Source organism: Ruegeria sp. HKCCA5491, from assembly GCF_013034565.1.
In the GTDB taxonomy this organism is placed as follows: Bacteria; Pseudomonadota; Alphaproteobacteria; order Rhodobacterales; family Rhodobacteraceae; genus Ruegeria.
In genome coordinates this window covers 57205-114875 of record NZ_WQGG01000006.1, presented here as the reverse complement: position 1 = coordinate 114875, position 57671 = coordinate 57205, and the positions used below count along the sequence as shown (strand labels likewise).

The following is a 57671-nucleotide window of genomic DNA, read 5'->3' as shown; positions in this document are numbered from 1 at the left end:
CTGGCGTAGCAAGATAAACAGCGCGCGCAATTGCACGGGCGAGGCAGATCGAAGCCGCATGGCCAATCATGCCCAATTCGGGTCCGGTGCTACGGATCTCGCGCGCACCGGTGCTGACCCCGAACACCAAATCCCCGTCACCCGGCGTATGGGCCGGAACAATGGCCCGTGAGATCCCGTCGTGGGCGGCAACGGCCACGCGCTGACACTGTGACTTGGTCAATGCCGCGTCTGTTGCAACGATTGCAATCGTTGTGTTTGTCTTGTCTGGTTCGGCAGGATGCATGACCTGCACTTTACGGCTGATCACCTGCCGCCCCAGACCAGTTGCAGGGTCGGTGCCCCGTCCGCCGAATTCCCGGTCGATTTCGAAAGGCGCGGCCCAAAAATGCCTGTCGCCCGGGGTGGTGACGCTGCCCAGTGGATTCGCGGCGACAAGAGCGCCGACCGTTACCCCGTTGTCCAGAACCAATGAGGCCGACCCCAGCCCTCCTTTGTGCATCGCTGTAAGTGCGCCGGTCCCCGCCCCGCTGCTTCCAAGGTCGAACTGATCCGACGCGGATTCAAAGGCGCGTCGTCCGAGGGCGCGATAGGGGTTATCGTCCCAATCTTTAGCTCCTCCGTTCAACAGATCGAACAGGATCGCGCCCGGTACGATGGGAACAATCGCGCGGCCCACCTGAAACCCTCGTCTGCGTGCGTATAAAGAGTCAGAAACACCGGCGCATGCATCCAACCCAAAGGCTGATCCACCCGAAAGGACAAGTGCATCCACCCTGTCTACGGACTTGTCCGCAGCCAGCAGATCAGTCTCGCGCGTGCCCGGTGCGCCCCCCATGACATGCACTGACGCCATAAAGGGACTGTCCGACGTCAGCACTGTTGCGCCAGACTTCAAAGCATCGTCCTGCGCATTTCCGACCAAAAGGCCGGGAACATCGGTGATCAGGTTCTTTGGTCCGGGGGTCATTTGTTTCTTTGAATTTCGGGCCGAAAAGCGCGCAGGCGCGCTGCCTCCGGCGGGGATATTTCTAGCCAGATGAAGAGCGGATCAGATGCAACGGCCACCGTCGACCTCCAAAGCTGTGCCGGTGATCATGCTGGCCTCGTCCGAACACAGGAAACACGCTGCGTTGGCCATGTCTTGAGGTGTTGAAAAACGGCCCAAAGGGATGGTGGACAGGAATTTGGCCCGGACCTCGGGCGTGTCCTCTCCCATGAACGATTTCAGCAGGGGGGTTTCGCCCGCGACCGGACAGATCGCATTGACACGCACGCCCGAGGGGGCCAGTTCCACCGCCATTGTTTTCGTTGCTGTGATCATCCAGCCCTTAGACGCGTTATACCAGTTTAGGTTCGGACGCGGTGACAGCCCGGCGGTCGAGGCCACGTTCAGAATTGCCCCTGCTCCACGCGTCTTCATCTGCGGAACAAAGGCGCGCGCCGTGAGGTAGACGGATTTCATGTTCACCGCGAAGACCCTGTCGAAATCTTTTTCGGTTACCGCCTCCAACGGGGTCGGCAAGTGGGTGACACCGGCATTGTTCACCAAAATGTCCAGTGGCCCGAGCCTGTCCGCAGCGACCGCTGCCATGTCCTGAACCGAAGGGCCGTCGGCGACATCTACCTGTTGCGCCAGGGCTTGCGCCCCAAGCGAGGTCGCCGTGTCATGAGCCGCGTCGCCGTTGATATCGGCGATCATCACACGCGCTCCTTCGGACAAGAACTTTCGGACGATACCCGCCCCAAACCCTGAGGCGCCACCTGTCACGATTGCGGTTTTTCCTTCCAGCCTCATATCCTTGCCTCCCGGTCGTCTTTGCAGGGCAGAGTAGCAAGGCACCGTAAACTTACCAGATTAATCTTCCGACACCCGACCCCGGAGCGCCTTGACGTCCGAGCGGGCCTTTTTCGCCGCCAAGCGTCGTTTTACCGAGCCGTAGGTGGGTTTTGTCGCGATACGCCGTTTGGGTTTAACCAATGCACGAGCAATCAGGTCTGCCAACCGGTCGCGCGCAATCTCGCGATTGCGGGCTTGGCTGCGGGTTTCTTCACACTGGATGACGATCGCGCCATCCTTGGTCCACCGACGCCCGGCCAGCCGTTTCAGCCGGCTTTTGACTGGATCGGGCAACGAGGGCGAGCGCGCGGCTTCGAACCGCAGCTCAACGGCGGTTGAAACCTTGTTCACGTTCTGCCCGCCCGGACCGGACGACCGCACGAAACTTTCGGTTAATTCCCAATCCTGCAGGACGATATCTTCGGTGATGCGCAACATGAGTTGGACCTTACTCGGCCAGCGCGAAAACAGAAAGGGCCGCCCCGATGGGACGGCCCTTCGAAAGTACAGGAGGTCGGGTCGGTTAGATCAATCGACCAGCCGGAGCGAGCGCTCCGCCAAGGGCTGCCTTAACAGGCGATCCCCCCGGTTGTTCCGACACCTCTCTCCAATCTCTTTCTCGACACTGGATCACCTCCTTTTCTATCTGTTGCGGTTGATAGGGATGGTGACACAAGATGCGCCATTCTCAAAGCACTTTTTTACGCAGGTTGGGCGGACAGCCGCGCAACGATCACCTTGAAGGGGATCAGCGCGATCAACGCCAACGAGAGTTTTACCAACCAGTCAGCAAAGGCGAGCGTGACCCACAGCGGCGCCATCGGGCCTGACAGCATGAAAGGCACAGGCTCCCACGCCCAGTTGATCGCGGCATCGGCATTGGCACCGAAGAATGTGACCGAAGCTGAGAAGGCCAGAGTGAAGAAAATCGCGGTATCCAGAGCCGATCCAACCAGCGTCGAGACCAGCGGCGCGCGCCACCAGCGGCCACCGCGCAGCGAGTTGAACACGGTGACGTCGGTCAGCTGTGCGATCAGGAAGGCCGTGCCTGAGGCCACGGCGATCCGTAACGGCACGGCGGCGTAGGTGAAGCCGTCACCTTGCAGCATGATCTGACTGCCGATCAGCGAACAGATGATGCCGGTGACAAACCCTGCGAATACGACCTTGCGGGCCGGGCTCACCCCGTAGACGCGGTTCATGATGTCAGTGACCAGAAAGGCCAGAGGATAGGTAAAAGCACCCCAAGTCAGCAATCCGTCAAGGATCAGGAACTGGACCAGGATGTTCGAGGCCACAACGATTGTGGCCATGGCAAGAATGCCGGGTATATAGCTGCGTTGCATTTTCAGATGCCCGTTTTGACAAGGTAGCGGCGACTTGGCCAAGGGACCGTCCCAAGGCAAGCCGCGCTTCTAGACGCTTGATCAGAGACTGTCAATCGGGCAGCAGATATTCCACCAGTTCGGTGCGCTGCAGCGCAAGGAAATTGTCATCGGACACCATTGTGGCGCGCATGCGACCGCGGTCATCACGCCAGATCGACACGCCTTCGAGGTTGTCGTGCCCCCCCATTCCGGTGGTGAACAGAACTTCTTCGCCGGTGGGCGTGTCATCCTGAAGCCGCCACCGTCGAAGGCGCGACCGGAAACCTGTCAGCGACACCGAGCGTTCCAGAACGTAAAGCCTGCCGTCAGGTCCGAAATCGGCTGCTACGGGTAAAAACCGCCCGCGCTGAGGCAAAACGAATGGTGTCGACCAGACCTGCCCGCTCCAGCGGTAAACTGGAATGTCGCCATTCTCGGTTCGGCCTTTCTCGGTAAGGGTATAGAGCCGCTGTTTGCCGTCGATCGCCAGCGCCTCGAACGAGCCGTTATTTGGTAACTGGTCAAACGCTTTGGGGCGCGGCAGGACGCGCGCCTTGGATCCCGGCGCTGAATAGTGGGCGACGCGATGAACACGTTCGAACGAAACAAAAAAGCTGCCATCCGGCGCCACGGCCAGCCCTTCGGAGTCACCGGAAGACCCGATTAATGGCTGGCCTGTGCTGGACAGAACCGGCCATTTCCCTGTGACCTCGACACCGGTAATTGCATCGCCTTCGCGTAGAATTCTGGCGCGTACCAGAGTGGCCCGGTCACTCAGAACCATCAAATTTTGGCCGTCCGCAGAAACATGCAGCGCGGAAAACCCTCCGAACCAGCCAGCCGGGTCGCTCCAGGCAAAGCTGCCTAACTCAACGGCAGTCTTTGTTTCGACGGCCCAGGCCGGTCCTGCCAGACAAAACGCGGATATCAGTTGGATTGCAGAACGGCGGCGCATTGCTGGGGCAGATCGGCCAAACGATATTCTCGGCGTTTTTTCGGTGGCGGCGCATTTGGGTCTGGCGGTGGCGGGTTCAGTATATTGTTCACCCATTGCTGCGCTTCGGCGCAGCCGTCACCCTTGGGCGGCGGGTCCTGATTAACGCAGCCTCTGGACCCGCGCGGGCAGGCAAGCCGCACGTGGAAATGATAGTGATGCCCCCACCAGGGCCGAATTTTGCGCAGGTAGGCGCGGTTACCTTTTTCCTCTTTGCACATCTGCACTTTCGCGCCGGGAAAGACGAATATTCGGGCGACGCGTTTGTCCTTGGCTGCCTCACGCAGTACGGCGTGATGCTGCTTGGTCCAGTTGCCGTTGACGAACGCCCCATTGGCACGACGCAGGGAAACAGACGAGATATTCTCGCGCGCCTTGCGGCTAAGCCGCATGTCGTTACCCGGAAGCATCCAGATATCAATATCCAGACCCAACTGGTGCGACCGGTGCCCTGATGTCATCGGCCCGCCCCGAGGCTGGCTGATATCCCCGATATAAAGACCATTCCAACCCGGTTGCCTGGCCGCGAATTGGCTGAGGTCCTGCACATAATCTATCGCCACCGGGTGTCCCCAGTTGCGGTTGCGCGACAGGCGCATGGCCTGCCATGTCGGGCCTGTTTCGGGCAGTTGCACCGACCCGGCGGCACATCCGCGCGAATAACTGCCGAAAGCGGCGGGTTTTTGTTGTGAACTTTGCTTTTGTGCTCCGAATAATTGCTTGGCCAGGGGTTGCGCCCCTGCGGAGCCTGCCAGTGTGATTAAGGCCAATATTGCCAAAAAACGCTGTATTATCATCTGCTCTGATTCCCTTCCGGTTTAACCCAGCGCATCAGGAATAGACCCAGAATAAACAACAGAATGATCGGTGACACCCCCAGACGCGCGCTGCCGGTTGCGGTTGTGGCAATCCCGATCAACAGAGGCGCGGCAAAGGCCGTGGCGCGACCCGACAAACCATACAGGCCAAAGCTTTCCACCGGGGCCTTGGGATCGGTGTGACGCACCATCATGGATCGGCTAGCCGATTGCAAAATGCCGCCCATACCACCAATCAGGATGCCGCAGGCAAAGAACACAAGATCCGGCAGGCCCGATCCATCGGGCAAAGCGATGCCGAAAACCTGCGTCCGGTCCATGGATACGATCGTGACGCAAACAAGGATCAGAACCCAGATGCTGACCAAAATGACCGGTTTAGGGCCGTTTTTCTTGTCCAGCTTGCCACCGACCCACGAAAAAGCAGCGGCGGCCAGAACGCTGACGATCCCGAAGACACCGATCTTGATGAGGTCCCATTCCAGCACCAGCCGGGCGTATACGCCGCCAAAGCTGTAAAGCCCGTTCAGCGCATCACGGTAAAACATCGAAGATCCCAGATAGCTGGCTAGGCTAAGCCGGTGCCGCAGGTTGGAAATCGAATGCGCCAGCAAGCCCAGCGCGTCGCGCACCGAGCCGCGTTTCTTGGACGATGAATCGTCCCGCACCCAAAGGAAATACGGCACCATGAACAGGATGAACCACCCTGCCGTGAACGGGCCGACGAACCGGGTGCCCTGCTGCTGCGCCGCGTCCAGCCCAAAGGCCGGGTCCAGTCCGACCAGCGTCTTGCCGTTGTCCTGCTCGACAAACAAAAGCAGCATGATCGCCAATGAAATCAGCCCGCCGAAATAGCCGAAGGCAAAGCCTGAGCCGGAAATCTCACCCACTTCCTTGTCGTCGCCCAGATCGGGCAACTGCGAGTTGATGAAAATCAACGCATATTCCGCGCCGACAAATCCAAGGCCAAAGGCCGACAGCATCAGCCACATATTTGACCCATCCGGCAGCGTGTACCACAGCGCCGCGGACCCCACGACATACATGACGGAAAACCCAAAGATCCAAGGGATGCGCCGCCCTGACACATCTGCCATCGCGCCCAAAAGCGGTGCGCCAAAGGCGATGATCAGCCCGGTAATGGTCAGGCAATTCGCCCAGACCGTCTGCGCCCGTGCAGCCGCCGCCTGAGAGTCCAGCCCGGTTCCTGCGAAATATCCCGCCGCAACCCCGGCGAAATAGGGTCCAAAGACGAACGTGACCAGAAGGCTGTGATATGGCTGCGTCGCCCAGTCGAAAAACCACCAGCCCCAGATGCGCTTACGCTTAGAAATCTCTGCCATGACTGCCCCTGTTCTTGTTGTTTTTAATAAGACGGGGCTTTGGACCGTTTCGCAAGCGTTCTATTGACCCAGACTTGCTCTTTCGGGCGCGGGCGCTTACGTCTCGTCTGACGCAAATACCGGAGGCCCCATGCTGTCACTGATCCAAATCCTGTTGCTGATCCTGGACATTGTCTGGTTCATCATTCTGGCCCATGTGATCATGAGCTGGCTGATCAACTTTCAGGTTCTCAACCTGCATCAGCAGTTGGTCGCGCAAATCTGGTACGGTCTGAACCGGATACTTGAACCCATCTACGGCCCGATCCGCCGGGTTCTGCCGAATATGGGCGGTCTGGACCTGACGCCTCTGGTCGTTCTCGTCGGCGTCTATGCGCTGCGGATCATCCTGATCAACAATATGGTCTATTTCGTCTGACCTCTTGTTCACCGAATCTTAGTATGTGATTGTCCTGTCATAAGAGCAGATAAACCTAAAAACAGGGCAATCCCCACATGTTCGACGCCGCGCCCCTGCTGCGAGATGTCTTTGGATTCGACGACTTCCGACCGGGTCAGGAAGAGATCGTCGATGCCGTGACGGCGGGCGAAAACGTGCTGGCCATCATGCCGACGGGTGGCGGGAAATCCCTGTGTTTCCAACTGCCTGCCCTACTTCGCGACGGGGTAACGGTGGTCATCTCGCCTCTGATCGCCCTGATGCGCGACCAAGTACGGGGCTTGCAAGAGGCCGGGGTTGAGGCCGGCGCGCTGACCTCGGGAAACACCCCCGAGGAAACCGATGCCGTGTGGGAGGCGCTGGAGGCTGGGCGGCTTAAACTACTTTACATGGCGCCCGAACGTCTGGCCGCCGGGTCGGCACTGGGGATGTTGCGGCGTATCAATGTCAGCCTGATCGCCGTGGATGAGGCGCATTGCGTCAGCCAATGGGGCCATGATTTCCGCCCGGATTATCTAAGGATCGGAGAGTTGCGGCGCGCGTTGAAGGTGCCCTTGGCGGCCTTTACCGCCACGGCGGATGCCGAAACACAGGACGAGATTGTCGAGAAGCTGTTCGACGGCACCGCGCCCCGCAAATTCCTGCGCGGATTTGACCGACCCAACATCCATCTTGCCTTTGCCGCCAAGGACGGGCCACGCAAACAGGTGCTGGATTTTGCTGCTGCGCGAAAAGGGCAATCCGGCATCGTCTATTGCGGCACCCGAAACAAGACCGAAGTGCTGGCCCAAGCCCTGCGCGCCGAGGGGCACTCCGCCTGCCACTATCACGGTGGCATGGACCCCGAGGATCGCCGCAATGTCGAAACCCGTTTCGCGCGCGAAGACGGTCTGATCGTCGTCGCCACCGTGGCCTTTGGCATGGGCATCGACAAACCCGATATCCGCTGGGTCGCCCATGCGGACCTGCCCAAATCCATCGAGGCCTATTATCAGGAAATCGGACGCGCAGGCCGCGATGGTGGCCAGGCCGAAACGCTGACCCTGTTCGGCCCCGATGACATCCGCCTACGCCGCTCGCAAATCGACGAAGGGTTGGCCCCGGCTGAGCGCCGCATGGCCGACCATGCCCGGCTGAACGCTCTGCTTGGACTGGCCGAGGCGCTGGTTTGCCGCCGTCAGACCCTGCTGGGGTATTTCGGCGAACAGGCTGCGCCCTGCGGCAAATGCGATCTGTGCGACACCCCGCCCGAGGTGTTCGACGGTACCACTCCTGTGCGCATGGCCCTATCCGCCATCCTGCGCACCGAGGAATGGTTCGGTTCGGGTCATTTGATCGACATCCTTCTGGCCAATGAAACTGAAAAGGTCCGGGCGCGGCGACACGACGACCTGTCCACATGGGGCATCGGCAAGGACTGGTCCCGCCCGCAATGGCAGGCAATTTTCCGGCAGATGATGGGGCATGATCTGGTCCGTCCCGATCCTGACCGCCACGGCGCGTTGCGCATGACCGAGGCCGCCAAACCGATCCTGAAGGGCGAGGCGCAGATTAACTTGCGCAAGGACACAATCCGCAAAGCCACCCGCCGCCCGGCCGTCAAAGCGATGGTTGCCGAAGAAGACGCACCGCTGCTGTCGGCGCTTAAGGCCAAACGCCGCGCGCTGGCGGAATCACAGCGGGTGCCCGCCTATGTGATCTTCCCTGACCGCACCCTGATCGAGATGGCCGAGACCCGACCCATGACGTTGGACGACTTGGCCCGGATCGGCGGCGTGGGCGCGAAGAAACTGGAACGCTACGGCGATACCTTCCTTGAGGTGATCGCGGGCGAAGCCGCCGCGCTGCACCCCGCCCGCCGCAAACTGGCCGGGCGCGATCAGGGTGAGATTTTCGATCAGCTTCTGGCGGTTCAGAACGATCTGGCGCGCGGTCCAGAAGGGATCGACAAACCGCTGACCTGCTCGGCCTCACAACTGGCCAAGGTGGCGCAACTGCGGCCCGGCGATCAGCGCGGGCTGGAACAGGTGCTGGGCGACCGTCGTCACGAAAGGTTTGGCGCGGCCTTTCTGGACGTGTTGGAACAGGCGGGCTAGATACGCCGTATCAGGCAAGAAAAGAGGGCGGATATGCTGGTAGTGATTTCCCCGGCCAAGCGGCTGGACTGGGCCGAGCGCGACGCGACAGTCACCCAACCCGATTTCCAGGACGACGCGATCCGGCTGTCGAAAACCGCCCGCAACCTGACGCTGGGCGATCTCAAAAAGCTGATGGACCTCAGCGATGATCTGGCGCGTTTGAACCGCGACCGGTATCGCGCCTTTTCCGATGCCCCCGAGGCCGACCTAACCCGCCCTGCCGCGCTGGCCTTTGCCGGGGACACCTATCAGGGGCTTGAGGCTGCATCGCTGGATGCCGATGAAATGGCCTGGGCGCAGGATCACCTGCGGATTCTGTCGGGGCTTTACGGCGTGCTGCGCCCTCTGGACGCCATTCAGGCCTACCGGCTTGAGATGGGCAGCAAGCTGAAGACCCGACGCGGCAAGAACCTGTATGAGTACTGGCGCGACCAGCTCAGTAAGGCGCTGAACGCACAAGGCGCGCAGATCGGGTCAGACATTCTGGTGAATTGCGCCAGTCAGGAATACTTTGGCGCTGTCGATCCCAAGGCGCTGAAGCTGCGTGTGATCACACCTGTGTTCATGGAGGACAAGGCGGGCACCCCCAAAATCGTCAGCTTCTTTGCCAAGAAAGCGCGCGGCGCGATGGCGCGATACATCGTGCAGCACCGCCTGACCGATCCTGCGGGGCTGTTGGACTTTGACACCGGCGGCTATGCACACCGGCGCGAGTTGTCGACCGAGGACAAACCCGTCTTCGTGCGTCCGTATCAGGCCTGAGCCAGCATTGACCGGTCGTAAGCGACCAGTTCAACCGTATTGCCCTCGGGGTCTTCGGTGAAAATCCCGCGCCAGCCAATCCAGTCGAATTGCTCAACCCGGTAGGGCTGACCAATTTGTTCATACCAACGCGTGACAGCGTCTTGTTCTTCGAAAGGCAGCGACAGGGCGATGTGATGCAAAGCCGACGCGCCGCCGGTCACCGGGGATTGATCACCTGTGGGATGCAAGCCCGGACGCGGGGCGGCTGTATAGTGGAACAGGGCCAAAACCTGAGTATGCCCGCCGAAACCCTGCGCGATCTCGAAAAAAACGATCGCACTGTCATGGTCGCCGCTCAGACGCTGCAATCCGATCACTGTTTCATAAAATTCGACCATCGCCGACATATCGGCGCATCGAATGGCTATCTCGCCCAGCGCGCGAGGCTGAAAACCACGTTCATTTAACATGAGTTCAGCCTAATTTGGTTATGGCTGTCCGGCAACGACTGCCTGAGTGCCCTCCGGTTGATGCGTCAGGATCGCTTGTTGGATTTTCTGTTTTTGCAGAGGTTTGGTTAGGTAGTGGTCCAAACCTGCCGACAAGATCCCCTGATCATCTCCTGACATCGCATGCGCGGTCAACGCGACAATCGGAACATGACGGCCTGTCTCAATCTCGCGCCTCCGGATTTCACCGGTGGCCTGCTTTCCGTCCATTTTCGGCATGGAAATATCCATAAAGATCAGGTCCGGATCGAAATCACGATGGACATCCACGGCTTCAAGTCCATTTCCGGCGAACCGCAGTTCGATGTTCAGATCCTTGACCATTTTCTTCAGGATCAGTTGATTGGTCCGGTTATCTTCGGCCGCCAGAACACGCATCAAACGCCCGGCCGAAGGCACGTTCGCGTAATCGGGTTCGACGGTTTCTGGTACAGCTATTTCTGCGGGTTCGGCCCGTGTTTCCTGACCAAGAGCGGTCAGGTGCGTATACAGTTCAGCCCGGGGAATGGGTTTTTGCAGAACGCCTTCGATCAGATGTCGGGCCGGGTTTGCGTGGATGACGGCGGGATTGGCTGACATCACCACAACCGGCAGTTCGCCCCACCCGCGATCTTTCAGGATGGTCGCCAATTCCAGCCCATCCATATCCGGCAGATCGTGATCACACAAAAGCAGGTCAACAGTATCGTCAACTGCGGCCAAAGCCTCTCCACCAGACGAACACACCGTGACACGCGATCCCAACCGGCCGAGCTGCTTCGACAGGATGGCCCGGTTGACCGCCAAATCTTCAACAACCATCACGTGGTGCAGACCCCCACCCAGATCCGGAGGGGCAGGCTGAACGCCTTCGACGGTCGGCATCGACACGCGGAACCCGAAACACGACCCACGCCCCGGTTCACTTTCTACCCAGATCGTACCGCCCATCAGCGTGATCAGACGTTTTGTAATGGCCAGCCCCAGCCCGGTTCCTTCGAACTGGCGGTTGCGTTCATCTTCGACTTGATTGAACTCACCAAATATGTGGTCGATCTTTTCCGGTTCGATCCCGATCCCAGTGTCTTCGATCGCCACGTGTATATCGCAGGTCTTGGTATCGGTATTGGGCACCCCGGTAACGCGGATCAGAACATGGCCGTTGGCGGTGAATTTCACCGCATTGCCCACCAGATTCGTCAGAACCTGACGAACACGACCCGGATCACCAACAAATAGCGTTGGAAGGAACAGGTCATAGTCGACCAGCAGCGTCAGACCCTTGTCACGAACACTTGGCTGCAAAAGCATCGCAACCTCAAGAATACAGCGTTCAAAGTCAAACTGCTCAGGGTGCAGGATCAGCTTGTCCGCCTCGATCTTGGAATAGTCGAGAACGTCATTGATGATGACCAGCAACGCCTCACCCGAGTTGCGGATCGTGTTAAGATAGAGCCTTTGTTCCTCGTCCAGAGGGGTTTCAGCCAGCAGGTCAGTCATCCCGACAATGCCGTTCATCGGGGTGCGTATCTCATGGCTCATATTGGCCAGAAATGCGGACTTGGCGCGGTTTGCTGCTTCGGCCCGTTCGCGCGCGGCCGTCAATTCGGCCTCATGCCGGACCGAGGCCGAGATGTTCAGCGCCAGACTTACAACATCGCCACCATTGCCCCGCTGGTCGATCAGCTTGACATAGTGACCATTCCACAGGCGAATAATTTCCGCGTTAGGATGTGGTTGTGACCAACGGGCCAGCATCCTCCGGATCCAGTCCGGTGCAGCCTTGGAACCCAGATCAATCAGCCCCTCAGCGACCAAAATCTCAAGTATCCGTGGATATGCGACGCCCGGCGCAACTTCGTCGATCCCGTCAAACAAGCTAAGGTAGGCCGTATTCGCCCCGATCAGGCGGTTATCGCCGTCAAAAAACGCAAACCCGTCCTGAAACGTCTGAATTGAATGCCATAAGCGCCGTTCGGCCACCTCAATTTTGGCATTGGCCAGCGTCAGGTCGGATTTGACCTTTTCATTCTCACCCCGAACCGTTTCCACCTCGGCCTGCGTTTCGCCGATGCGCTTGGTCAGGGCCATTGCATGCAGGCCCAGCTTGCGGTTGGCGGCGGACAATTCGGCCTGCTTCATTTCCAAAAGACGCTCTGCCGCCAGACGTGCGCGTCGTTCCTGTGCCAGTTTTGTTGCAAGACTCATCTTTGGTCATCCCGGACTAACCCGAGATCAACATCCAGCCAGAGCGTGAAGAAGTGTTTAAGCGCTTACCGCGCAGTTCGGATCACAGGCGCGGGCCGTCAACGACGCCCCTCGCGCAACCAACCGCCCAGCAGGAAGCCGCCCGCCAGAAGCAGCACCAACCACGGCGGCAGCAAACCGGCCTGCGTGACGTCCCGAGTTTCATAAGCGTCGCGCGGCGTCAGGCCAATCCAGCCGCGCCCGGATGCCGGTCGTCCCGCACGCACGTTGCGGATCGCGGGCAGGCCGTCCTCCAACTTGATCGCCCCACCGCGCAATTCAGCCAGCAGCGGATCCAGAACGTCCGAGGTTGCGATGGTGCGCTCAAATTCTTTCGGCGCGGCCGGACCTAGCCCGATAACGGCGGACAACTCGCCTTCCTGCAAACGGTAAAGTCCGATTTCCGGCCCAAAATACTGTGCCTCGAACCGGCCGGGGGAAATCATGTCGAGCGTGATGTCCAGCGTTTCCCCATTCGGGCGCGTGACCGTAACTGGACCGACCTCATCCTCAAGGGTCTGCCGAATGATCCGCATGATCTGGCCGTTGGCTTCGGCCCACAGCGCTTCTTCCTCAAGCTCGGGTTCTTTCATCATCCAATGCGCTAGCCGGCGCAGCAGTTCAAGCTGCGGCCCGCCCCCCTCGAACCCACGACTCCAAAGCCACGCATGATCCGAGGCCAGCATTGCCACGCGGCCTTCACCCACACGATCAAGAACCAAAAGCGGCCTGTCTTCAATCCCGGTCATCAGCAACTCGCCCGAGCGGTGCTTTACGTCGATCTGGCGCAACCACGCGCCCCATTGTTCGGAATCGCCAAGATCAGTCGTGACCGGATGGCGATGCCCCAGATCGGTCACCATCGGGACAAAGCGTTCCTCGATCACCCGTGCGGTTGGCTGCGCCGGTAGGATCGGTGCCAGGGGCGAGCGAAAGATACTGTCCGCGCTGGCAAAGTCAGGCCCGGCCGCGATCAGGACGGCACCGCCGTCGTTAATATAGTTGTTGACGTTGTCCAGATAGATCGCAGGTAAAATGCCGCGCCGCTTGTAACGGTCAAAGATGATCAGATCGAAATCGTTAATCTTTTCCAGAAACAGCTCTCGAGTTGGGAACGCGATCAGCGACAACTCATCCACCGGAACGCCGTCCTGTTTCTCAGGTGGTCGCAGGATTGTGAAATGCACCAGATCGACCGAGCTGTCAGACTTCAGCAGGTTGCGCCATGTCCGCCCGCCCGGATGCGGCTCGCCCGATACCAACAGCACGCGCAAACGATCGCGAACACCGTTCATCTGGATCAGCGCCGTGTTGTTTCGGTCTGTCAATTCACCTTCGGCTTCGGGCACCGTGAATTGAATGACATTACGCCCGCCATGGGGCAGGCTGACGGGCAATTCCACGTCGACACCGATAGGGATCGAGAATTGTTGGGGCTCGGCACCGTCGACCGAGATTTCAAGCGGCGCGCTGGTCGCGCCAGCCGGGGCTGCACCGCTATCTTCTACGCGCAAGGTCAGGGTGACCGGCTCACCGATAATGGCAAAGGCGGGGGCATTTCGCACAATCAAGCGGCGGTCCCAGTCGGTGGCGCGCCCGGTTTGCAGCAAATGCATCGGCGCTGGCAGGTCGGGTGCCTGATCTGCATCGTGCACAATCCCGTCGGATACCACAAGAATTCCTGCGATCCGCGCGCGCGGTTCTTCGGCCAACGCCTCGTTCAGCGCAGCCATGACCTGCGTACCTTCGTCGCCGTCGCCATCACCGACTTTGATCCGGCGCAGCTCGGTATTGTCGCGCGACTCGATCTCGGCCGCCAGTTCTTCGGCTGCCAGCGCGGTCTGCTCGGCGCGGTCCGAAAGGGTCTGACTGGCGCTTTCATCCTCGATCATCAACACGATGTCCGTCAGGGGCGCGCGATCCTCGATCTGGTAGACTGGACCAGCCAGCGCACCGATCACGACAAGGGCCGCCAAACCGCGCAGGGCCCAACCTGACAGACCCTGCCAAAGGGCCAGAACCACCCCGGCAAGGGCTACCGCAGCAACGGTGGCCAAAACAGGCCACGGGATCAGGGGATCAAAGATAACGGTTCCTGTCATTGTCCCAACCTGTCCAGCAAGGCAGGCACATGCACCTGATCCGATTTGTAGTTCCCGGTCAGGACATGCATCACCAAATTGACACCAAAGCGATTGGCCAGCTCTCGCTGACGCTCACCTGCATAGCCGCGTCCAACGGGCAACAGGGCCTGTCCGTTGCGGTCAACGGCCCACGCTCCGGCCCAGTCGTTGCCGCCGATCACCACTGGCGTCACGTTATCGTTGAGGTTGCGGAACGGCATCCCCTCGATCTGTTCGGCATCCAGTGGCGCGGCCTCGACCCAGACCTCGGTTCCGGCGTAGCGCCCCGGAAAATCCTGCAGCAGATAGAACGCGCGCGTCAGCACGTGGTCACGCGGGACAGGCTCTAACGAAGGAATATTCAAGGGCGCGGCCAACTGCTGCAATTTGCGTCCATTGGGGCTGGAGGCGCCAAACCGCGCCACATCCGAATCCCGCGTATCAAACAGGATCATCCCACCCGAGCGAAGGTAAGCGTTGAGCTTGGCGTAGGCTTCGGCAGACGGTTGCGGTTGCTGGGGGGTAATGGGCCAGTAGAGCAAAGGGAAAAAGGCCAGCTCATCCCGTTCCAGATCAACGCCGATCGGCTCGGCCGGTTCGACAGACGTGCGATAGAATAGGGTTTGTGCAAGACCCCGCATTCCGGCACCTGCAATGTCATCGACCTGCGCGTCACCCGTCAGGACATGCGCCAGCACCAATTCCTTGGTGGCGTTCAGCGCAAAATCGGTATCCGCGGGCGTCTGCGCGTCTGCTTGGGGCACAAACAGCAAAACTCCGATCGCAGTGGCCGCGGCCTTGGCCAGACCCAACCGTCCTGACAGCGCCAAAGACGCAATGACATCCACCGTCAGCAACAGCAGCGCAAGGCTGAGCAGGATACCTCCGATGGGCGTTTCCGTGCTAATTTCCTGCCCCTTGATAGGCACATCCGGTGGCCAGACCGCAGGGCTAAGCATCGTGTCGCTGGTCAGAATATTCAGCGCCAGCTTTTGCTTGCCGCTTTCGTAAAGCCCCGGACGCAGATCTGGGCCAATTGCACCCGACACAAGATCGACGCCATCAACGCCCGACAGATTGCCGGCATCAGACAAGGTGCCAAACCCATCCATCACCTGAATTGGCTCCCACGTGGTGCCCTGCAACTGGGACTCCTGCCGAGACTTGGCGGCCGAGGCGACGGCCAGCCGATCCAGCATTTCGACAAATAGGCCCGACAGGGGAAGGCTGGACCATTCTGCATCAGCCGTCACGTGGAACAGCACGACCTGACCCAGCCCAAGCGCCTTGCGGGTCACCAATGGCGTGCCGTCCGACAAAGATGCAATCACGCGATCCGCCAAATTAGGGTCTGGTTGCGCCATGACCTGCGTGGTCACAGATACATCTCCGGGGACCTTAAGCCCATAAAACGGTGAGCTTTCGGGGAACGGTGCAAGCCCCTTGGCCTCACCCCAGCTCATCGCGCCGCCAACGGATCGTCCGCCGCTGCGCAGGCGGACAGGCAGCAGGATATCTTCCTCATCACGGCCCAGATCACTGGCGGCCATACGCGGTCCGGCAAAGCGCAACAGCAAGCCACCTTCTTCGACCCATTCAACCAGTGCCGATTGTTCGCCCCCGGACAGTTTGGCGACATCGGCCAGAACGATCACATCCGGGTTGGCCGGCAGTACGTCCAGCAATCCGCCATCAACAAAATCCGCTGTCGGGATCAAAACCTGCGTCAGGTAATGCAACGGTGACAGCAACTCCAAACCTTCGCGGTTCCGCGTCCCGGCGATCAGGGCAACTTCGCGCCGCCGCAGGCTGTCATCGGTCAGTGTCACAGCCCCCGCAGACCGTTCACCTTGAATTTCAAACCGCGTGATCCGCGCGCGCAGTTCTGACGGCAGGGCCAGTTCTATCTGGGCCTGCGTTTCGCCACCTGCAAATTCCACCTCGGCAGATTGAAGAACCCGCATCACCCCGGCCGGGTCGCGGCCCTGCGCCAGAACCGTGATGCGTTCAGCCGGGCCCGCCTCGGCCCGTTGCGCGGTCAATTGAATGACGCCATCCTGATAGCCAGCCGGCAATAGTCCAACAACCGAGGATGGCGACTGATACACAGTGACACCCCCGCGCGCCTGCAAAGCCGCAAGGATCGTTTCGCTGCGATCATATGCCAGACGGTCACTGAACCAATGCGTTTCAAATTCACCTTCAACCTCATCCAGCGCGGCCAAAGCCTGTTCAATCTGCGGCAGCGTAGGCTGCCATGGCATCGGAACCAGCCCAGGCAATCGACCGCTCCACGCCTCGGCGGCCTGAAAGACAGGGACTTCGGGAACCGTCAGGTTAAGGATCGCGACCGTGCGCCCGGCACGCCCGGCCTCGGTCAGTTGCGCGTCGATCTGGTCCAGCGTCGAAGACCAACGGGATGCGCCCGCCCAGCTTCCGTCCAGCACCAACATCAATGGCCCTGATCCGGCTTGCTCTCGGGACGGGTTCAGAACCGGGCCAGCCAACCCGATGATAATCGCCGCCGCTGCCAGCATGCGCAAAAGCAGCAACCACCACGGGGTGCGGTCCGAAACGCTTTCTTCATCCTTCAACCCAAGCAGTAGTGTGACCGCCGGAAACAGTCTGCGGATCGGCGCTGGTGGCACGGCGCGCAGGATCAGCCACAGGATCGGAAGGGTCAAAAGACCCAGCAACACCCACGGTGCGGTAAATCCAATGCCCGCCAGAACCGTCATGCCGTTCCCCCGTCCAGCGCACGATAGAGCCACAACAGAGCCGCTTGCGCGCTGTCACCCGTGTGGTGCAGACCAAGCTGCCATCCGGTCGCGCGACACAGTTGCGTCAGCGCGTCCTTGCGACTGGCGAGACGCTCTAGATAGCGGTCCCGCAACTCTCCGGCCTTGAGGGTTTCGTGTCGCGCTGTGCCGCCAACGCTTTCAAATATGGTCCGCCCGCGATAGGGAAAGCTTTCCTCGGTTGGGTCCAGAACCTGCAACAGGACACCGCGCACGCCCCGGTCGGCGGCTTTGGTCAGGGCCAGTTCGACCTCATCCATCGGCCCGAGGAAATCGGAAATGAAGACGGCACGCGCATGTGGGATCATGGCCCTATGTTCGGGCGGGGCGTAATCGGCTGCGGCATCTTCGGACCAAGCCTGCGCCAGCCGCACGATTTGCGCGTTGCCGCGCCGGGGCGGAAGGGTTGTTCCGGTCAGTCCGACACGTTCCCCGCCGCGCACCAGCAGGATCGCCGTTGACAGACCAAGCAGGCGCGCCCGGTCCGCTTTGGTGTGCAGGGATTTGTCGGACGCAAACCGCATCGACGCTCCCTGATCGACCCAGAGCATCACCGATTGCGCGATCTGCCACTCGCGTTCACGCACGAATTGCTGATCCCCCCGCGCAGACCGCCGGTGGTCGATCATCCGACGACTATCTCCGATCTGCGCCGGTCGGTACTGCCAGAAATCATCACCCAGACCGGACCGCCTCCGTCCGTGATCACCCAGCAGGACGGTTCCCGCCAGATGTTCGGCCCGCGCCAACAGGGGCGGCAGCCGGGACGCCTCGGCCTCGGATCTTTCACGAAGGGTCAGCGCGGCATTCACGCTGCAGCCTCGGTGCGGATCAAGCCGGCAGCAGTGCTTTCGATCAGCTCAGCTAGGCTGTCCCCGCGTGCACGCGCCGCAAAGTTCAACGCCATCCGGTGGCTGAGGACTGGGCGGGCCATGTCCAGCACGTCCTCGGCATTAGGGGCCAATCGCCCCTGCAGCATCGCCCGCGCCCGCACCGTCATCATCAGCGCCTGCGCCGCACGTGGACCCGGCCCCCATGCAACGGTTTCGGCAACACGCTCAGACACACCCGCCTCATCCGGGCGGAAGGCACGAACCAGATCGAGGATCAGTTCAACGACCGAGTCGCCCACCGGCATCCGGCGCAAAAGAACCTGCGCAGCCAGCAATTCCTCTTTGGTGAAAATCTCATGCGCGTCGTCTTCCTCGACACCCGTGGTGGCCAGCAGAATGTCACGCTCGGTTTGGCGATCAGGGTATTCCACGTCAATCTGGACAAGGAAGCGGTCCAACTGCGCCTCGGGCAGCGGATAGGTGCCCTCTTGCTCAATGGGGTTCTGCGTTGCGAGCACGTGAAACGGTGTTCCAAGAGAACGATCTTCGCCCGCCACCGTCACCGTGCGTTCCTGCATCGCCTGCAACAGCGCCGATTGGGTCCGAGGGCTGGCGCGGTTGATCTCGTCTGCCATCAGCAACTGGCAAAAGATCGGGCCAGAAATGAACCGGAAATGGCGGCTGCCATCTTCGGCGGTATCCAGAACCTCGGACCCCAGAATATCGGCAGGCATCAGGTCCGGCGTGAATTGGATGCGGTTGCCGTGCAAGCCCATCACGGTCGACAGCGTTTCAACCAGTCGCGTCTTGCCCAGACCGGGCAGACCGATCAGCAACGCATGCCCGCCGCACAGCAGCGCGGTCAGGGTCAGGTCCACGACCCGTTCCTGTCCGATAAAGCGGCGGGTGATCGAGGACTTGGCCTCTTGCAGTTTGGTTTCCAGCGCTTCGATCTCGGACACGAGGTCGGCAGGTTCGGTCATGACTTTCCCTTCCGTGGACTAATATGGTTGAAGTGTATCGCGCGAAAAGGAAATGGCAAAAGTAATGAGCGGACAAAAACCTGTGACACCCTCTCCTGATGGCATTGCGGCATCAGTCAAAGCCGCCAAAACCAAGGGCTTGCCCCCGGTTCACCTGTGGAATCCTCCGTTTTGTGGCGATCTGGACATCCATATCGCCAAAGATGGCTCTTGGTCTTATCTAGGGTCACCGATCAACCGGTTCGAGCTTGTGAAGTTATTTTCCTCAATTCTTAAGAAAGAAGAGGGGAAATATTATCTTGTCACCCCGGTCGAAAAGGTGGGAATCACCGTCGAGGACGCGCCCTTCGTCGCGGTCGATTTCGATGCGACGGGCACCGGCGCGGCGCAGGTGCTGACTTTCACGACACATGTCGGCGATACCGCCATCGCAGGGCCAGATCACCCGATCCGCATTGTTATCGACCCTGAAACAGATGAACCCGCGCCCTACATATTGGTGCGTGCCAACCTCGAAGCGCGGATCGACCGCAAAAGTTTCTACCGGCTGGTCGACATTGCCGAACACAATGATGATTGGTTCGGCGTCTGGTCAGATGGACAGTTTTTCCCCCTGATCCGGTCCGAGGACTTGCCGGACTAAGCCCGGCGCACCACCCGACGATCTTGCGCCAGCACCACGGCCACAGCCACGATCCCCGCGCCCAGCGCGCGAGTCCAGTTCCACTCGTCCCCCAGCACAAGCATGATCAACATCACGTAAAACGGCGCGATGTTGATGTGGAACGACGCCAGCGCCACGCCGATTTTCCCGACCGAGGCGATAAAGAACACCTGACTCAGCCCCATCGAGATCAGCGCATAGATCACCAGCATTCCCGCTTGCTGCATATCAACCGGAGCCGTGGGGATGACATCCATACCCAACTGCCCTGCCGTGAAGAACAGAAAGAAGGCCACGACCAACCCGCCCACGAATGTAATGGTACTGCGCCCGGTCTGGCTGAGTTCTGGAAAATCCCGCGCGGTTGCCATGCTGGCCCAGCAGAACAACCCCGTCGACACAATGGCACACCCTGCGCCAAGCCCTAGTTGAGCGGGGGCCACCGCGCTGGTTGCGATTAACCCACCGATGATCGACACTATGACTCCGATGGCAAAATTCCACCGCAAACGTCGCGTACCCGTCGCCAGCTCCAACAGAGTCGCAAACAAGGGCGCGCACGAGGCGATGATGGCCACGGTCACCGGGTCGGTCAGCTTTTGCGCCAGAATGATCAGGAACATCCCAGCGCCCAGCGTTCCACCGACCAGCATCGCATGCCCCCAACGGGCGCGCAGTACGCGGGTCGGCCCGTCAAACAACACCCAGATCGGCACCATCACCAACACCGCAATCGCCAGTCGCGCCACCAAGAGCGCGACGGGGGGCCAGCTTTGCAACAGCACCTCGGCCGCCGGAAACCCGGCTGCCCATGTCAGCATGCTTGCCACCGCCAAGCCATTGCCGGGCAAGGCAGAACTGCGCCCGGCAGACACAGAAAGAGTGTTCCCGCGCACGGGGTCAGGGCTCATTGCCATGGTGTCAGACCTTTTGTTGGAACGGCGACCGAAAATGATTCGCCGCATTGTCCCGAATGTCTCTGAATTGCCCCGGGCGATCTGGCCGATTTTCGACAATCTGTCGTTTTCAGTCCCTTTCCCTGAAATCACCCGACAGCTAAGGTCCGGTCACCAAAAACCCGGACCTGCCAATGCCCAAATTTGCCGCCAATATCTCGCTGCTGTTTGCAGAACTTCCCTATCTCGACCGGTTTCAGGCGGCAGCAGAAGCCGGGTTTCAAGCCGTTGAGATTTTGTTTCCCTATGATCTGGCCGCCAAGGAAACGCGGCGGGCCTTGCTGTCCAATGGGTTGGACCTTGTCCTGATCAACGCGCCGCCACCAAATTACACGGGCGGACAGCCGGGCTATGCAGCAATCCCCGGCGGCGAAGCGCGGTTCCAATCGGATATTCGTCGCGTGATGCGTTACGCCGATGTACTGAAACCGGGGCTGATCCACATCATGTCGGGCTATGCCTCGAGCCGCGATGCGCTGGACTGTTTCGTGGAGAACCTGAAATGGGCTGCCGATTTCGCACCCCTGCAACAGTTCACGATTGAGCCGCTGAACCCAGTTTCGCAGCCAGACTATTTCCTGAACGACTACGATCTGGCTGCTGATGTTCTGAACCGCGTAGACCGCCCCAATATCGGGCTGCAATTCGACAGCTTTCACGCCCATATGATTCACGGCGATGCACTGGACGTGTGGAGCAGGTTCAATGCCAACGTGGTCCACGCTCAAGTTGGCGCGGCACCAGACCGATCAGAACCCGGGCGCGGGCCAACCGATTTTCCTGCCCTGTTCAGCGCGATGGATGATGCAGGATACGCAGGATGGGTCAGCGCCGAATACGTGCCCTCAACACCGCAAACGATCAACAGCTTGAAGTGGATGCGCGCCTAGCTCTGGCATTTGCGTTATAAATACCGCAGATGAAAGAAACCGAGACCATAGGATTCGATCAATGCTCCCTGCCCGCTATGCCCGCGCTCTGTTCAGCCTGATCATGTCGGGCCTGATGTCCTGCATCGTCACAGGCATCGCCACGGTTAAGGCGATCGGGTTGGGGCCAAACACGGCGGGCGACTGGATGGCATCCTGGGCTTTTTGCTGGCCGATCGCGTTCTCGGTTATCTTGATTCTCGGCCCCACAGTGCAACGGCTGGTCAATCGCCTAGTCAGGCCGCAGGACTGACCCGCTGCGAAGAGGACCTATTAGGCCTGATGAGCAGCGCGCCCTTAATGCGCCTCGGCCCAGTTGGCCCCCTGCCCGGCATCCACGCTCAGCTTGACATCCAGTTTCACCGCCGGATCAGACGCGCCTTCCATCACGTCGCGCGCCACGCCGATCACCTGATCCACCGCATCCTCGGCCACTTCGAACAGCAATTCGTCATGCACCTGCAACAGCATCTTGGCGGGTAGCCCGTTGATCGCATCCGGCATCCGCACCATCGCGCGCCGGATCACATCCGCCGCTGTCCCCTGAATCGGCGCGTTGATCGCCGCCCGGCGCGAAAACCCAGCATGCGGCCCCTTGGCGTTGATCTCGGGCGTGTGGATCTTGCGGCCAAACAGCGTCTGGACATAGCCATGCTCTTTGGCAAAGGCGACAGTGTCATCCATATAGGCTCTGATACCTGGAAAACGCTCGAAATAGCGGTCGATAAAGCCCTGCGCCTCAGCCCGTGGAATGCGCAGGTTACGCGCCAGACCAAAGCCTGAAATCCCGTAGATCACACCAAAATTGATTGCCTTGGCCTGACGACGAATATCCGGCGTCATCTCGTCCAATGGCACATCGAACATCTCGGAGGCGGTCATGGCGTGAATGTCCAATCCATCCGAAAACGCCTGTTTCAGGGTCGAAATGTCAGCGATATGGGCCAGAATCCGCAGCTCGATCTGGCTATAGTCGAGGCTGACCATCACATTGCCCGGCTCGGCGATAAACGCTTCACGAATGCGGCGGCCTTCTTCGGTGCGCACCGGAATATTTTGCAGGTTCGGATCGGTCGAGGCCAAACGGCCCGTGTTGGCCCCCGTGATTGAATAAGACGTATGTACCCGGCCCGTATCGGGGTTGATATGGGTTTGCAGCGCATCCGTATAGGTCGATTTCAGCTTGGACAACTGCCGCCAATCCAGCACCCGGCGGGGCAGTTCATGCTCGGTGGCGAGGTCTTCGAGAATATCCGCCCCGGTCGAGTATTTCCCGGTTTTACCCTTTTTTCCGCCCTCAAGTCCCATCTTGTCGAACAGAATCTCACCCAGTTGCGCGGGCGAGCCGACATTGAAGTTCTCACCGGCCAGTTCGTGAATTTCAGCCTCTAACCCGGCCATTTTCTGCGCAAAGGCGTTGGACATGCGCGACAGCACATCGCGGTCCACCTTGATCCCGTGCATCTCCATTTCCTTGAGGACCGGCACAAGAGGACGCTCCAGCGTTTCATAAACTGTCGTCACTTGCACCTGATGCAGTTGCGGCTTGAACAGCTTCCACAAGCGCAGCGTGATATCCGCATCCTCGGCGGCGTAATCGGTGGCCTCATCAATCGGCACCTTGTCGAAGGTGATGGCCGATTTGCCGGACCCTAGCAGCGGTTTGATCGGAATCGGCGTGTGGTTCAGGTAACGCTCGGACAGCGTATCCATACCGTGCCCATGTTTGCCGCCATGCATCGCATAAGACATCAGCATCGTATCGTCGATCGGTGCCACGTCCACACCATAGCGCGCGAATATTTTGGCGTCATACTTCATGTTCTGTCCAATCTTCAGGATCGACGGATCCTGAAGCATAGGTTTCAGCAGTATTAGAGCCTCATTTAACGGCATCTGCCCCTCGGCCAGTGCGTCTGAGCCGAAAAGATCATCAGCGGCTCCGTCGCTGTGGGTTAGCGGGATGTAACAGGCCGAGCCCGCCTCAACGCACAGCGAAATGCCCACCAGATCGGCGATCATTTCGTTCAATCCGGTGGTCTCGGTATCGACGGCTACCCAACCGGATTCATAGATGCGGTCGATCCACGCCTGCAGCGCTGCTGCATCCCGAACGCACTCGTATTTCGCGGCGTCAAAGGAGATATCCTCGGCCTCAGATACAACCTCGGGCGCGGGGGCATCGGCGATCACCGGGGCCTCGGCCCCCAGCTTGTCGGCAATGCGTTTGGTAAGGGTGCGGAACTCCATATCCGCCAGAAAACCCAGCAGCGTGTCTGGCTCGGGGTCCTTCACTTCAAGATCGTCCAGCGTGAAGTCCAGCGGGGTGTTTTCGTCCAACTGCACCAGCTTTTTCGACAGCTCAATCTGGTCGCGCTTTTCGATCAGGGTCTGGCGGCGTTTGGGCTGCTTGATCTCTTCTGCGCGGTCCAGCAGCGTTTCCAGATCGCCATATTCGTTGATCAGCAAGGCGGCGGTCTTGACTCCAATGCCCGGAGCGCCCGGCACGTTATCCACGCTGTCGCCTGCCAGCGCCTGCACATCGACCACCCGTTCGGGTCCGACGCCGAATTTCTCGAACACACCATCACGGTCGATACGTTTATTCTTCATCGCGTCCAGCATTTCCACGCCGCCGCCAACTAACTGCATTAAGTCCTTGTCGGAACTGACAATCGTCACGCGCCCACCCGCGTCACGCGCCTGAACGGCCAGCGTGGCGATGATGTCGTCGGCCTCATACCCCTCCAACTCCTTGCAGGCGATGTTGAAGGCGCGAGTGGCTTCACGGGTCAGAGGCATCTGCGGTCGCAGGTCCTCAGGCATGGCCTCGCGGTTGGCTTTGTACAGGTCATAAAGATCATTGCGGAACGTGTGCGAGCCCTTGTCGAAAATCACCGCCACATGGGTCGGCGCGTCGGGTCCGGCGTTCCCCTCGACATATTTCTGCAGCATGTTGCAGAACCCCGAAACGGCGCCGATCGGCAGCCCATCGGATTTGCGCGTCAGCGGGGGCAGAGCGTGATAGGCCCTGAAAATAAAGGCCGATCCATCGATCAGATGCAGGTGACATCCTTTTCCGAAATTGCTCATGCGCGCTCTCCCTGTCGGTCAGGGATGGTTCTGCCACAGGGCCGCGCGCGTGACCAGTCAGGAACGCGGCTTATCCACCAAACAGACCGCTGAAAACGTCCGAGAAACTGTTCAGCAGCGCCATGATAACCAGCACACCGAGGAAGGCAAAAAATGCAAAGGCAAAGAACTGAAACAGGATCGCGCCCACACCGATGACAACGCCTGCAATAGCCGGGCGTCTCTTTTCGTGACGCAGGATACCAACAACGGACAAAACAATTGCCAACCCGCCCAACATGGCGACCCCGATACGCAGGAAATCGTCCAGATCACGGGCCTGCGCCACCGGTTCGGGCTGCTCAATCCCGGCCGCGGCGCGCAGCGTGGATTTACCGATCTCGGCCGCCAATTCCCCCAAAGAAACCCCGGTGGATTGCTGCGGCGCGAACGGTCCTGCCCAGAACACAAATAGCGCTGCAAACAGCGCAATCGACGCAAGGCTAAACCCTGTCCAACCAAAAACAGGATTTGCTGTGTCAGTAGCGTGAAGGTCAGTCATCACTCTCACCCGGGCTGGTTCCGGTCGAGCCTTAGAACAAAAAACGCGGCGAGATTTTGGCGTTCATTCTTTGTAAGGGCGATCAGCCCTGATCTGTGCCCTTCAGGACATATTTGCAATCGCAATAGGGGCATTCGACCCAACCGGTATCCTCGGGGATTTGCAGCCACACGCGCGGATGGCCCAACGCGCCTTCGCCGCCGTCACAGGCAACTCGGGTGGTTTCCACGATCTTGGTTTCCGGCGCTTCGATGGTCACGGCTGGCGATCCTTCTTCGGTTGTCGGCCTCGCGGGGCATGTGTGACTGCGTTTATGAGCGATGCGCAAACCGGGGGCAAGTGCCGCGTGTGAGATGCGGCAATCAGGATCAACTGTGACCTGGCAAAGCCAAGCGACCCGCTTCCTGCGCAAAGGACTCGAAAAAGAACAAAACGTGAATATAATATGGAATCGCCATGTATGCCGAATTGTCGATCACGTCGAACTTCACCTTTCTCACCGGGGCATCCCACCCCGAGGAATACATGGAGCGCGCCGTGATGCTGGGCCTGCCTGCCATTGCGATTGCCGATGACAACTCGGTGGCCGGGATCGTACGCGCCCATACTCAAGCGCGCGAGATCGCCCGAAAGGTGCGCGAACGTGTGGAATGGGAAGGGCAGAACACGCCCATAGGCCCAACCTGCCCCGATCATATCCCCAAACCACCCTCATATCTGATCCGCGCGGTGCCGCGCCTGATCCCTGCGGCACGGCTGATCTTCACCGACGCGCCCACCGTCACCGCCCTGCCGCTGAACCGGCAGGGTTGGGGCAACCTGTGCCGTATCCTGTCTGCGGGCCGTCTGCGGGCCGAGAAAGGCGACTGTATCCTGCACCTGTCCGACCTGATGGAATTCTCTGACGGTCTCCACCTGCTGCTCTGGCCACAACCGACCCCGTCACAGGGCGGCGCGAGCCCTTGGCGGACACAGGCACAACGGTTGACGCGCCGCTTTGGCAGGCGGATGCATCTGTTGATGCATCCCCGGTATGACGGTGCAGACAGTGCGTATTTCTCTTTATTAGAGACTGAATCAAAGCAACTTGGCATCCCCACAATCGCCAGTGCCGCGCCGATGATGCACCACGGGGCCCGTCGCAAGCTGGCCGATGTGCTGACCGCCATCCGCCTGCGCCGCAAGGTCGATGATTTGGGCCGCGACGCGCTGGCCAATGGCGAACAGCGCCTACGGTCCGAGGCCGAGATGTTACGTATCTTCAAGAATCATGAAGGCGCCATCACCCGCGCCCATATGCTCAGCGAACAGCTGCAATTCTCGCTGGATGAGCTGCGCTATGAATACCCCAGCGAGGGCAGCGATCAGGAAACCCCGACCCAGCGCCTGCACCGTCTAGCGCATGAAGGGTTGAAATGGCGTTATCCGGCTGGGGCCTCGGAAAAAGCCAAAAAGATGCTGGCGCACGAGCTGACCCTGATCGGCAAGCTGAAATATGAGCCCTACTTCCTGACCGTCCGCGACATCGTTCATTTCGCCCGCTCGCGCGATATCCTGTGTCAGGGACGCGGATCTGCGGCCAATTCGGTGGTCTGCTTCTGTCTCGGCATCACCGAGGTCAGCCCCGAGATGGGTACGATGGTGTTCGAGCGCTTCGTGTCCGAGGCGCGCGATGAACCGCCCGATATCGACGTCGATTTCGAACATGAACGCCGCGAAGAGGTGATCCAGCACATCTATGACCGCTATGGCCGCCACCGCGCAGGGCTATGCGCCACCGTGATCCATTATCGCGGCAAGCGTGCGATCCGCGAGGTCGGGCGCGCCATGGGCCTGACCGAAGACACGATCTCGGCCCTGTCCTCGCAGCTATGGGGGTTCTTCTCAGCCAAGGGACTTGAGGCCGAACGGATGCGCGAGATCGGCCTTGATCCCGAGGATCGCCGCCTAAAGCAGACTCTAATGCTGGTCTATGAGATCGACGGCTTCCCCCGGCATCTCTCGCAACATGTGGGTGGTTTCATCATCACCGAAGGACGCCTGGACGAGCTTGTCCCCATCGAAAACGCCACGATGGAGGACCGCACAGTCATCTGTTGGGACAAGGGCGATATCGACAGTCTGGGTATTCTGAAGGTCGATGTCCTCAGCCTTGGGATGCTGACCTGTATCCGTAAGGCATTCGATCTGATCACACAGCACCACCAGACCGGCTATACCCTTGCCACCCTGCCGCCCGAGGATCCCGAGGTCTACGATATGCTGTGCAAAGCGGACTCGGTGGGGGTGTTTCAGGTGGAATCACGTGCTCAGATGAACTTCCTGCCCCGGATGCGGCCCCGCACTTTCTATGATCTGGTGATCGAGGTCGCCATCATCCGCCCCGGCCCGATTCAGGGCGACATGGTCCACCCCTATATCCGCCGCCGGAACGGAGAAGAAGAGGTCAGCTTCCCCTCGGACGCATTGGGTGAGGTGTTGGGTAAAACACTGGGCGTGCCGCTGTTTCAGGAACAGGCGATGCAGATCGCCATCGTCGGCGCGGGCTTCACCCCGGAACAGGCGGACCGGCTGCGCCGATCGCTGGCCACGTTCAAAAAGCACGGCAATGTCAGCGAATTCCGCGCGCTTTTCCTGCGCGGGATGAAGCGCAACGGTTACGAACAGGATTTCGCCGAGCGGTGTTTTTCACAGATCGAGGGCTTCGGCTCTTACGGCTTCCCAGAAAGCCACGCGGCCAGTTTTGCGCTGTTGGTCTATGCCTCAGCCTGGATCAAATGCCACCATCCGGGCATCTTCGCCTGCGCACTGCTGAACTCGCAGCCAATGGGCTTTTATGCCCCTGCCCAGATCGTGCGGGATGCCCGCGAACACGGGGTGCAGGTGCGGCCGGTCTGCATCAATGCCAGCTTCTGGGACAATGTGATGGAACCCGACGGTCATGGTGGGCTGGCCCTGCGGCTGGGGTTCCGCCAGATCAAGGGCCTCAGCGAGGAGGACGCCAGTTGGCTGACCGCCGCGCGGGGCAACGGCTACACTCAGGTGGATGACGTCTGGCGCCGCGCAGGCTTGGGGCCATCGGTGATCGAACGTCTGGCCGAGGCCGATGCCTTCGCCGCCTGCGATCTGACCCGGCGCGAGGCTCTGTGGCAGGCCAAGGCGATTGCGACCGCGAAACCCCTGCCGCTGTTCTCACAGGATCTGGAAGGCGAGACGCTGGATGAACCCGCAGCCTACCTGCCGCAGATGACATTGGGCGAACAGGTGGTCGAGGATTACGTCGCCACCCGTCTCAGCCTGAAGGCGCATCCGGTGGCCCTGATCCGACATCTGCTGACGCCCGAGCCGCGCGACAAAACCACACCTGTTGCCTGACCTCCGCCCCGGATATGCCCCGGGCTAGAGTCGAAACCTGAGACCACCATGACCAGACCCACCTTGCCCCCGCGTTTTCCTGCGACACCGGACCAGATCAACGCGCAGGTCCACGCCTTCTATGCCCGCGTGCGCGAGGATGCCGTTCTGGGGCCGGTGTTCAACAAGCACGTCCATGACTGGCCCGCGCATGAGGACAAGATCGCCGCCTTCTGGCGCAACGCCATCCTGTTTGAGCGCAGCTATGACGGTAATCCGCAGCGGGTCCATATCGAGCGGCCTGACGTGCGCCCCGAGATGTTCGCCCACTGGCTGGACCTGTTTGAAGAGGTCGCCAGCCAGACCCTGCCGCCTGAAACCGCCACCCCATGGGTCGCGCTGGCGCGCAGGATCGGCGTAGGGATGAAGGCAGGCGTTCAGTCCGCACGCCAGCCAAAAGACGCACCGCCGATCTTGCGATAGCGCCCCAACCAAAAACCGATGTTAGCGGTAAAATTGAGGCTACCAGACTCGGCTAAATAGGGGTAAGCAACAGGCAACCCACCTGACATACTACCGAGACCTTCGGGATGACCACGCAAAACAACACCCTCAAGGGCCTTGGCTATGCTTTTGCAGGCTTTGCGGTCTTTGCCAGCCATGACGCCCTGATCAAGGTTCTGGGTGGCACCTACTCGGTGATGCAGATCATCTTTTTCGCCACGCTATTCTCGTTTGTACCAATGGCGGTGACGATTCTGACTGACCGGACCACCGGGAATTTCCTGCCGCATCACCCTTGGCTGGTTCTGTTGCGATCCGGCCTGATGGTTACGGCGATGACCTGCGCGTTTTACTCCTTTTCAGTCTTGCCACTGGCCGAGGTTTACTCGCTGCTGTTTTCCTTCCCGCTGATCGTCACAGTCCTGTCGATCCCCATTTTGGGAGAGGTCGTGCGCGCCCAGCGCTGGGCCGCCGTTGGCGTCGGTCTGATCGGCGTGCTGATCGTTTTGCGCCCCGGGGCGACGGACATCACACTTGGCCATCTTGCCGCCCTGACCGCTGCGTTCTGCAGTGCGTTTGCCTCCGTTCTGGTTCGCAAGATCGGGAACGAGGAACGCTCGGCGGTGCTGATCCTCTACCCTATGTTACTGGCCATCGTGGTGATGAGTGTGGCCCAACCCGCGGTCTACCTGCCGCCCTCGCTGCTGCATCTGGCGATGATGGCGCTGGTTGGTGTGTTTTCAGTGATCGCCCAGCACCTGATCATTCTGGCCTATCGCGCCGCGCCAGCCGGGGTCGTCGCGCCCAGCCAATACAGCCAGATCATCTGGGCCACGCTGTTCGGCATGGTCTTTTTTGGCGAGCGGCCCGATGGCTGGGTCGCGGTCGGAGCCAGCATCATTATCGCGTCAGGTGTGTTCGTCGTCTGGCGCGAGAGCCGGGCGAACACCTCGTCTGTCAACACACCGGTTCTACGGGTGCGGTCACCTCGTTCGGATACGGGGGCGACGCGGCCGGGGGCGTAACGCGATCCAATTATTTTTCCAAATATCGCAACCTGAAGTTTCCATTCGCGTCGGCTTCATCAAAACGACCGAGACCGCGAACCAGATCGCTCAGCTTGGTATAGCCATAACTGCGCGGATCAAAGTCCGGATAAATCTTACCCAGTTGCCGTTCCACAAAGGGCAAAGTCGCCCACCCATCGGGATCGTTTGTGGTATTGACCACATTTCGTATCAACTGAAACGCGTGATTTAGGCTCTGTTTTCCTTTTGCTTCACCATCTTTGATTGCGGGTACGCAAGGCGCGGTATCCCGCTTAATATTCTCGATATAGATGAACCGATTGCAGGCTGCGACCAGCGATTCCGGTGCCTTGCGCTCGCCTATCCCAAAGACGTCCAGCCCCTGTTCGCGAATGCGATTGGCGAGGCGGGTAAAATCACTGTCCGAGGACACCAGAACAAAACCACTGAACCGCTCGGAATGCAGGATATCCATCGCGTCGATGACTAATGCGATATCGCTGAAATTCTTGCCTATCGTATTGGCGAATTGCTGATGGGCAACAATTGCATATTTAGCAAGGGATTTGGCATCCCAGCCTTGCGGTGCGCCGTTCGAGAAATCACCGTAGATACGGCGCAAGCTGGCTTCACCCAATGTGGCAATTTCTTCAAAAATCTCTGCCGCATGTTTCGCAGGCACATTGTCTGCATCAATCAGAACCGCAAGGCGGTCAGCATTCCGTGTCGTCAATTCAATCCCTCAACCTGAGATGGTATTCTTGAAGATGAATGTAAGAACAAAAAAGGGCGGACAAAAGCCCGCCCTGTGAATTTATTTTTTCTATTTCAGTAGATTACGACCGATCTGATGCTTTCACCCTTATGCATCAGGTCGAACCCTTGGTTGATATCATCCAGACCCATCGTATGAGTGATCATCGGATCAATCTCGATCTTGCCTTCCATATACCAGTCGACGATCTTGGGCACGTCGGTCCGGCCCCGCGCGCCGCCGAAGGCCGTGCCGCGCCACGAGCGCCCGGTGACCAGTTGGAACGGACGGGTCGAGATTTCGGCCCCCGCTGGTGCCACGCCGATGATGATCGATTCACCCCAGCCCTTGTGCGCCGATTCCAGTGCGGCGCGCATCACGCCCACATTGCCGGTAGCATCAAAGGTGTAATCCGCGCCACCTTTGGTCAGATTGACCAGATAGGGCACCAAATCGCCTTCGACCTCGGCCGGATTCACGAAATCGGTCATGCCAAACTTGGTGGCCATTTCCACCTTGGCAGGGTTCAGATCAACGCCGACGATCTGATCGGCCCCGGCCAGACGAAGGCCCTGAATCACATTCAGACCGATACCGCCCAGACCGAACACGATGGCGCGGCTGCCGATTTCCACCTTGGCGGTGTTGATGACGGCTCCGATCCCGGTGGTCACGCCGCAGCCGATATAGCAGATCTTGTCGAACGGCGCGTCCGGGCGCACCTTGGCCAGCGCGATTTCCGGCAGAACCGTGTGGTTCGAGAAGGTTGAGCAGCCCATGTAGTGTAGGATCGGATCACCATCCAATGTTGAAAAGCGCGAGGTCCCATCGGGCATCAGGCCCTGGCCTTGTGTTTCACGGATCGCCTGACACAGGTTGGTCTTGGGATGCAGACAGTATTCACACTCACGACATTCAGGGGTGTAAAGCGGGATCACATGATCGCCCGGCTTCAGGCTGGTCACGCCCGGGCCGACCTCGACCACAACGCCCGCACCTTCATGGCCCAGAATCGCGGGGAACAACCCCTCGGGGTCGGCGCCTGACAGGGTGAATTCATCCGTGTGGCAGATACCGGTGGCCTTGATCTCGACCAGAACCTCGCCCGCTTTGGGGCCTTCAAGGTTTACATCCATCACTTCCAAAGGTTTGCCCGCCTGAACGGCGACGGCGGCACGGGTACGCATTGTGCTTGTCTCCCTGTCTTATATGCCTCGACCCTGCGTCAATTGCAGGGTGTTTTCAACTGTGCTTTCGTGACAGATTGGCTAATTGTTTGATATTGCAGTAACGACGTTGTCACGAGGAGAAACGCCAATGCACCGATTTTTACCCGCGCTGGTCCTGTTGGCAGCCTGTGCAGAGACCCCCGCGACCGAAACAGCGGCGACTCAGCCCGAAGCTTCTCCGGTTGATCTGGCCTTTTGTCAGGGCGAGACATTCGCCGATTCCGTCGGCCAACCGGTCTCGACCATTCAGGCGCAATTGCCTGAACGGTCGCGCATCCTGGGGCCCGATGGGATTGCCACGCAGGATTACCGCATTGACCGGCTGAACGTGTATGTCGATGGCGCAGGGATCATTCAACGTCTGACCTGCGGGTAAGCGTGGACTCGGGGCGTGATTCTCGGATAAGAACAAAGTGGGAACATTTTGATGTCTGCCGATGCCCAAACGCCGAATACTTTCACTCTGGTTCCCCCGCCTGGGGGCTGAACGGCTGGTCCGCGCCGCGCTGGGGCTGCAGGATGGGCCTTTGGCTGTGGTGGCCGAACAGTCGAACATGCAGGTTGTCACCTCGCTGAATGATCAGGCGCAGGCCGCCGGGTTGCGTGTCGGTCAGCCTGTGCGCGATGCCCACGCCATGTGCGCCGCCCTGATCACCCGCCCCCGCAACGTCCCGGCCGAGGCGGCGTTCCTGACCGCGCTGCGCCGTTGGGTGGGCAAGTTCAGCCCGTGGGTGGCCGAAGAAGCACCGGATGGGTTGATCGTTGACCTGTCGGGCTGCGCGCATCTGTTCGGTGGGGAAGAGGCGCTGCTGAACGTGATTGAGACCGACTGCGCTGATATGGGTCTCAGCGTGCAGATGGGCATCGCCGATACGCTGGGCGCAGCTTGGGCGCTGGCGCGTTATGCCGGGCAAGAGGCTACATCGGACCGCAACGGCGACGCCATCAGCCAAGAGGCGCGCGCCACCCGCGCCCGCGCCACCAAGCGGCGGCACTGGACCAAGGGCGGGGCCGCGCCGCAGGTGATGGCATTGGGTGGAGGCGCGCGGATTGCAGCACCGGGGCAATCTTATGGCGCGCTCAGCCCCTTGCCCATCGCGGCGCTGCGGCTTGAGGATCAGGTGGTGGCGCAGTTGAACCGTCTGGGCCTGCGCCGGATCGGCGACCTGCTGGGGCAACCGCGTGCCTCACTGGCCCGACGGTTCGGGCGCGGGCTGGTGCTGCGGCTGGATCAGGCGATGGGCAGCGCGCCCGAGCCGGTCTCACCCGCCCGCCCGCCGCATCACTTTGCGGTGCGGATGACTCTGCCCAACCCGATTGGCCTGACCGAGGATGTGATGGCCGCCATCGACCGGGTTCTGCCCATCCTTTGCTCCAAGCTGGAGGAGAAAGCCCGCGGGGTACGAACATTACGGCTTGAGGCACATCGTGCCGATCAGGCAGCCGAGGTTATCGAGGTCGGTCTGGCCCGCCCGAGCTATGACAAACATCGCATTCGCCCTTTATTAGAGATGAAAATTGATAAGATTGACGCGGGTTATGGCATCGACATGCTGCGGCTTGAAGCGGTGCAGACCGAACCGATCCACGCGCGCACCATGACCGGCCATGCCGAAGCACGCCGCGCCGTGCGCGAGCGGTTAGCGGGCAACACCGCCGTCGAGGACCTGATCGGTAAACTGGGCGCACGGGTCGGGTTGGAGGCGATCACACGACGGCACCCTGCGGCCTCGCACATCCCCGAGAAGACCGCGCAGGTGCTGGCTGCCGCATGGTCGGAACCTGCGCGCGACTGGCCCGCGCCGCCGCGCCCGCGCCCCTTGCAGATGTGGCAACCCGAACCGGTGATGGCCCCAGACACTCCGGACGTGCCCAGCACCTTTCGCTGGCGTGGGCGCGACTGGCAGTTGGCACAAGCGACCGGCCCGGAACGGATCGCGTCGGAATGGTGGCTGGACGACCCCAACTGGCGCAGCGGCGTGCGCGATTACTGGGTGGTGGTGACCGAACAAGGGGAACGGCTCTGGCTGTTCTACGGACATGGCGGCACCATGTCAGCGGGTTGGTTTTGCCACGGTCAGTTTTGTTAGAGTCTATTTTCCGCGATAGACAAGAATATCAGGCAGATAGTCGATCAATCGGATCACCCAGGAAAACGGAGCAGGGAAATCAGTACGGAACCGACGCCGCGACATCGCCTTGACCACGCGATTCGCGGCATCCTCGGGCGTCATCAGCATCGGCATCTTGAAACTGTTCTTCTCGGTCAGGCGGGTTTTGATGAAGCCCGGATTGACGATCCGCACGGTCACGCCAGTTCCAGCCAGATCGTGTCGCATGGTTTCCGCCAATGAAATCAACGCCGCCTTGCTTGCCCCATACCCGATAGCGGCTGGCAGACCATGATACCCCGCCAGGGACCCGATCAAGGTAATTTCACCGCGACCGGCTTGAACAAATCCCGGAACTGTTTCCCCTAACACGCGAATGGCACCCAGATAGTTGACATCGCTCATGGCCAGGGCCGCTTCGGTGTTCCAGTCAGCACTACGCATCGGATCATAAGCGCCCGCATTATAGACCAGCCCATCAACAGGCCCGGCCTTGGCTACTGCGTCACGAACTGAGTCTAAATCGGTCACATCCATCGGTATGGACCGAGCATTGGGAAGCGTTGCGCAGATTTCGTTCAGACGATCGGCATTGCGCGCGGACAGGATCAGGTGCGCCCCCTGATGGTTAAGCGCGTCGGCCAGAGCGCGCCCCAAGCCCTCGCTTGCGCCGATAATCCAATAGGTTTTTCCTTCAAAGCTGCTCATGCGACGACCGTTTCGTTTCGTGTGATGCTTTTACGGCCACGCCAAGGCAATGGATCACGCGCCGGGACCGGAAACAGGCCTAAATGCCTAAAGATCTGGCAATATTCATTGCTGAAATTCTCATAACCCGATTGATCCACCCCGGCCCTTTCTGCGTATCTTATTGTAAAATGTCACATAACGAGGCTTGAATGTTCGACGAATCCCGGGGCGTCCGGAAAAAAATCGCAGTAATTGGCGCAGGAATCTCAGGTCTCTCCGCAGCTTACTACCTTTCAGAAAATAACGACGTGACCGTCTTTGAGGCCGAACCCAGACTGGGTGGCCACGCCAGAACGGTAATGGCGGGCAAGAATGGCGATCAGCCGGTGGATACCGGTTTCATCGTCTTCAACTATGTGACCTACCCCTATCTGACAAAACTGTTCGATGAGCTGAATGTCCCCGTCATCAAATCGGAAATGAGTTTTGGCGCGACAATCGACAATGGCCGCATCGAATACGGCCTGAACAATCTGCGTACATTGACAGCCCAGAAACGCAATCTGGCGCGTCCGGCATATTACAAGATGATCGCGGACATCCTGCGGTTCGGCAAAGAGGCCCCTATTGCGGCGCAGGATGATGACACCACCATCGGTGAATTGGTCGACCAACTGCGTCTTGGTCACTGGTTCCGCCATAATTACCTGATGCCGATGTGTGGTGCGATCTGGTCAACCCCGGTCGAGTTCGTGGATCAATTCCCGGCTCGATCTCTGGTTCAGTTTTTCCGCAACCACGCGCTTTTGGCCAGCGGACGCGCCAAACAGCATCAGTGGTACACGGTCAAAGGCGGCAGTATCGAATATGTCCGCCGCATCGACGCCGCCCTGCGCGGGCGCGGCTGCGACATCCGTCTGGCCGCCCCTGTCGATCACGTGCAGCGCGACGAGGCCGGTGTCACGGTTCACAGCCAAGGACATATCGACCAGTTCGATGAAATCATTCTGGCCACCCACTCCGATCAATCTCTGGCCATCCTCGGCGATAGTGCGACACCTGACGAAAGGGACGCTCTGGGCGCGATCCGGTATCAGCCGAACACCGCGATCCTGCATTGCGACCCCCGCCAGATGCCCCGGAGACGCGCGTGCTGGTCCAGTTGGACCTATCGCTCGCAAGCTGGAAACGTGGGCGTGACCTATTGGATGAACCGTTTGCAGAACATCCCCGACAGCGATCCATTGTTTGTATCGCTGAACGCGGGTTCAGACATTCCTGCGGATAAAATTTATGACCAGGTCGAGTTCGCCCACCCGGTATTCGACAAGGCCGCCCTAAAGGCACAAGGGCAAATCCGCGAGATGCAGGGACAGAACCGAACCTGGTTTGCCGGTGCTTACAACCGGCACGGTTTTCACGAAGACGGGATCGCCAGCGCGATGCATGTCGTCGGGCTTTTGAACGGCGCCCCGCAAACCCTCGGAGCGGAAAATGGCATTCTTGCAAAAGATCCGGCCATCCCTGTCTCAGCGGATCTGTGATACCTGCTGCGCTGCACTGGTATCCCTTACGGTACTGATACCGGGGGGGCTGGCGGCCTCTCCGATCTCGCAAAACCTGTCCAACCCGCAGCAGGTCGGCAGCGCGACCTTTCGGTTTCTGGGCATACCGGTTTATGACGCGCAGCTTTTCACTCCGAACGGCGCGGCGTTCAGTTGGGACGCCGATTTTGGCCTCAAGCTGACCTACCGGAAGACCCTCAAGCAAAAGGCTCTGGTCGAGTCTACGTTGGAAGAGATGGCGCGGCAAGGGAATCCAGCACCGTCGCAAAGCGCGCTTGAGGGTTGCTTTAAGGCGGTCGGCAAGGGCGATAGCTATATCGCGATATCAGAAGGCCCCAACAAGGTCGAGTTTTGGCGCAACGGACAAAAGACCTGCACGCTGTCCTATCCCGGCGCAAAACGGGCCTTCATGTCCATTTTCCTCGGCGCAGACACACGGAGCGCCAGCTTTACCCGTCAGTTGAAGGGGCAGTGATGCTGTACCCGCGCGTCAGTCTCTATGCGCTGATGCTCGCTGCGGCGGGTATTCCGCTCTATATTCACTTGCCACGTTTTGCTGCCGTCAATCTTGGTATTGGGCTGGGGGTCATCGGAACCGTGCTTTTGGTGATCCGTCTGGTGGACCTGATCCAAGATCCGTTGATCGGCTGGGCCATAGATCGCTGGCCAAGGGCGCAGGCACTGTTCGCGACACTGGCCGCACTTGGCCTCGCCGTTGGGTTTCCACTACTGTTTTCGTTGCCCGATGGGGCAAAACTGTCCGTGTTAGTGTCTACTCTGATACTTCTCTTTTCCGCCTACAGCCTTGGGACAATCCTGCTCTACGGCCGCAGCGCCACGCTGGCGAAACACCCCGAGGCCAAAGAGCTTATGACCCTTGCGGCTTTTCGCGAAGGCGGGCAATTGGCCGGAGTCGTTCTTGCCGCAAGCGCACCCGCCCTGTTTGTGGCCTTTGGCGCGGGCGCTCAGGGCTATCCTGCCTTTGGACTGTTTCTGGGCGTTCTGGCCATCGTCACGCTGATCTTGACCTTTCCTATCTGGCAGCGCACCCCGATCACCGGTCAGGGATTGTCTGTTGCTGGGTTAGGCCAGTCTGGGGCGCTGCGTCTGCTGGCGCTGGCGCTGATCAACAGTTTGCCTGTTGCGATAACATCGACCCTGTTTCTGTTTTTTGTGGAAGACCGTCTGCAACTGCGCGGAATGGCCGGTCCTCTGCTGATCCTGTTCTTCCTCAGCGCCGGGGCGAGCGTTCCTTTGTGGGCACGCCTTAGCAATCGAATTGGGTCGAAACAGACTCTGATGATCGCGATGCCGCTGGCGATTGCTGGGTTTATCGGCGCAGCTACATTATCCGCCGGAAACCTGACCGGGTTCGCCCTGATCTGTCTGGCTTCAGGTGCGGCGTTGGGTGCGGACATGGTCGTGCTGCCCGCAATGTTTTCGGTCGCCCTGACCCGTGCCGGTCTGAACGCGTCGGCTGCGTTTGGTATCTGGTCCTTCGCAGGCAAGCTGGGCCTTGCTCTCGCGGCCTTCTTCACTCTGCCGTTGCTGGAACGCAGCGGCTTTACACCGGGACAAACCAATTCGGCGGCGGCGTTGCAGACGCTTAACCTCGCCTATGCCGTTTTGCCCTGCATCCTGAAACTCGGCGCGTTCGGAATGGTCCTGACGCTGCCAACTGAGGTATCAGCCAAATGAACCTTGTCGTAACCCTTCTACTCGCCATCCTCGCCATTCTTGTCGCCAGAGGCCGCCTTCTGAGTTTTCGCGCGCAATCGCCTGCGGACTATGCCGGGACAGGACCCGCATTCAAAATGAAAGAGGCGCTGAACGGTGAAATCCTGTCCGAGGGGCTGATCTATGGACCCAACGGCAAGATGTCGAACAGCTTTGTCGCCCGCATGGTCGGGGAATGGGACGGAAATACCGGAACGCTGGCCGAGTACTTTACCTATTCCAACGGCAAAGAAATGACCCGCAAATGGTATCTGACACTGGGCACCGGGAATACCTTTACCGCAACAGCGGACGACATCGTGGGTGAAGGGAAAGGTACGATTTCGGGGGCGACCGTCAAACTGACCTATCGCATCATCCTGCCCGAAGACGCCGGAGGGCATACGCTGGATGTTACCGACTGGATGTACCTGACCGAAAACGGGGTGATCATGAACAGGTCCGAGATGCGCAAATTCGGCATCAAGGTCGCTGAACTGGTTGCCACGATGCGTCCTGCACTGGAAACCAAGGCTGCCCATCTGAACGGCGCGAATGGCTATTACAGCACAACAGAAACGAGGACGGTTCAATGAACTGGCGGCGTTTTCTGATCTGGGCGATTGCGATTGTCGGTGTGACCGTTCTGGCATCCTGCTCGGCCAAACCGCGCGTGCCCAAAACCTTCTTGTCTGACCGCCAGTTGAACCTTGAAGAGTTCTTTGAAGGCAAGACCGTCGCCTATGGTCAGTTTCAGGACATTCTGGGCAACGTCCCGCGCCGGTTCGCCGTCGAAATCGAAGGCACATGGGACGGCGAAACCCTGACGCTGGTTGAGGATTTCGTCTATGATGATGGTGCCAAGGAACAGCGGATCTGGACGCTGACCAAAACGGGTGAGGACACCTGGACCGGTACCGCGCCCGGCGTTCTTGGAACCGCCAGCGGAGTAGAGCGCGGAGACACGTTCAACTGGAAATACAAGATCGACCTGCCCGTCAAGGACGGCACGATGCGGGTCAATTTCGATGACTGGATGTGGCTGCTGTCAGACGATCGCCTGCTGAACCGCGCCTATGTCTCGCGGTACGGTGTCCGGTTGGGCGAAGTCATTCTATTTTTCGAAAAGAAGTAGAAAGCTGAAACAAGAAAGGGCGGGTCAGACGACCCGCCCTTGAACCTTGATGGTTCAGGTCAACTTAGAAGTTGAACTGAGCACCGAAGTCAGCACGGATGCGACCATCGTCGTCACCGTCCTTGATCTCGCCGACTGCGCCGCGCAGCGATGCACCGCCGCCCAGGTCGTAGATGGCGCCAACACCGATGTTGCGGGTGTCGTCGTCAGCCGAACCGTCGCCGTAAACCAGCTGCAGGGTAGTTGCTGCGCCCAGGTCGTAAGAAACCGAGAAACCGTAGGCGGTGCCGTTTTCCGCGTCGTCGATGACGTCATCGTCTGCAACGAACAGGGTGCCGTAGAAGTCGCCCAGTTCAGCGCCCAGCGTGAAGACGGTCAGGCTTTGGTCTTCGCCGTCAACCAGATCCGTTTGACCATAGGCCAGCGATGCAGTGATGTTGTTGAAGACGTAGCTTGCGAAGATGTCCCAACGGTCCGCGTCTTGGGGTTGACCCGCCAAAGCCAGGGTACGCTGGTCATACGAAGCACCGAACGACAGGTCGCCAACTGCGTACTGGAAGAACACGCCGTTTGCGCCCGAACCGGTCGAGCTGTACTCGAGGAACGAGTAGTTGACGCCCGAGTACTGACCCAGGAACTGTTCCAGGCCCGGCTCGGTACCGAAGTAGTCACCCAGGTTGTCGAACGAACCCGAAACGTTGCCGGCGTCAACGCGCAGACCGCTGTAGATGACCGAGAAACGTGCGCCGTTCAGACCAGCTTCGTTTTGCTCGCCATTGCCCGAGTCGTCGTCAGCTTGCAGACGAACACGGCCCTGGAATTCAACGCCGCTGTCGGTTTCGACGTTTGCGTCGATGTTCAGACGGAAGCGCGAGACCAGGATGGTGTTGTCGGTGTCGACGTCTTCAGCCACGGCGTCCGGGTCAGCTACGCCGCCGGATCCGCGAACAACGTCGCCGCTTGCTGTGGTGGTGAAGTTCGCAACCGTGCCGGTGCGGTCTTCTTGGTAGCCAACACCAAAACGGCCGTAACCGCTGAACCGAATTTCAGCCGCGGCAACGCTTGCGGTCGCAAGCAGCGCGGTCGATGCAAAGAGTACTTTTTTCATGGTTTATCCATAAGTTTTGAGAGGAGTGTAGCCACAAAATTGCGGCTGGCCGCGTCTTCAAAGAAAATCCCTACGTGCACAATGGGTCCGCAGCATTTCAAATTGAGAGCGCGGAATTCTGTTGCATGTTTGCACAACATTTTTTTCGAAACACAAAACCATTTTGCGTGTGTTTACAGGCGGTTCAGGGTTGTCACCGGAATCGTTACAAAAATTTGAACACAAAAATACAAAACCACCCCTTTAAATCTGGGCAAGTGTACCGTCGGCTGAAATTGTAAGTTCTTCAAGCATTTGAAATTTTTACCTAATTCGAACAGTCCAGCAAGAGAATCCTGCTCGAAAAGGCATTGGTGAAGGGCCTGAATCGGCGCAAGTTGCACGCCCGGCTGTGCAATCAGCCCACCTGTGGGATCCTTCAATTGCTTGTATAGAAGAACGAGAGTTTTCGGCTTGCCCCACCCGGCGGCGGCGGGAAGGGCGAGGCCGCCCGCACCTGCGCTCTGGCTGCGCGGTCCACTTCGGGCGATCCGGAGCTGTCCACGACATCAACCCAAGCCAGCGATCCATCCGGGTTGATCTGGAAAAACACCTGCGCAAAGCCGCGCGCAGACACAAACACCACCGGCGCGCGATTTAGATGTACCAGCACCCGGCCCGCGTAATTGGTCGTGTTCGAGTTCCCCGGTCCGCGCCCGCCAGAGCGACTGCCGGTATTGCCCGAGGTGAATGCGTCAATCCCCCTGCGCCGGTAAGTGGTCAGTGGCGACTCTACCTCCTGCGACGGAAATCTAAGCGCGCTGAAATCCCGCGCACCGCCTTGAACCCCCTGTCTTTGCGGAGCGGGTGTGCGCTCTGGTCGCTGCGGGCGTATCGAAGACGTCACCGCAAGGTCTGAGGTTTCGCCGGTGTCGTCCGGGGATTCAGCAGACGTCGGCAGATCGGGCTCAACGGCTTCGTTTTCCAGCGGCACCACTGGGGCAGGCGACACTTCGAGGACAGGCGCGACTTCGGGTGATGGAAGTGCGGCAAGCTGTTGCGGCTCTGGCTCCACGGGTTCAACCTGTGTTGCAACCACGTCAGGCGCACCTTCGGGCGTTTCAACAACCTCGGACGGCTCAACCGGTGGCGTCTCGTCCACCTCCTGACTGGCGGCGTCGTCACCTTCTGACGTATTCTCGGTCTCAGCTACATCCGGTTCAACAGGCTCGGTCGCAATCGGTTGTACGACCTCTGCATCCCCTAAATCCGGCGAGGGTGTCACCTGCGGGTTGTCAGACGCAACAAGCGCCTCGCTGACGGGCACCTCGGGCGGTTCTTCCGGCGCTTCGACCGGCGGTTCAGGCGCTTCGGGCGGTTCTGGCTCAACTGGTTCGGCAATCACTTCGGCAAGGTCTTCGAACGTGTTGCCCAGCGCCACGGAGTCCGCCGGGCTTTCATTAGTTGGTTGTTCCGACAGGCTTGGGGCCGTGAACGTCAGGCCCATCACGTGAATAAACAGCGATACAAGAATGGCCACAGCCGCTATGACGACCGACCCCCGGATCATTCCAGCGCCTTCTCGGTGACAACATAAACCGATGTCGCGCCCAGCCTGCGCAATTCGCCCGTAACCTCGATCAGTCGGGGGGCGGGCGCTGCGCGATCGGGAACGATCCGGACCGCGCCGGGTTCGCGACCCTCCATATAGGCTTGAGCGTCGGTCGTCTGGCCTCGAAAACTGATGCGGCCATCCTCATGCAGGATCAGGGCATCGGGCGGTTCGCGACCTTCAAGATCCGATGTGTCGACAAGATCCAGATCAGGATCCAACGGAGGCGCCACGGTTCCCGTGATCAGGAAAAAGATCAGCATCAGGAAAACGACGTTGATCAGCGCGATGGTGGAATCGCGTTTGCGGTGGGGACGCATCGACCGGATCATTCCAACACCAATACGTTGAGCTCGTCACGCCCACGCAGCCGGACCAACAGATCAACCAGACGCTGCGACGTCGTATCGGGATCGAGGCTGACAAGAACTTGCCCGGTTTCAAGCTGATTACCCAGCTCATCCAGCGTGATCGGCGCACCGTTCAGATCAAGCCGCTCGGTTCCAAGCTGCACAAAATGCCGCTCTGCCGGGGTTTCTGAGGCCGCGCCTCCACCTGTCGCATTGCTCAGCTCGATCTCGCCGTACTTGGCGAATGTTGATGACAGCATGAAAAACAGAAGCAACAGAAAGATAACGTCGATGAGCGGGGTCATCGACAATCTTCGCCTGACGAACGGTGCAGGGTTACGCATGCTCGGGCGCGACGGCTGTCGCAGAGGTATCAACCGGGCCGGGAATACCCTGACCCGGCACCAGCACCGTGCGCAGCGCCTTGTCCGCGAAAACCCGTTCACGCGCCGTACGGCTTTCGAACCAGGACAGAACCATCGAGGTCGGCATGGCAACAGCGAGACCAACGGCCGTCGTGATCAGCGCAACCCAGATACCACCAGCCAGTAAGGACGGATCAACCGTTGAGCCTGCGGACTGAAGGCTGCGGAAGGCTTCGATCATGCCAAGCACAGTGCCGAACAGACCCAGCAAAGGCGCAAGCTGGGCCACGGTGTCCAACAGCCGGAACCCTCGCTCCAAACCTGCCAGCGCCAGCCCCGCCTCTGCGTCCAGCCGTTGATCCAGCCCCGGCGTGTCCGGCGCGTCCATAGCAACCCCGACAAGCGGAGCAAGATAGCTGCGGCTCTCGGCCAATCGCGCACGCGCACGCCGGACATCACCGTCATCCCATGCCGCAAGCGCCTGAGACAGAACACGGTGCCGCCCAACGCCCGACACAGCAAACTGCCAGAGTTTGTAGAGCGTCACTGCAAGTGTCACCACGGACATTGCGATGAGAATTCCAACAACCGGCCCGCCAAGGGCCAGAATTTCGCGCAATGCATCCAGCGGGCTCATCCAAGTAACTCCACTTCTGTCCGGCTGTTCAGTTTCAGCGTGTCATCGCATAATTGACTGTCCGCGCCTGCAACAACGCAGGTGTTTGCACCGTTAATCAACGCCCGACCCACCCCCGCGCATGTCATGCCCGGCAAATCGAACTGACGCACGCGCGGCCGACCAGCGGGCAGATCGCGAAAGTTGAACAGCGACAGGCTGACCACGCTGCCCGAAGCATCGAAAATCACCGTTTCGAAACTTGCGGCGTCAATTTCGGAACCGGTCTTGTTGTCAATCAGGAACGTCAATCGGCAGGCCCCTTCGACATCCTGAAGGGTGTTCAGTTCCAGCAACAGCCCGGTCTGGTCCGCGCCCTCGGACTGCGCTGCTGCTGCAAGTGGTAGTGAAACGAATATCGCGGCAAGCACCACACGGCGAAACTTCATTTGCGCGCTCCCAATTGTTCGACGCAGTCATCAGCAACCGGCATGTCTGACGGGCGCTGTAACCGTCATATCCAAGACAGTTAGGGCACGAAAGGGTCACCGACACCATTGTGACCCCACGAGATTACGCGTGCTCGGATTTCCGCCGTTGATAGACAGCCATAGAAGCCGCACCAATGAGAGGCCCGGAATTGGGCCGATGTCTACCCGTCATGCTCGGGAGGCGCCTCTGGTGCTTGGTAATTGACCATGGCGCAGGCGATCAGCCATTCCATCGCGTTGGCCTTGATATCGTGCTCGGACGAGATCGCGATTGTTCGGCTTTCGAAAATCTGGGCATATTTCGGCCAGGCCAGTTGATCGGCCGGGTAAATTGATCCGTCAGTCTTTTGCTGTTCCCATTTGTGCATGACACCGCCAGCGACACCAAAGCTGATCTGGCCGGGAATGGGCGGTTTGCCCCTCCCGTCAATCAACAACGGATCAGCGTAATCCCGACGACCCAGGCCCTGCACAAAGCTTACATTTGAGGGATTGCACCCCAATCCGAACCACATCCCTTCGACCACCGCCGCCTGCATTTCAGGCGGAAGCTCACCATTGGCCGCAAAGTACAGGGCGAAATGCGCCGCCCGCCAATTCGACCCCGGCCCAAACCGAAGCCAACCCGGACCCCACGGATAGGTCGCGGTGCTGTGCAATCCAAAATCACGCCCCATCCGCTCGGCCCGTTTGACGCGGTACCTAATCCAGCCTTTGATCGACTTGACGATCTCGGGGTTTGTTGGCCTGCCTTCCTGTCCCGCCTGAAGATAATCATAATACGAGAACTGGAAGATTTCCCGTTGAATGCCTTCGGCGGGATCATCAGATAAGGGCTCGAACGGGTTGTTATCCTCGAAAACCTTCAAGGCCGTCGCGTCGCCGCTGGCGCGGTAGATACTTGCGGCAGCCGCGACACGGGATCGCGACACGACGCTCACCCATTTTTCCGGTTTTGGCTCGGTCCCGTCTTCGTTCAGTGGGGCGGGTGCATAAGGATTTTTTGACAGAAACTCCTGCTCGGCCCAATACCAGGCGCGGACCGCCTCATCTATGAGACTATCGCCCAGGGTGATGTCACCGCACACGTGCTTGATAACGTGGCCCAGTTTCGCCGTACTAAAGGCAAACCAGTACGAGGCCCAGTCTTCCGGCCCATAGCTGTACGCAATCTGAACAGGGTTCCATGAAACCGAGCCGAATATCCCCGAATTCGAGTATTCAACGCCTCCGCCTATGCCGCCATCCTCGCGCTGGGTTCTGCGCCACAGGGAAATGCCCCACAATGCCTCGTGTATAAGATCGGGCAGAACTGTCTGTCCGTCCCCGCGATCGTCGCTGTTCTTACGGGCGCGCACAGATTCATCGGAAAATGATTTGCCGCTTTCGGGAATATTCAGGTCCAGCGTCCGGGCATAGTCGAACGCCTCGACGATATGCGCCATGTGATAGACGACATCGGTGTGCTGAATACGGCGATCCCAATCCCCTGCGTCGTGCCATCCGCCCCAGGCATTTGGGTTGAGGTCCTCGGACCATGCAGCGGTGGATCCAGAAAGACCCGCGTTTCCGATTGGTTGCTCGCGCAGGATCTTGAAAACGCTCGACCCGTCATAGCCCTCGGATGTTCGCCCAAGCTGTACGTCGGTTTGCCACACCACCAGCCCGTCTTCGGGGTGGCCATTGCGAGGTCGGGTTCTGCCTTCGCCATATGGCTCGGCAATTTCGCACCCCGATCTTTGATGATAATACCAGCGCGCGGCCAACCTTAGCGCATCGGCATAAGGGGTATCGGATACCTTGAATGGAAAGGATTCCCCTAATCCATCGACGTGCAGGTGATAGTCGCCATTCCTGTCCAAATCCGAAAAATCAGCCTGATAGATATCACAGCCATTGAAGTTCTCTTCATTCCAGTGCGGTTCGGTCGCGGGTTTGACAAGCTCCAGCGTGCCGGTGCGCACAACCGTACGGTCCACCTCATCAATCAAGCGCCAGCCGGTTTGTTCGGTCAGAATGACATCGGTGTTGCCGGGCATTCCGTTCTGATCATGCCCCCACCACTCGCCGACATAGGCTTTTTTTGGGCCCTTCACCGGATAGCCTGCCTGACAGACGTGCACGGCTTCGCTGAAGGCTGTGACGGGCTTGTGCCCTTGGATGGTCGCGACAGTGGGTCCTTTGAAGGAAAGCTCTGCCCCTTGCGGAATTGGTTGGTCCAACACGAAAGTCAGAATGTGACGCTTGGTGCTGTCCCATCGGCGGACGTCCAGTGCCTCGGTCCGGATCGGGGTAGACTTGCGATACAACGCGACAACGGTGACGGGTTGTCCATTGACGGTAACGCTCCAACCTTCCGGCTGGTCTGCAAGCGCGTGCTTCTGATGCGGCTCTGATCCGGTGCGGAAACCAGACAGCCTGCTATCGCGCACCACTTTGGGCCACGCCGTGAAAAGCTGCGGCTGGGTCACGTTTGCATCGCCCGAGAAATACCCGTCCAGCCCGTTGAGCCGACCGACCGAACCAAATGAGACATAGGGGTCAGGAACCCATTCGCGATTGTCTTCGGGTTTGACCGCCACTGGATCGGATCTTTCGAACAGCGTGTCGATGACCGTGATCTGAACGGTGTCATCACCCACGAAACTCAATTGGGTTTCGGTCTGATTGTCCGCGCGCAATGAAGAAACCAGCGCGATCGCAATCGGGGCGGACACTGCCAGAGCAGTACCCTGGAGCAATATGGCACGTCGCGAGAACATCATGAGCCGCATTCTCTCCCGGGATCAAACAAAGCGAGCGTACCTCATTTCGCCGTCCGATCCAAACTCTGCAGGAAACGCCAGATCAGGCGGGGGCGCAGCAGGCTGTCGGGGTACAAAACAGCACCGCAGGCGCCTTCGAACAGAGCCGCCGATTTGCGCCCGTACTGGTACTGATTTCGCACGCCCGACCAGAAGATATCAATTTGCCGCGCACGCAGAAGCGACCGCAACCGCGACCCGAACCGTTCTTTCATCAAAGGATTCACCGCAATTTTTTCGATACACGGTACACGCCGCGCAAAGGCCGGGCCGCGCGCCCCGAAATTGGCGCCACTGGCGACTTGGCGATAGTTCAGCAATGCAGGCCCCTGCACGACGGCGAATTCACCCAAAAGGGCCAGGCGGCACCAGAATTCCCAGTCTTCGCCATTGACCAAAGACTCGTCGTACCCACCGCAGCGTTGGGCGCTTTCGGTTCGGACGGCTAGTGCCCCCCCATTGACCACAAAGTTCTTTCGCAACAACGCGGCCAACTGATCCTGATCAGGCACAAGGTGGCGGTTGTCGGCCCCGCGCATAGGGTGCCCGTCCACGTCGATCCTCTGCACCCCTGCTACGGCGGCAATGGCGTCGGAGTTTTTCAAAGCTTCGTAAAACGTGCCCAACGCCTGCGCATGCAGCAGGTCATCAGCGTCCAGAAACAGAACAAACTTTCCTTTGGCCCGGCTCAAGCCAAGGTTTCGGGCCGCGCTGACACCTTTGGCCGGGCCGTCCACGGCGTGAAACCTGTCGTCCGATTGGGCAAAACGATCCGCAATCTGTCGGGTGTTGTCCGTTGAGCCATCGTCGACGCAGATCGCCTCAAAATCAGCAAGGGTCTGGTCCTGCACACTCTGAAGCGTTTCTTCCAGAAACCGCTCCATATTGCGGGCCGGAATGACAATCGAAAAGACCGGTTCGTCAGAGGTATGCGCCACAATCACCCCTCCTTCACGCGGTCGACTTTGACGGCCGCGCTGCTGTATTCGGCAAAGTCAAAGCGCAGCAGCCCCGCAACCATGCCCGCCCCCCTGAGGATTTCGAGCCACCCCCTGTAAAACCTGGCCCGAGAGCCGAAGCCGAGGCACAAACAGGTCAGCGCACCCCAGCCCATGGCCGCAACGCTTTTCAGGGCGCGCGTCGCGATACCCCGCCGCCGGATCAGGGCGATGCGACTTAACGTGTTGCCCATTCGGAACCACCGTCGGCCAAGCCAGCGCATTGTCATGCGGTTTTCAGGCACGTCATCCCATACCAACGCATCTGCTGCGGCCCGGATCGTTCCACCGCCGTCCCGCAGCCGAGAAAAGAACTCTTCGTCTTCGCCCCCGGTGATATTGAATCGCGGATCGAACCGCAGGCCACGTTCCCGAATGATTGCCGCATCCGCCATCGCGTTATTCGTCGCCGCAGCCGGCAATGCAGCCCCCTGCACATAAGGTCCCATGCGAAAAAGATTAAGCGCCTCGATCCAGTCCGGTGGTGGTTGCCGGTACCGGGGATCTACGGTCCCTTGCACAGCTACGGTGTCCGGCAGAACCATCGTTTGCAGCATCTGCGCCAGCCAGTCCTCGGACGCTTCTTCATCATCGTCCAGAAAGGCGATGTAATCTGCGTCAGCCGGGGCTTCGTTCAGTGTCCGGTTCCGTGCAGACACGATTCCGCGTTCGTATTCAATGGTGTAGATGACCGGCCAATGGCTGAGTTTTCCGATATCGCCCAGTGCCTCGGTCGCTGGCGCGTCAGGCGCGTTATCGGCGATCACCAAGGTCACACGAATTCCGGGGGCTTCTAGTACTTGCCGGTTCAGGCTTTCGACCAAATTCCGCAGTCCTTCAGGCCGCAAGTAGGTTGCAATGCAAATGGCGATATGCGGCGCGGCTTTATGTGATTGTTCACCCATCATCGGCGAAGCAAGATTCCGCTCTTGCAGTTCCGGTTTCTTGCACCGGTCCTGTCTGGGTTTTGCGTCGGCGATGATCCTTGCATGGTTATCCCTTTTGCTCGGCATCCGCTGGTCGCAGATCGCTCCAGGTGGACCAGGGCAGGGTTTCACGCCCTGTAAGTTCGGCCACAAATTCCATGTCGGGCCTGAACTGGTTCGCCAGCCTTTCCCGCGTTTCAGATGTGGGAGGCGGAACCATGATGTTCAGATGCTGCTTGTTCATCGACAACATCTGTTTCAAACCCGGAAGAGTCTTCAGCTTTTTCACCCCGTCACCCATTCCCAGCGATCGCATCATATCGCCACCGAACCGAAGCGACTTTTGCAAAGTCTTGTTCCTGTAGGTGATGTTTTCATGAAATCTTTCTGAAATCGCCTCTGACCCTTCCCGGGCCGAAAGTCCAAGATGCCCGCAAATCTGATCATAGGACTCGTCTGGACTTGCAGCCACTTCTTCGGAAAACAGCACCAGCAAGGCGTCCCGGTCAAAGTGCTGCAGCCAGTTTTCCAGATTGGTCTTGTACTGGCTTTGCTGCACATAGGCGGGGTTTTGGGCCAGACCCGCCTCGACCGAAGTCGAGGGCGCAATGTGGCCTTTGCGAATCTCATGCAAATGGTTCGAGAACACGCGCCCAATCGGATCCCTGAGGATGCAGATCAGCTTGAGGTCCTTGTTATAGGCCCGCGCCCGCCGGGGCGCATCTGAACTGAAGAAGTAGGTTGGAGAACACTCTCCACATATGTTTCCGGGCGGGGCGTCTGCGAAACAGCTTTCGTACCATGCATAGCCCCGGTCAAAATTCGCGGTGAAGAAATTCAACTCTTTGGTGTCATTCGTCGTCACCGAACTGTGTTCGGACAACACGTGATGCAGCCAAGTCGTCGCGGCCTTTTGCGCACCGATTCCTATGAAATCCACCTTCCCCACACGAAATCCCTTCTGAACAAACCAACTTACCAATACTTCTGGCAAAACTCCGGGAAATTCAGTTCAGCCAGTCTTTGCGCCTCTCTACCTACGCTCGAACCGCTTCGGCACATCTTTTCTAAGCACAATGCTCAACGCATGCGGCAGCGTCCGCATATGCCTTCTGAACAGATACCGCGGACCGGTCGCCATGCGATGCAACCACTCTAGCCCCATTTTCTGCATCCACAAAGGCGCGCGCGGATAATCCCCGACGACAAAATGAAAACAGCCGCCGCAGGTCACTATCCAGGCACAATGATCCAGTTTTGAGGCTATGTGGTTGGCAAACAACTGCTCTTTTGGCTTTCCAAGCCCGACCCACAGGATATCGGCCTTGCTAGCGTTGATGTCGGCGATAACGGCCTCTTCCTCTGACGCGTCAAAATACCCGTTTCGCCGGCCCACGACCTTCAGACCGGGATACAGGGCGGTCAACTCTTCAGCGCATCCGCGATTAATCTCTTCGGTGCTGCCCAGAAGGTAGAATCCCACATCGTTCTTCGCCGCCGCCGCAGCGGCTGAGTGAATGAAATCGGTAGTGGCCGTGCGTTCGGGAATGCCCTTGGACCCCTGTGTCCACTTCGAGGCCCAGACCACGATCTGCCCATCGGCATGAATGATATCGGCCGCGTCTATCGCCTTGGCGAATTGTGCATCTTCGGCATAAAGCGAGATTCCCTGTGCGTTCGAATCGAACACTGTTAATGTGCGGTGGTTTTGCCCGGCCCTGCGCCGTTCGACATCGTCCAGCATCGCCGACGTAAGCTCGGCGTCGCTGACGAGAGCGACGGGCATACCGCCTACAATTGTGTGCGACAAACGCTTGTCGAGAATCTTGTTCATCTCATAGCCAACTGGTTAAAACACATACAGTAACGGCAGGTTATCAGGACTGCCGATTCTCGCTAATACATACTCCACGAACTGCTCAGTTAATCGGCGCAGCCCCGTGCGAATTAGCAAACCCTCCTAAACTTCCTATCTTTTCGCAGCCAATCATGGTTTTCTAGACCCATTGTTGACGCCATCTGTTGATTTCACTGTTGATACAAGCCCGCTAACACTATGCTCGGGCCTATCCTTACCGCACGTTGTTTTTTGTCATGACTGATCAGTATCGCCGAGGATTAGATGTGGAGCTCTCTGGGACGGGTCTTGCTTCGGCAGGCGACCCAGAGCTTAGAACGCTGTCCAATATTGCCTGGGCCATAAGGCGCTCACTTCCGTGGATCATAGTAATGGGGTTTGTGGGTGCTGTTATAGCATACATTTTCACGTACACCTCGGACACAAAATACACGTCCAGCGCAAAAGTCATGATGGAAACCCGTGTTCAGACCGAAACGCAGTTCACGCCTTACGTTTCAGGCCTGCCGCTTTCGCTGACATCGCTGGAAAGTGAACTTGAGCTTTTACGCTCTACCGACTTGATCGAAGGTGTTGTCGACCGGATGCAGCTTTATCTGGATCCCGAATTTTCTGGGGAAGACACCAGTATCAACCTGTCGCCAATCGCACTGGCGCGTAGCCTAAAGAATAGTCTGGTCGACGCCCTGAGCGGTGATAATGACGAAGTGGTGGGCAGCGATTCCTCGGCGGAAGAGCTTGCGCGGGAAACGACCATTGAGAACCTGCTAAAATCGACACGGATCGAACAGATTGGCGATATTTCAGCGGTCTACCAGATTCGCGTCACGGCGAAGTCACCGCAAAAGGCGGCCGACATCGCCAACAGCCTTGCGTCAGAATACCTGTCAAATCTGACGACCATGAAACGCAATGATCTGGTCCAATCCCAGAGTTGGCTTACAACGCGGATCGGGCATTTGCGGGATGATCTGAACAAACTGAGCTCGGATCTGGAAACACATTCTATCGAAATCCCTTATTCCCCGGACGAATACGCAACCATCAAGGCCCAGCGCATTAAGGCCGAGCGGCGCGCCCAACTGGTGGAAAATGAGCTGGCCCGGATCAAAGAGCAAACCAGCGCGATCCACACCCTGCGCGCGCAAGGAAAATCCCAAGAAGCGATCGGCTTTGCCAAGAAAATCGGGTTGCTTCCGCCGGACCTTGGACAGGATGCCAATACCGAGGAAGCGCTAAAGCGCCTCAGTGCCGCGCAGGACATTGCCGAAAAACGGGTAGAGCAGTTGGACGACCAACTGAACGACCTGAACCGCAGCATCGAAGTGTTCCGCGCGCAGCAGGCCGAACAGGTTCAGCACGACTCGGTCACCAAGCGGATCGAAAATGAAATTCTGGTCACCGAAGCGATTTACCGGGACTTCGTATCCCAGCTTGGGCGCAGGGCCGAACAAGGTGATTATCTGGACGCTGGTGCGCATCTTATCGAGCGGGCCCGTGTCTCGGTCGACCCGTCGGAACCCAAGCGGTCGCAGACATCCATCGGCGTGATGTTCATGATCATCTTCGCCGGTCTCGGCTGGACCGTGATGCGCGAAATCTTCCAAAAGCGGCTCAGAACCACCTATGAATTCGAAAGCGCAACAGGGGTAAAACTGTCTGCGATCCTTCCCGAGATCAAAAACGCCCCGCAATTCGAGGCGTTCTTTACCAATGACGGAAAGCTGGACCCCGAGTTTGTGCGATATGGCAAAAAGCTATTGGCCAGCAGTGACGTTGGATTGCGATCCCTGCGCCAGCAGGGCGAGCCGTCCTTCTCGCAAGCGGTCGAGTTTTTCTCGAAAAGTCTGGACGGCAAGCCCAACCAGAGCTTCTCGAACAATGGGTGCGTCATCTTCTCTGGCGCGTCCGCGCTGCCGGATGAAGGGAAAACATCATCCCTTCTGTTGATCGGATCCGTCTGCGCCAAGACAAAATTCCGGACGCTGATTATTGATTGCGATACGGTCGCGTCTGCTTATCGAGATCTGTCAAAACTGTCGGTCGATGAACTGAAATACTGCACCGCTAATCCCTCATCCTTTCAGGAACACATTGTTGCGACGCCTCAGGATGGGTTGGATATCCTGCCGCTTGCCGGCAATCTGGATTCCGAGACAAAGGTATCGCTTGTTGAAGAGTTCCTGCGCTCTCCGGCCTTCATTAATTTGTTGATCACCCTGTCCGATATGTACGAAGTGATCCTTCTGGACACACCGCCCCTGCTGGCGGCGGTGGAATCTGCGTATCTGTCACAGATTTCCCAACGGGTCATTTTGTTTACAAGATGGAACGACACGCACAGAAATTCCGTCTTTCAAGCGATACGTGAGTTGGAAAACGCTGATGTCAGACCTGCGGCCCTGGTTGCGACGCGTGTCGATCTGAAACGCGCCAAAAAATATGGTGATCCCAACCTGGGATAGCGCCTGACACAACAAGTTTTCCTGTAGGCATTTTCAGACTGCACATGTTGCTAGCCCGTTTTCATTGTTCCGTGTTCTGGCCCGACCCCAAAATGCGCCGCGAGAACAGAAAGTTTATAACCATCCCGGCCAGCGTCGCTGGCACCAATGCAATGACCGGATAGGCACCTGCTGTCTCGTTGAGGCGGATCAACGCCACGAACACCGCGTAGTTCACCGCCAGACCAAAGCTCATTGCCAACACATAGCTTGCGAATTCTCTCAGTGTCGGACGGCTGACAGTGGCGAACGTAAAGGTCCGGTTCAAATACCAGGTTGTCGTGACGGCCCCGCAGAAAGAGATAATGCGCCCGATCTCGGGGATCAGTCCAAACCACTCGGTTGTCAGCAACAGCAGACCGGCATCCACGAAGAACGCGATACCACCCACGATTACGAACCTGAAAAACTGAGAGGAAGGCATGTTCACAAGTCCATCGTCGCCATTGATAAAACAATCTCATTTCAAGTGGCCGGGCTTTTCTTGGACCCCACCGAAAGCTCTGGAAAGACCGCAGCAAATTGGCCGCAAAACAGGTTAGAGCTTTGACCCTTATGTCAATTTTTCTTTTGGCATAGGCGAATATCTGGTATCCCAAAACATATTCTGTCAATCCGTGTTTTTTGTTTTTTTGGAGGATGAGTGCCGTGTTGAAGGAGGAGGCAGCTTCGGGTGTGAAGGGTAGCAACCCAGATCACGTTGCTTCGGATGATACGGTTCGGATTGCGATCATTTTACCCTGCTACAACGAAGAAGCGGCGATTGAACTGACCGTTTCTGAATTCAAGGAAGCCCTGCCAGACGCCGACGTGTATGTGTTCGACAACAATTCATCGGATGCGACGATCGAGGTGGCACAGCGCGCGGGCGCGACCGTCCGATCCGAAACAAATCAAGGCAAGGGAAACGTGGTTCGACGCATGTTCGCGGACGTGGAGGCAGACGTTTATGTCATGGCCGACGGCGATGCCACCTATGACGCCAGCAATGTCACTGAACTGATCGCATTGCTGTGGAACAACAACCTGGACATGGTGAACGGGGCACGAAAACACTCGGATGACGCAGCCTATCGGCCCGGCCACAAGTTTGGCAACCGGATGCTGACTTCATTGGTCAAGCTGTTCTTTGGCCGAAACCTTGAGGACATGCTGTCGGGGTACAGGGTGTTCAGCCGACGGTTCGTCAAAAGCTTTCCCAGTATGTCCAGCGGGTTTGAGATCGAAACCGAACTTACCGTTCACGCACTTCAGATGCGGCTTCCGATTGATGAGGTACAGGTCAAGTATCGCGCACGGCCCGAGAATTCGGTGTCCAAGCTGTCGACCTACGGAGATGGCTTGAGAATCCTGCGCATGATCGGCTTTCTGGTGAAGGAAGAGAAACCACTGTTGTTCTTTTTCTCACTCGCCGGGCTGATCTTCATCCCTTCGGGCCTTGTGTTCCTATCGGTGCTTTTGGAGTTTCTGGAAACAAGTCAGGTCGCACGGTTTCCATCCTTATTCGCAGCACTGACCGGGTTCCTGATGTCAATTGTCTGTATCGCCTGCGCCCTGATCCTCGACACCGTTTCGCGCGGCAGAAGAGAGGCCCGCCGCCTCAGCTATCTGCAGTATGAGGCCCCCAAACCCTAAGATCCGGCGCGACGCTGATTGATATGAAACACAAGGTAGGTCGCCAACAGCGGCAATAGCCAGACAACACGCGCCTGATACCGGTGATGCGGATCCGACAGAACGCCGCACACCACCGCATTTACAACAAGCGTCGCCAAAATCAGGATGCCCAAAGCCAAGGCCGCGTCTGAAACAGGTCGTGACGCGTAGATGTAAAACACTGTCATCAAACTGAAGGCCGCAATCACATAGATCAGGGTTGACAATGCAACAAACGGATAGGCTCCGGTGACGGCCTTCGAGTCCCCGTAATTTTTCAGATCGACCTCGGACATGAACAGCGGTGCCTGCTCAAGAAAGACCCGCTTGGCCGTTTCAAACTCGTACAACCCGAACAGGCCGAACTGTTCGGCCGAGTTTTTTAGCGACGCCGCGATTTGCATCCCCGGGTATTCCAGTGCCGCCGTCAGAAAAACCGAGGCGTCCTCATTGCTGAGTTGCAGCTTGGTGTCCGGATCGGACGACCGGAAAAACCCGTCCGGGTGCCACAGAAAATGCTGCGAGTCCCGGCTTTGTAGCGGAGCCGCGCCGCAGATTGTGAACCCGTGCTGTTCGCAGTCATTGTCAATTAGTTCCGCAACCGGTCCATCTTCGATCCCCCGTGCGGTCAAAAAGGGGATGCTTTGCGGCCAGCTTCCGAACATGGTGAAGGCGACATAGGCGAACAGGAAAACCGCAAACACACCTGCGCCAAAGGCGGAACATGATACAAGCAGACCGGAAAACGTGGGCCTGAGCCGCGGCCAGATCGACATGAACAACAAGATTGTCAGCAATCCGAAGATCACCAGAATATGGCTGTTATGAAAGGCGGCGGCGGCGGCCAACGTGACCCAACAGAACACTTGCTGAAGGACCGACAGATTCCTTCTGCCGTAACACAGAAGAAACAGGCAAATAGGTGCCAAAGCCGCAAATATGTCCGGCATGGTGTAAGTCGAAAAATACGGCAGCGGTGTCGCCAAAGCGCAAATCGCCCCGGCGGCCAGATAAGGTTTTACAGGATCAACTGGGCACAGCTGCCTGACCGTCAACCACGCAGCATAGCCAACTATGAGCGACTGAAAAAACGCTAGCAAGTAAGGCTGAACACCGAAAAAGACGTACACGAAAATCCCGTAATATGGGGACCGTGACATGGGTACCGCGAACTTGCCGCCGTTTTCCGAGTTTCCCGGTTGCGCAGTTGTCTCTTCATTCGCGCTCTGCGCTTGTGATCCGGTGTTTTCAGCGATCAACTCTTCGGCAGGTTTTCCGGCAATCGTCTGCACCACCGCTTCACCCGCCTTGTGATACCCTTCCGTGTCAAAGAAAACGAAAGGAAACCCGTTTATGGCCGCTGGCAACATCTGCATGACCGCAAATGTGACGACCAGCATCAAGGCCTTCAAAGTGGTCATGTTCGCTGTATCTGATTGCGGGGAAACACCGACACCAATGGACGCCACGCTGGATGCTTCGTTTTTCATGCTAAAAACCACATTCGAAATTCGTTACCCGTTTAACAACTATGGCGAGGCGGACGGACACCCGCTTTTCAAATTTGCGCCGCGCCGAATGTGCCTCCTCTGACTGGTGATGTATTTGCTGGGCTCACTCGGTCAGAGGCGCTTCGGGCAGCAACTCTTCAACCTTGATCTCCAGGCTGTCACCCGGAAGCAAACGTGTTTGCTTGTCCCCCCGAACCGCCTGCAATTCACCTTCGATCAAACGATAAATTCTGACCGTGTAGTCGATGTCGGTAATTAGACTATCAATCCCCATCTCATTGGACGCCCCGGCCAGATATTTGGCGATCGTGTCCATTTGCAATGTCGATTCCCTAATGGCCAGATTCGCATCCCGCCGCTCCTGCAACAGACGCAAAGACCGCTCTTGTTCGTATTGTTCGCGATCCCGTCTGAGCCGGGTCAGGACCAGACTGGTCGCAGCAAGGTCCTCGTCTACATCCAGCAGACGTGTTGCGGACAGAACGGTTGTACGACGGGTGTCGGCGATACGAGAACCCGGCGCCAGACCACGATCCACAAGACTGATGACCCGCGCTTCTTCTTCTTCGTCGGCAGCCAGCGCCTTAGCCAGTTGGAATTTTTGCTTTTGAAGGATCGCGATACGCTCGCCTGCCTGTTCCTCGGCATCTTCAAAGAAATGCCGTTCACCCGCTTCATTGGCCAGGTTCACCGTGCGAATCTTAATCTGTTCAGCGATCAGATCTGCCAGAACTGTTTCCGATACGGAAACATCATCAATCATAGGCTCGGGGTGGTTCATATTTTGCAACAATTCAGTTGTGACACGCCATTTCCGGGTCAGCGCTTCCGCTTGGTCCAGCGCCGCCTGACCATAGGCTGTTTGCCAGCGCATCAGTTGAATGGGGTCAATGGTGACGTCATCGGTCAAAAGCTGGCTTCTGACACCGCCAGCCAGCGCGACGGCTTCGCGGGCTGTGACACCGGGTCGATAATCAATCTGGCCCGTCCGCGCGACATCCCCGCCAATGATGATCGGTCGATACCCGTTCCGGGAAATCTCAATCTCATCACCATCCAACTGAATGATGAATATCTCACCGTTGTTGTTGTATTGCTTCACGATTTTGCCAGAGGCGTCCAGGCGCACGCGCTGCTCCAGTTCCTCCAGCGACAAACCCTGTGCTTCAAACTGACCAAGCCATTGCAGGTTCACGTAACCATGTACGTCTATTACCGATTCGAAAGACAGGTAATCCAGTCCTGTAAACGTCACACGGACGTTATCGCCGGGCTCAAGATCGAAATCCGCAAGGGCGGCTCCGGCGTAAAGAGTAAAAAATATCGCAACCAGGCCACGAGCAAACGACCGAAATTGATCGCCAATCCAGCCGGACGCCTTTCCACACAAATCACACAGTACAAATGTCATCTCGGTCACCACTTAACATGCAGGCAACAAGCCCGGAAATTTCAGTAACCGGTCGCGT

53 protein-coding genes (2 of these 53 only partly in view) are annotated in these 57671 nt (G+C 58.6%); 18 read left to right on the top strand and 35 right to left on the bottom strand.

Features of this window, described 5'->3' with window-relative positions; all coding sequences use genetic code 11:
- The 7 genes from GOV88_RS09885 to GOV88_RS09855 all read right to left on the bottom strand — a co-directional run.
- A protein-coding gene (locus GOV88_RS09885) for a P1 family peptidase (RefSeq protein ID WP_171240309.1) crosses the window boundary here: on the bottom strand, positions 1-970 show its 5' portion. The gene continues 71 nt to the left of window position 1, outside the view; 970 of the gene's 1041 nt are visible here — the first part of the coding sequence; it begins with the start codon at positions 968-970; its stop codon lies off the left edge, out of view.
- A gap of 81 nt (positions 971-1051) precedes the next feature.
- Positions 1052-1798 carry an SDR family oxidoreductase gene (locus tag GOV88_RS09880; RefSeq protein WP_171123073.1) on the bottom strand — a complete coding sequence of 249 codons (747 nt, stop codon included), beginning with the start codon at positions 1796-1798 and terminating at the stop codon, positions 1052-1054.
- Between the two features lie 60 nt (positions 1799-1858).
- Positions 1859-2278: an alternative ribosome rescue aminoacyl-tRNA hydrolase ArfB gene (gene arfB, locus GOV88_RS09875; protein WP_171123075.1), complete on the bottom strand. Its 420-nt coding sequence runs from the start codon at positions 2276-2278 to the stop codon at positions 1859-1861.
- A gap of 263 nt (positions 2279-2541) precedes the next feature.
- Complete coding sequence (locus GOV88_RS09870; RefSeq protein WP_171240308.1) at positions 2542-3186, bottom strand: queuosine precursor transporter; 645 nt, start codon at positions 3184-3186, stop codon at positions 2542-2544.
- Between the two features lie 91 nt (positions 3187-3277).
- Entirely contained in the window at positions 3278-4162 is an 885-nt protein-coding gene (locus GOV88_RS09865; protein ID WP_171240307.1) for an esterase-like activity of phytase family protein, read from the bottom strand.
- A complete protein-coding gene (gene mepA / locus GOV88_RS09860; protein ID WP_171123081.1) occupies positions 4135-4998 on the bottom strand; it encodes a penicillin-insensitive murein endopeptidase in 864 nt (287 codons plus the stop codon). Before mepA ends, GOV88_RS09865 begins: the two co-directional genes overlap by 28 nt.
- Positions 4995-6362, bottom strand: coding sequence for an MFS transporter (locus tag GOV88_RS09855; RefSeq protein ID WP_171240306.1), 1368 nt, complete (start codon positions 6360-6362; stop codon positions 4995-4997). Before GOV88_RS09855 ends, mepA begins: the two co-directional genes overlap by 4 nt.
- A gap of 130 nt (positions 6363-6492) precedes the next feature.
- Here GOV88_RS09855 and GOV88_RS09850 point away from each other — a divergent pair, with 130 nt between their 5' ends.
- The 3 genes from GOV88_RS09850 to yaaA all read left to right on the top strand — a co-directional run bounded on the left by GOV88_RS09850 (position 6493) and on the right by yaaA (position 9701).
- Positions 6493-6780 (top strand): YggT family protein, encoded by a 288-nt coding sequence (locus GOV88_RS09850; RefSeq protein WP_171123085.1) that lies wholly within the window; start codon positions 6493-6495, stop codon positions 6778-6780.
- 77 nt (positions 6781-6857) lie between these two features.
- On the top strand, positions 6858-8897 hold the full coding sequence (gene recQ / locus GOV88_RS09845) for a DNA helicase RecQ (protein WP_171240305.1): 2040 nt from the start codon (positions 6858-6860) through the stop codon (positions 8895-8897).
- A 33-nt stretch (positions 8898-8930) separates the two neighbouring features.
- Positions 8931-9701 (top strand): peroxide stress protein YaaA, encoded by a 771-nt coding sequence (yaaA, locus tag GOV88_RS09840; protein WP_171240304.1) that lies wholly within the window; start codon positions 8931-8933, stop codon positions 9699-9701.
- Here the strand turns inward: yaaA and GOV88_RS09835 are convergent.
- The 6 genes from GOV88_RS09835 to GOV88_RS09810 all read right to left on the bottom strand — a co-directional run bounded on the left by GOV88_RS09835 (position 9692) and on the right by GOV88_RS09810 (position 19155).
- Positions 9692-10153: a VOC family protein gene (locus tag GOV88_RS09835; RefSeq protein ID WP_171240303.1), complete on the bottom strand. Its 462-nt coding sequence runs from the start codon at positions 10151-10153 to the stop codon at positions 9692-9694. The genes yaaA and GOV88_RS09835 overlap by 10 nt on opposite strands.
- Positions 10154-10171: 18 nt before the next feature.
- Positions 10172-12379: a response regulator gene (locus GOV88_RS09830; RefSeq protein ID WP_171240302.1), complete on the bottom strand. Its 2208-nt coding sequence runs from the start codon at positions 12377-12379 to the stop codon at positions 10172-10174.
- A gap of 98 nt (positions 12380-12477) precedes the next feature.
- The gene (locus GOV88_RS09825) at positions 12478-14520 is read right to left on the bottom strand and encodes a hypothetical protein (RefSeq protein WP_171240301.1); all 2043 of its coding nucleotides are present in this window, start codon (positions 14518-14520) and stop codon (positions 12478-12480) included.
- Complete coding sequence (locus tag GOV88_RS09820; protein ID WP_171240300.1) at positions 14517-17279, bottom strand: DUF4159 domain-containing protein; 2763 nt, start codon at positions 17277-17279, stop codon at positions 14517-14519. The genes GOV88_RS09825 and GOV88_RS09820 overlap by 4 nt, the downstream gene beginning before the upstream one ends.
- Complete coding sequence (locus GOV88_RS09815) at positions 17276-18151, bottom strand: DUF58 domain-containing protein (protein WP_171240299.1); 876 nt, start codon at positions 18149-18151, stop codon at positions 17276-17278. The genes GOV88_RS09820 and GOV88_RS09815 overlap by 4 nt, the downstream gene beginning before the upstream one ends.
- Positions 18148-19155 (bottom strand): MoxR family ATPase, encoded by a 1008-nt coding sequence (locus GOV88_RS09810; RefSeq protein WP_171123099.1) that lies wholly within the window; start codon positions 19153-19155, stop codon positions 18148-18150. The genes GOV88_RS09815 and GOV88_RS09810 overlap by 4 nt, the downstream gene beginning before the upstream one ends.
- A 64-nt stretch (positions 19156-19219) precedes the next feature.
- Here GOV88_RS09810 and GOV88_RS09805 point away from each other — a divergent pair, with 64 nt between their 5' ends.
- Positions 19220-19798, top strand: a complete 579-nt coding sequence (locus GOV88_RS09805) for a DUF1285 domain-containing protein (RefSeq protein WP_171123101.1) — start codon at positions 19220-19222, stop codon at positions 19796-19798.
- On the opposite strand, the gene GOV88_RS09800 is transcribed toward GOV88_RS09805, so the two are convergent.
- On the bottom strand, positions 19795-20730 hold the full coding sequence (locus GOV88_RS09800; protein WP_254428741.1) for a DMT family transporter: 936 nt from the start codon (positions 20728-20730) through the stop codon (positions 19795-19797). The genes GOV88_RS09805 and GOV88_RS09800 overlap by 4 nt on opposite strands.
- A 179-nt stretch (positions 20731-20909) precedes the next feature.
- Between GOV88_RS09800 and GOV88_RS09795 the strand changes: the two genes are divergently transcribed.
- Together GOV88_RS09795 and GOV88_RS09790 are read left to right on the top strand one after the other, a co-directional pair.
- A complete protein-coding gene (locus tag GOV88_RS09795) occupies positions 20910-21665 on the top strand; it encodes a hydroxypyruvate isomerase family protein (protein ID WP_171240298.1) in 756 nt (251 codons plus the stop codon).
- Between the two features lie 61 nt (positions 21666-21726).
- Positions 21727-21957, top strand: coding sequence for a DUF2798 domain-containing protein (locus tag GOV88_RS09790; RefSeq protein WP_171240297.1), 231 nt, complete (start codon positions 21727-21729; stop codon positions 21955-21957).
- A gap of 44 nt (positions 21958-22001) precedes the next feature.
- Here GOV88_RS09790 and polA read toward each other — a convergent pair whose 3' ends face one another.
- The 3 genes from polA to GOV88_RS09775 all read right to left on the bottom strand — a co-directional run bounded on the left by polA (position 22002) and on the right by GOV88_RS09775 (position 25597).
- Positions 22002-24797 carry a DNA polymerase I gene (polA, locus tag GOV88_RS09785; RefSeq protein WP_171240296.1) on the bottom strand — a complete coding sequence of 932 codons (2796 nt, stop codon included), beginning with the start codon at positions 24795-24797 and terminating at the stop codon, positions 22002-22004.
- Positions 24798-24867: 70 nt separating this feature from the next.
- On the bottom strand, positions 24868-25338 hold the full coding sequence (locus tag GOV88_RS09780) for a hypothetical protein (protein ID WP_171240295.1): 471 nt from the start codon (positions 25336-25338) through the stop codon (positions 24868-24870).
- A gap of 82 nt (positions 25339-25420) precedes the next feature.
- Positions 25421-25597 (bottom strand): zinc-finger domain-containing protein, encoded by a 177-nt coding sequence (locus GOV88_RS09775; protein ID WP_171123113.1) that lies wholly within the window; start codon positions 25595-25597, stop codon positions 25421-25423.
- Between the two features lie 197 nt (positions 25598-25794).
- Here GOV88_RS09775 and GOV88_RS09770 point away from each other — a divergent pair, with 197 nt between their 5' ends.
- The 3 genes from GOV88_RS09770 to GOV88_RS09760 all read left to right on the top strand — a co-directional run bounded on the left by GOV88_RS09770 (position 25795) and on the right by GOV88_RS09760 (position 30221).
- On the top strand, positions 25795-28713 hold the full coding sequence (locus GOV88_RS09770) for an error-prone DNA polymerase (RefSeq protein ID WP_171240294.1): 2919 nt from the start codon (positions 25795-25797) through the stop codon (positions 28711-28713).
- 48 nt (positions 28714-28761) lie between these two features.
- Entirely contained in the window at positions 28762-29175 is a 414-nt protein-coding gene (locus tag GOV88_RS09765) for a group III truncated hemoglobin (protein ID WP_171240293.1), read from the top strand.
- A gap of 107 nt (positions 29176-29282) precedes the next feature.
- Positions 29283-30221, top strand: a complete 939-nt coding sequence (locus GOV88_RS09760) for a DMT family transporter (protein ID WP_171240292.1) — start codon at positions 29283-29285, stop codon at positions 30219-30221.
- A 10-nt stretch (positions 30222-30231) separates the two neighbouring features.
- Here the strand turns inward: GOV88_RS09760 and GOV88_RS09755 are convergent, their stop codons facing one another.
- Positions 30232-30957 (bottom strand): NYN domain-containing protein, encoded by a 726-nt coding sequence (locus GOV88_RS09755; protein ID WP_171240291.1) that lies wholly within the window; start codon positions 30955-30957, stop codon positions 30232-30234.
- A gap of 95 nt (positions 30958-31052) precedes the next feature.
- A complete protein-coding gene (locus tag GOV88_RS09750; RefSeq protein WP_171240290.1) occupies positions 31053-32165 on the bottom strand; it encodes an S-(hydroxymethyl)glutathione dehydrogenase/class III alcohol dehydrogenase in 1113 nt (370 codons plus the stop codon).
- A 130-nt stretch (positions 32166-32295) separates the two neighbouring features.
- Here GOV88_RS09750 and GOV88_RS09745 point away from each other — a divergent pair, with 130 nt between their 5' ends.
- Both GOV88_RS09745 and GOV88_RS09740 read left to right on the top strand, forming a co-directional pair.
- Positions 32296-32583 (top strand): I78 family peptidase inhibitor, encoded by a 288-nt coding sequence (locus GOV88_RS09745; protein WP_171124060.1) that lies wholly within the window; start codon positions 32296-32298, stop codon positions 32581-32583.
- Between the two features lie 61 nt (positions 32584-32644).
- Positions 32645-34297, top strand: a complete 1653-nt coding sequence (locus tag GOV88_RS09740; protein ID WP_171240289.1) for a DUF6504 family protein — start codon at positions 32645-32647, stop codon at positions 34295-34297.
- A 3-nt stretch (positions 34298-34300) separates the two neighbouring features.
- On the opposite strand, the gene GOV88_RS09735 is transcribed toward GOV88_RS09740, so the two are convergent.
- Positions 34301-35026 carry an SDR family oxidoreductase gene (locus GOV88_RS09735; protein ID WP_171123129.1) on the bottom strand — a complete coding sequence of 242 codons (726 nt, stop codon included), beginning with the start codon at positions 35024-35026 and terminating at the stop codon, positions 34301-34303.
- A 191-nt stretch (positions 35027-35217) separates the two neighbouring features.
- Here GOV88_RS09735 and GOV88_RS09730 point away from each other — a divergent pair, with 191 nt between their 5' ends.
- The 5 genes from GOV88_RS09730 to GOV88_RS09710 are packed head-to-tail and all read left to right on the top strand — an operon-like array spanning position 35218 to position 39424.
- Positions 35218-36552, top strand: coding sequence for an NAD(P)/FAD-dependent oxidoreductase (locus GOV88_RS09730; RefSeq protein ID WP_171211613.1), 1335 nt, complete (start codon positions 35218-35220; stop codon positions 36550-36552).
- Positions 36503-37048: a hypothetical protein gene (locus GOV88_RS09725; protein WP_171240288.1), complete on the top strand. Its 546-nt coding sequence runs from the start codon at positions 36503-36505 to the stop codon at positions 37046-37048. The genes GOV88_RS09730 and GOV88_RS09725 overlap by 50 nt, the downstream gene beginning before the upstream one ends.
- A complete protein-coding gene (locus GOV88_RS09720) occupies positions 37048-38271 on the top strand; it encodes an MFS transporter (RefSeq protein WP_171240287.1) in 1224 nt (407 codons plus the stop codon). The genes GOV88_RS09725 and GOV88_RS09720 overlap by 1 nt, the downstream gene beginning before the upstream one ends.
- On the top strand, positions 38268-38885 hold the full coding sequence (locus GOV88_RS09715) for a DUF3833 domain-containing protein (protein WP_171240286.1): 618 nt from the start codon (positions 38268-38270) through the stop codon (positions 38883-38885). Before GOV88_RS09720 ends, GOV88_RS09715 begins: the two co-directional genes overlap by 4 nt.
- On the top strand, positions 38882-39424 hold the full coding sequence (locus tag GOV88_RS09710) for a DUF3833 domain-containing protein (protein WP_171240285.1): 543 nt from the start codon (positions 38882-38884) through the stop codon (positions 39422-39424). Before GOV88_RS09715 ends, GOV88_RS09710 begins: the two co-directional genes overlap by 4 nt.
- 64 nt (positions 39425-39488) lie before the next feature.
- Here GOV88_RS09710 and GOV88_RS09705 read toward each other — a convergent pair whose 3' ends face one another.
- From GOV88_RS09705 to GOV88_RS09655, 11 genes are all read right to left on the bottom strand, one after another.
- Positions 39489-40532: a porin gene (locus tag GOV88_RS09705; RefSeq protein ID WP_171240284.1), complete on the bottom strand. Its 1044-nt coding sequence runs from the start codon at positions 40530-40532 to the stop codon at positions 39489-39491.
- A gap of 418 nt (positions 40533-40950) precedes the next feature.
- The gene (locus GOV88_RS09700; RefSeq protein WP_171240283.1) at positions 40951-42081 is read right to left on the bottom strand and encodes an energy transducer TonB; all 1131 of its coding nucleotides are present in this window, start codon (positions 42079-42081) and stop codon (positions 40951-40953) included.
- The gene (locus tag GOV88_RS09695) at positions 42078-42455 is read right to left on the bottom strand and encodes a biopolymer transporter ExbD (protein ID WP_171123145.1); all 378 of its coding nucleotides are present in this window, start codon (positions 42453-42455) and stop codon (positions 42078-42080) included. Before GOV88_RS09695 ends, GOV88_RS09700 begins: the two co-directional genes overlap by 4 nt.
- On the bottom strand, positions 42452-42778 hold the full coding sequence (locus GOV88_RS09690) for a biopolymer transporter ExbD (protein ID WP_171124047.1): 327 nt from the start codon (positions 42776-42778) through the stop codon (positions 42452-42454). Before GOV88_RS09690 ends, GOV88_RS09695 begins: the two co-directional genes overlap by 4 nt.
- A 31-nt stretch (positions 42779-42809) precedes the next feature.
- The gene (locus GOV88_RS09685) at positions 42810-43475 is read right to left on the bottom strand and encodes a MotA/TolQ/ExbB proton channel family protein (protein WP_171123149.1); all 666 of its coding nucleotides are present in this window, start codon (positions 43473-43475) and stop codon (positions 42810-42812) included.
- Positions 43472-43903, bottom strand: a complete 432-nt coding sequence (locus tag GOV88_RS09680; protein ID WP_171240282.1) for a hypothetical protein — start codon at positions 43901-43903, stop codon at positions 43472-43474. The genes GOV88_RS09685 and GOV88_RS09680 overlap by 4 nt, the downstream gene beginning before the upstream one ends.
- Before the next feature lie 203 nt (positions 43904-44106).
- Positions 44107-46710 carry a glycoside hydrolase family 9 protein gene (locus GOV88_RS09675; RefSeq protein ID WP_171240281.1) on the bottom strand — a complete coding sequence of 868 codons (2604 nt, stop codon included), beginning with the start codon at positions 46708-46710 and terminating at the stop codon, positions 44107-44109.
- A gap of 41 nt (positions 46711-46751) precedes the next feature.
- Positions 46752-47687: a glycosyltransferase gene (locus GOV88_RS09670; protein ID WP_171123154.1), complete on the bottom strand. Its 936-nt coding sequence runs from the start codon at positions 47685-47687 to the stop codon at positions 46752-46754.
- Positions 47688-47689: 2 nt separating this feature from the next.
- Complete coding sequence (locus tag GOV88_RS09665) at positions 47690-48760, bottom strand: glycosyltransferase family 2 protein (RefSeq protein WP_171240280.1); 1071 nt, start codon at positions 48758-48760, stop codon at positions 47690-47692.
- On the bottom strand, positions 48741-49613 hold the full coding sequence (locus GOV88_RS09660) for a sulfotransferase domain-containing protein (protein WP_171240279.1): 873 nt from the start codon (positions 49611-49613) through the stop codon (positions 48741-48743). Before GOV88_RS09660 ends, GOV88_RS09665 begins: the two co-directional genes overlap by 20 nt.
- A 93-nt stretch (positions 49614-49706) precedes the next feature.
- A complete protein-coding gene (locus tag GOV88_RS09655) occupies positions 49707-50507 on the bottom strand; it encodes a WecB/TagA/CpsF family glycosyltransferase (RefSeq protein ID WP_171124037.1) in 801 nt (266 codons plus the stop codon).
- Between the two features lie 290 nt (positions 50508-50797).
- Between GOV88_RS09655 and GOV88_RS09650 the strand changes: the two genes are divergently transcribed.
- Entirely contained in the window at positions 50798-52996 is a 2199-nt protein-coding gene (locus GOV88_RS09650; RefSeq protein WP_171240278.1) for an AAA family ATPase, read from the top strand.
- A gap of 61 nt (positions 52997-53057) precedes the next feature.
- Here GOV88_RS09650 and GOV88_RS09645 read toward each other — a convergent pair whose 3' ends face one another.
- The gene (locus GOV88_RS09645; RefSeq protein WP_171123164.1) at positions 53058-53459 is read right to left on the bottom strand and encodes a GtrA family protein; all 402 of its coding nucleotides are present in this window, start codon (positions 53457-53459) and stop codon (positions 53058-53060) included.
- Between the two features lie 224 nt (positions 53460-53683).
- On the opposite strand from GOV88_RS09645, the gene GOV88_RS09640 reads away from it, so the two are divergent.
- The gene (locus GOV88_RS09640; protein ID WP_371808228.1) at positions 53684-54670 is read left to right on the top strand and encodes a glycosyltransferase family 2 protein; all 987 of its coding nucleotides are present in this window, start codon (positions 53684-53686) and stop codon (positions 54668-54670) included.
- On the opposite strand, the gene GOV88_RS09635 is transcribed toward GOV88_RS09640, so the two are convergent.
- From GOV88_RS09635 to GOV88_RS09625, 3 genes are all read right to left on the bottom strand, one after another.
- On the bottom strand, positions 54667-56181 hold the full coding sequence (locus GOV88_RS09635; protein WP_171240276.1) for a hypothetical protein: 1515 nt from the start codon (positions 56179-56181) through the stop codon (positions 54667-54669). The genes GOV88_RS09640 and GOV88_RS09635 overlap by 4 nt on opposite strands.
- A 124-nt stretch (positions 56182-56305) precedes the next feature.
- The gene (locus GOV88_RS09630; protein ID WP_171240275.1) at positions 56306-57613 is read right to left on the bottom strand and encodes a polysaccharide biosynthesis/export family protein; all 1308 of its coding nucleotides are present in this window, start codon (positions 57611-57613) and stop codon (positions 56306-56308) included.
- A 41-nt stretch (positions 57614-57654) separates the two neighbouring features.
- Positions 57655-57671 carry the final stretch of a sugar transferase gene (locus GOV88_RS09625; protein WP_171124029.1) on the bottom strand. 559 nt of this gene lie beyond the right edge of the window, so 17 of the gene's 576 nt are visible here — the last part of the coding sequence; its start codon lies off the right edge, out of view; it ends in the stop codon at positions 57655-57657.

Bases quoted from the DNA above. Each gene is read 5' to 3' on its own strand.
- GOV88_RS09680 (WP_171240282.1), bottom strand. From the start codon at position 43,903: ATGAAGTTTCGCCGTGTGGTGCTTGCCGCGATATTCGTTTCACTACCA.
- GOV88_RS09635 (WP_171240276.1), bottom strand. From the start codon at position 56,181: ATGAAAAACGAAGCATCCAGCGTGGCGTCCATTGGTGTCGGTGTTTCC.
- recQ (WP_171240305.1), top strand. From the start codon at position 6,858: ATGTTCGACGCCGCGCCCCTGCTGCGAGATGTCTTTGGATTCGACGAC.
- GOV88_RS09710 (WP_171240285.1), top strand. From the start codon at position 38,882: ATGAACTGGCGGCGTTTTCTGATCTGGGCGATTGCGATTGTCGGTGTG.
- GOV88_RS09675 (WP_171240281.1), bottom strand. From the start codon at position 46,710: ATGATGTTCTCGCGACGTGCCATATTGCTCCAGGGTACTGCTCTGGCA.
- GOV88_RS09655 (WP_171124037.1), bottom strand. From the start codon at position 50,507: ATGAACAAGATTCTCGACAAGCGTTTGTCGCACACAATTGTAGGCGGT.
- GOV88_RS09645 (WP_171123164.1), bottom strand. From the start codon at position 53,459: ATGCCTTCCTCTCAGTTTTTCAGGTTCGTAATCGTGGGTGGTATCGCG.
- GOV88_RS09830 (WP_171240302.1), bottom strand. From the start codon at position 12,379: ATGAGTCTTGCAACAAAACTGGCACAGGAACGACGCGCACGTCTGGCG.
- GOV88_RS09810 (WP_171123099.1), bottom strand. From the start codon at position 19,155: ATGACCGAACCTGCCGACCTCGTGTCCGAGATCGAAGCGCTGGAAACC.
- GOV88_RS09865 (WP_171240307.1), bottom strand. From the start codon at position 4,162: ATGCGCCGCCGTTCTGCAATCCAACTGATATCCGCGTTTTGTCTGGCA.
- GOV88_RS09870 (WP_171240308.1), bottom strand. From the start codon at position 3,186: ATGCAACGCAGCTATATACCCGGCATTCTTGCCATGGCCACAATCGTT.
- GOV88_RS09700 (WP_171240283.1), bottom strand. From the start codon at position 42,081: ATGATCCGGGGGTCGGTCGTCATAGCGGCTGTGGCCATTCTTGTATCG.
- GOV88_RS09730 (WP_171211613.1), top strand. From the start codon at position 35,218: ATGTTCGACGAATCCCGGGGCGTCCGGAAAAAAATCGCAGTAATTGGC.
- GOV88_RS09745 (WP_171124060.1), top strand. From the start codon at position 32,296: ATGCACCGATTTTTACCCGCGCTGGTCCTGTTGGCAGCCTGTGCAGAG.
- GOV88_RS09695 (WP_171123145.1), bottom strand. From the start codon at position 42,455: ATGATCCGGTCGATGCGTCCCCACCGCAAACGCGATTCCACCATCGCG.
- GOV88_RS09770 (WP_171240294.1), top strand. From the start codon at position 25,795: ATGTATGCCGAATTGTCGATCACGTCGAACTTCACCTTTCTCACCGGG.
- GOV88_RS09850 (WP_171123085.1), top strand. From the start codon at position 6,493: ATGCTGTCACTGATCCAAATCCTGTTGCTGATCCTGGACATTGTCTGG.
- GOV88_RS09805 (WP_171123101.1), top strand. From the start codon at position 19,220: ATGAGCGGACAAAAACCTGTGACACCCTCTCCTGATGGCATTGCGGCA.
- mepA (WP_171123081.1), bottom strand. From the start codon at position 4,998: ATGATAATACAGCGTTTTTTGGCAATATTGGCCTTAATCACACTGGCA.
- GOV88_RS09790 (WP_171240297.1), top strand. From the start codon at position 21,727: ATGCTCCCTGCCCGCTATGCCCGCGCTCTGTTCAGCCTGATCATGTCG.
- GOV88_RS09760 (WP_171240292.1), top strand. From the start codon at position 29,283: ATGACCACGCAAAACAACACCCTCAAGGGCCTTGGCTATGCTTTTGCA.
- GOV88_RS09835 (WP_171240303.1), bottom strand. From the start codon at position 10,153: ATGTTAAATGAACGTGGTTTTCAGCCTCGCGCGCTGGGCGAGATAGCC.
- arfB (WP_171123075.1), bottom strand. From the start codon at position 2,278: ATGTTGCGCATCACCGAAGATATCGTCCTGCAGGATTGGGAATTAACC.
- GOV88_RS09765 (WP_171240293.1), top strand. From the start codon at position 28,762: ATGACCAGACCCACCTTGCCCCCGCGTTTTCCTGCGACACCGGACCAG.
- GOV88_RS09715 (WP_171240286.1), top strand. From the start codon at position 38,268: ATGAACCTTGTCGTAACCCTTCTACTCGCCATCCTCGCCATTCTTGTC.
- GOV88_RS09820 (WP_171240300.1), bottom strand. From the start codon at position 17,279: ATGACGGTTCTGGCGGGCATTGGATTTACCGCACCGTGGGTGTTGCTG.
- GOV88_RS09685 (WP_171123149.1), bottom strand. From the start codon at position 43,475: ATGAGCCCGCTGGATGCATTGCGCGAAATTCTGGCCCTTGGCGGGCCG.
- GOV88_RS09880 (WP_171123073.1), bottom strand. From the start codon at position 1,798: ATGAGGCTGGAAGGAAAAACCGCAATCGTGACAGGTGGCGCCTCAGGG.
- GOV88_RS09795 (WP_171240298.1), top strand. From the start codon at position 20,910: ATGCCCAAATTTGCCGCCAATATCTCGCTGCTGTTTGCAGAACTTCCC.
- GOV88_RS09780 (WP_171240295.1), bottom strand. From the start codon at position 25,338: ATGACTGACCTTCACGCTACTGACACAGCAAATCCTGTTTTTGGTTGG.
- GOV88_RS09740 (WP_171240289.1), top strand. From the start codon at position 32,645: ATGCCCAAACGCCGAATACTTTCACTCTGGTTCCCCCGCCTGGGGGCT.
- GOV88_RS09630 (WP_171240275.1), bottom strand. From the start codon at position 57,613: ATGACATTTGTACTGTGTGATTTGTGTGGAAAGGCGTCCGGCTGGATT.
- GOV88_RS09800 (WP_254428741.1), bottom strand. From the start codon at position 20,730: ATGAGCCCTGACCCCGTGCGCGGGAACACTCTTTCTGTGTCTGCCGGG.
- GOV88_RS09750 (WP_171240290.1), bottom strand. From the start codon at position 32,165: ATGCGTACCCGTGCCGCCGTCGCCGTTCAGGCGGGCAAACCTTTGGAA.
- GOV88_RS09690 (WP_171124047.1), bottom strand. From the start codon at position 42,778: ATGACCCCGCTCATCGACGTTATCTTTCTGTTGCTTCTGTTTTTCATG.
- GOV88_RS09720 (WP_171240287.1), top strand. From the start codon at position 37,048: ATGCTGTACCCGCGCGTCAGTCTCTATGCGCTGATGCTCGCTGCGGCG.
- GOV88_RS09735 (WP_171123129.1), bottom strand. From the start codon at position 35,026: ATGAGCAGCTTTGAAGGAAAAACCTATTGGATTATCGGCGCAAGCGAG.
- GOV88_RS09665 (WP_171240280.1), bottom strand. From the start codon at position 48,760: ATGCCGAGCAAAAGGGATAACCATGCAAGGATCATCGCCGACGCAAAA.
- GOV88_RS09705 (WP_171240284.1), bottom strand. From the start codon at position 40,532: ATGAAAAAAGTACTCTTTGCATCGACCGCGCTGCTTGCGACCGCAAGC.
- yaaA (WP_171240304.1), top strand. From the start codon at position 8,931: ATGCTGGTAGTGATTTCCCCGGCCAAGCGGCTGGACTGGGCCGAGCGC.
- GOV88_RS09725 (WP_171240288.1), top strand. From the start codon at position 36,503: ATGGCATTCTTGCAAAAGATCCGGCCATCCCTGTCTCAGCGGATCTGT.
- GOV88_RS09825 (WP_171240301.1), bottom strand. From the start codon at position 14,520: ATGACAGGAACCGTTATCTTTGATCCCCTGATCCCGTGGCCTGTTTTG.
- polA (WP_171240296.1), bottom strand. From the start codon at position 24,797: ATGAGCAATTTCGGAAAAGGATGTCACCTGCATCTGATCGATGGATCG.
- GOV88_RS09855 (WP_171240306.1), bottom strand. From the start codon at position 6,362: ATGGCAGAGATTTCTAAGCGTAAGCGCATCTGGGGCTGGTGGTTTTTC.